At 72.3% G+C, this 56,843-nt stretch carries 50 protein-coding genes and 2 tRNA genes (1 of these 52 running past the window's edge); 13 read left to right on the top strand and 39 right to left on the bottom strand.

Going from position 1 to position 56,843, the window contains the following annotated elements:
• Positions 1–1,258 carry the start of a DNA polymerase I gene (gene polA / locus QQX09_RS00260; RefSeq protein ID WP_301130705.1) on the bottom strand. Its footprint begins 1,424 nt before the window's first position, so 1,258 of the gene's 2,682 nt are visible here — the first part of the coding sequence; its start codon is at positions 1,256–1,258; the stop codon falls past the left edge of the window.
• On the opposite strand from polA, the gene QQX09_RS00255 reads away from it, so the two are divergent.
• From QQX09_RS00255 to QQX09_RS00235, 5 genes are read left to right on the top strand one after another with little or no spacing between them, the layout of a single operon-like run.
• On the top strand, positions 1,257–1,670 hold the full coding sequence (locus QQX09_RS00255; RefSeq protein ID WP_301130704.1) for a PaaI family thioesterase: 414 nt from the start codon (positions 1,257–1,259) through the stop codon (positions 1,668–1,670). The two genes, polA and QQX09_RS00255, sit on opposite strands and share 2 nt — an antisense overlap.
• Before the next feature lie 42 nt (positions 1,671–1,712).
• Positions 1,713–2,777, top strand: coding sequence for a branched-chain amino acid ABC transporter permease (locus tag QQX09_RS00250; RefSeq protein WP_301130703.1), 1,065 nt, complete (start codon positions 1,713–1,715; stop codon positions 2,775–2,777).
• Between the two features lies 1 nt (position 2,778).
• A complete protein-coding gene (locus QQX09_RS00245; RefSeq protein ID WP_301130702.1) occupies positions 2,779–3,753 on the top strand; it encodes a branched-chain amino acid ABC transporter permease in 975 nt (324 codons plus the stop codon).
• Complete coding sequence (locus tag QQX09_RS00240) at positions 3,746–4,585, top strand: ABC transporter ATP-binding protein (RefSeq protein WP_301130701.1); 840 nt, start codon at positions 3,746–3,748, stop codon at positions 4,583–4,585. Before QQX09_RS00245 ends, QQX09_RS00240 begins: the two co-directional genes overlap by 8 nt.
• Complete coding sequence (locus QQX09_RS00235; RefSeq protein WP_301130700.1) at positions 4,585–5,319, top strand: ABC transporter ATP-binding protein; 735 nt, start codon at positions 4,585–4,587, stop codon at positions 5,317–5,319. The genes QQX09_RS00240 and QQX09_RS00235 overlap by 1 nt, the downstream gene beginning before the upstream one ends.
• 434 nt (positions 5,320–5,753) lie before the next feature.
• On the opposite strand, the gene QQX09_RS00230 is transcribed toward QQX09_RS00235, so the two are convergent.
• Both QQX09_RS00230 and QQX09_RS00225 read right to left on the bottom strand, forming a co-directional pair.
• On the bottom strand, positions 5,754–7,022 hold the full coding sequence (locus tag QQX09_RS00230) for an ABC transporter substrate-binding protein (RefSeq protein WP_301130699.1): 1,269 nt from the start codon (positions 7,020–7,022) through the stop codon (positions 5,754–5,756).
• 161 nt (positions 7,023–7,183) lie between these two features.
• The gene (locus tag QQX09_RS00225) at positions 7,184–7,813 is read right to left on the bottom strand and encodes an ANTAR domain-containing response regulator (protein ID WP_062311871.1); all 630 of its coding nucleotides are present in this window, start codon (positions 7,811–7,813) and stop codon (positions 7,184–7,186) included.
• Positions 7,814–7,834: 21 nt separating this feature from the next.
• Between QQX09_RS00225 and QQX09_RS00220 the strand changes: the two genes are divergently transcribed.
• Together QQX09_RS00220 and QQX09_RS00215 are read left to right on the top strand one after the other, a co-directional pair.
• Positions 7,835–7,908, top strand: a tRNA-Leu gene (locus tag QQX09_RS00220).
• A gap of 228 nt (positions 7,909–8,136) precedes the next feature.
• A complete protein-coding gene (locus QQX09_RS00215) occupies positions 8,137–8,595 on the top strand; it encodes a methylglyoxal synthase (RefSeq protein ID WP_301130698.1) in 459 nt (152 codons plus the stop codon).
• A gap of 4 nt (positions 8,596–8,599) precedes the next feature.
• Here the strand turns inward: QQX09_RS00215 and gtfA are convergent, their stop codons facing one another.
• The 22 genes from gtfA to QQX09_RS00105 form a co-directional block, all read right to left on the bottom strand.
• Positions 8,600–10,093, bottom strand: coding sequence for a sucrose phosphorylase (gene gtfA / locus QQX09_RS00210; protein WP_301130697.1), 1,494 nt, complete (start codon positions 10,091–10,093; stop codon positions 8,600–8,602).
• A gap of 129 nt (positions 10,094–10,222) precedes the next feature.
• Positions 10,223–11,641: a pyruvate kinase gene (pyk, locus tag QQX09_RS00205; protein ID WP_301130696.1), complete on the bottom strand. Its 1,419-nt coding sequence runs from the start codon at positions 11,639–11,641 to the stop codon at positions 10,223–10,225.
• A 16-nt stretch (positions 11,642–11,657) separates the two neighbouring features.
• Positions 11,658–13,124 carry a glutamate synthase subunit beta gene (locus QQX09_RS00200; RefSeq protein WP_301130695.1) on the bottom strand — a complete coding sequence of 489 codons (1,467 nt, stop codon included), beginning with the start codon at positions 13,122–13,124 and terminating at the stop codon, positions 11,658–11,660.
• Entirely contained in the window at positions 13,117–17,652 is a 4,536-nt protein-coding gene (gene gltB, locus QQX09_RS00195) for a glutamate synthase large subunit (RefSeq protein ID WP_301130694.1), read from the bottom strand. The genes QQX09_RS00200 and gltB overlap by 8 nt, the downstream gene beginning before the upstream one ends.
• Before the next feature lie 122 nt (positions 17,653–17,774).
• Positions 17,775–18,704, bottom strand: coding sequence for a prolipoprotein diacylglyceryl transferase (gene lgt / locus QQX09_RS00190; protein ID WP_301130693.1), 930 nt, complete (start codon positions 18,702–18,704; stop codon positions 17,775–17,777).
• Positions 18,701–19,489 (bottom strand): tryptophan synthase subunit alpha, encoded by a 789-nt coding sequence (trpA, locus tag QQX09_RS00185; protein WP_301130692.1) that lies wholly within the window; start codon positions 19,487–19,489, stop codon positions 18,701–18,703. The genes lgt and trpA overlap by 4 nt, the downstream gene beginning before the upstream one ends.
• Positions 19,486–20,694: a tryptophan synthase subunit beta gene (gene trpB / locus QQX09_RS00180; protein ID WP_301130691.1), complete on the bottom strand. Its 1,209-nt coding sequence runs from the start codon at positions 20,692–20,694 to the stop codon at positions 19,486–19,488. The genes trpA and trpB overlap by 4 nt, the downstream gene beginning before the upstream one ends.
• On the bottom strand, positions 20,691–21,515 hold the full coding sequence (gene trpC, locus QQX09_RS00175) for an indole-3-glycerol phosphate synthase TrpC (protein WP_301130690.1): 825 nt from the start codon (positions 21,513–21,515) through the stop codon (positions 20,691–20,693). Before trpC ends, trpB begins: the two co-directional genes overlap by 4 nt.
• A 62-nt stretch (positions 21,516–21,577) precedes the next feature.
• A complete protein-coding gene (locus QQX09_RS00170; protein ID WP_062466259.1) occupies positions 21,578–21,814 on the bottom strand; it encodes a hypothetical protein in 237 nt (78 codons plus the stop codon).
• A 32-nt stretch (positions 21,815–21,846) separates the two neighbouring features.
• A complete protein-coding gene (locus tag QQX09_RS00165; RefSeq protein WP_301130689.1) occupies positions 21,847–23,394 on the bottom strand; it encodes an anthranilate synthase component I in 1,548 nt (515 codons plus the stop codon).
• Positions 23,391–23,768, bottom strand: coding sequence for a phosphoribosyl-AMP cyclohydrolase (gene hisI, locus QQX09_RS00160; protein ID WP_436969027.1), 378 nt, complete (start codon positions 23,766–23,768; stop codon positions 23,391–23,393). Before hisI ends, QQX09_RS00165 begins: the two co-directional genes overlap by 4 nt.
• A gap of 123 nt (positions 23,769–23,891) precedes the next feature.
• The gene (locus QQX09_RS00155; protein WP_301130687.1) at positions 23,892–24,281 is read right to left on the bottom strand and encodes a hypothetical protein; all 390 of its coding nucleotides are present in this window, start codon (positions 24,279–24,281) and stop codon (positions 23,892–23,894) included.
• Between the two features lie 184 nt (positions 24,282–24,465).
• A complete protein-coding gene (locus QQX09_RS00150; RefSeq protein WP_301130686.1) occupies positions 24,466–26,241 on the bottom strand; it encodes an ABC transporter ATP-binding protein in 1,776 nt (591 codons plus the stop codon).
• Entirely contained in the window at positions 26,238–28,106 is a 1,869-nt protein-coding gene (locus tag QQX09_RS00145; RefSeq protein WP_301130685.1) for an ABC transporter ATP-binding protein, read from the bottom strand. The genes QQX09_RS00150 and QQX09_RS00145 overlap by 4 nt, the downstream gene beginning before the upstream one ends.
• Positions 28,103–28,873: an imidazole glycerol phosphate synthase subunit HisF gene (hisF, locus tag QQX09_RS00140; RefSeq protein WP_301130684.1), complete on the bottom strand. Its 771-nt coding sequence runs from the start codon at positions 28,871–28,873 to the stop codon at positions 28,103–28,105. The genes QQX09_RS00145 and hisF overlap by 4 nt, the downstream gene beginning before the upstream one ends.
• Positions 28,873–29,793, bottom strand: coding sequence for an FKBP-type peptidyl-prolyl cis-trans isomerase (locus tag QQX09_RS00135; protein WP_301130683.1), 921 nt, complete (start codon positions 29,791–29,793; stop codon positions 28,873–28,875). The genes hisF and QQX09_RS00135 overlap by 1 nt, the downstream gene beginning before the upstream one ends.
• A gap of 41 nt (positions 29,794–29,834) precedes the next feature.
• On the bottom strand, positions 29,835–31,244 hold the full coding sequence (pafA, locus tag QQX09_RS00130) for a Pup--protein ligase (protein ID WP_301130682.1): 1,410 nt from the start codon (positions 31,242–31,244) through the stop codon (positions 29,835–29,837).
• 20 nt (positions 31,245–31,264) lie between these two features.
• The gene (locus tag QQX09_RS00125) at positions 31,265–31,450 is read right to left on the bottom strand and encodes a ubiquitin-like protein Pup (protein ID WP_062526315.1); all 186 of its coding nucleotides are present in this window, start codon (positions 31,448–31,450) and stop codon (positions 31,265–31,267) included.
• A gap of 9 nt (positions 31,451–31,459) precedes the next feature.
• Positions 31,460–32,974 (bottom strand): depupylase/deamidase Dop, encoded by a 1,515-nt coding sequence (gene dop, locus QQX09_RS00120; RefSeq protein ID WP_301130681.1) that lies wholly within the window; start codon positions 32,972–32,974, stop codon positions 31,460–31,462.
• A 1-nt stretch (position 32,975) separates the two neighbouring features.
• On the bottom strand, positions 32,976–34,385 hold the full coding sequence (gene arc / locus QQX09_RS00115; protein WP_301130680.1) for a proteasome ATPase: 1,410 nt from the start codon (positions 34,383–34,385) through the stop codon (positions 32,976–32,978).
• Entirely contained in the window at positions 34,385–35,380 is a 996-nt protein-coding gene (locus QQX09_RS00110) for a tRNA (adenine-N1)-methyltransferase (RefSeq protein WP_301130679.1), read from the bottom strand. The genes arc and QQX09_RS00110 overlap by 1 nt, the downstream gene beginning before the upstream one ends.
• 82 nt (positions 35,381–35,462) lie before the next feature.
• On the bottom strand, positions 35,463–36,578 hold the full coding sequence (locus QQX09_RS00105) for a M50 family metallopeptidase (RefSeq protein WP_301130678.1): 1,116 nt from the start codon (positions 36,576–36,578) through the stop codon (positions 35,463–35,465).
• Positions 36,579–36,679: 101 nt separating this feature from the next.
• Here QQX09_RS00105 and QQX09_RS00100 point away from each other — a divergent pair, with 101 nt between their 5' ends.
• On the top strand, positions 36,680–37,513 hold the full coding sequence (locus QQX09_RS00100) for a RecB family exonuclease (protein ID WP_301130677.1): 834 nt from the start codon (positions 36,680–36,682) through the stop codon (positions 37,511–37,513).
• A 102-nt stretch (positions 37,514–37,615) separates the two neighbouring features.
• On the opposite strand, the gene QQX09_RS00095 is transcribed toward QQX09_RS00100, so the two are convergent.
• A complete protein-coding gene (locus tag QQX09_RS00095) occupies positions 37,616–38,305 on the bottom strand; it encodes an HAD family hydrolase (protein WP_301130676.1) in 690 nt (229 codons plus the stop codon).
• Between the two features lie 24 nt (positions 38,306–38,329).
• Between QQX09_RS00095 and QQX09_RS00090 the strand changes: the two genes are divergently transcribed.
• Positions 38,330–39,196 (top strand): PAC2 family protein, encoded by an 867-nt coding sequence (locus QQX09_RS00090; protein ID WP_301130675.1) that lies wholly within the window; start codon positions 38,330–38,332, stop codon positions 39,194–39,196.
• Positions 39,197–39,326: 130 nt separating this feature from the next.
• Here the strand turns inward: QQX09_RS00090 and QQX09_RS00085 are convergent, their stop codons facing one another.
• On the bottom strand, positions 39,327–40,190 hold the full coding sequence (locus QQX09_RS00085) for an undecaprenyl-diphosphate phosphatase (protein WP_301130674.1): 864 nt from the start codon (positions 40,188–40,190) through the stop codon (positions 39,327–39,329).
• 67 nt (positions 40,191–40,257) lie between these two features.
• Here QQX09_RS00085 and QQX09_RS00080 point away from each other — a divergent pair, with 67 nt between their 5' ends.
• Positions 40,258–41,220, top strand: a complete 963-nt coding sequence (locus QQX09_RS00080; RefSeq protein WP_301130673.1) for an aldo/keto reductase — start codon at positions 40,258–40,260, stop codon at positions 41,218–41,220.
• Between the two features lie 85 nt (positions 41,221–41,305).
• Here QQX09_RS00080 and QQX09_RS00075 read toward each other — a convergent pair whose 3' ends face one another.
• The gene (locus QQX09_RS00075) at positions 41,306–41,635 is read right to left on the bottom strand and encodes a primosomal protein (RefSeq protein WP_301130672.1); all 330 of its coding nucleotides are present in this window, start codon (positions 41,633–41,635) and stop codon (positions 41,306–41,308) included.
• Positions 41,636–41,677: 42 nt separating this feature from the next.
• On the opposite strand from QQX09_RS00075, the gene QQX09_RS00070 reads away from it, so the two are divergent.
• A complete protein-coding gene (locus tag QQX09_RS00070; RefSeq protein ID WP_301130671.1) occupies positions 41,678–41,935 on the top strand; it encodes a DUF5703 family protein in 258 nt (85 codons plus the stop codon).
• A gap of 49 nt (positions 41,936–41,984) precedes the next feature.
• Here the strand turns inward: QQX09_RS00070 and QQX09_RS00065 are convergent, their stop codons facing one another.
• From QQX09_RS00065 to QQX09_RS00045, 5 genes are all read right to left on the bottom strand, one after another.
• A complete protein-coding gene (locus QQX09_RS00065) occupies positions 41,985–43,247 on the bottom strand; it encodes a serine hydrolase domain-containing protein (protein ID WP_301130670.1) in 1,263 nt (420 codons plus the stop codon).
• Between the two features lie 96 nt (positions 43,248–43,343).
• Entirely contained in the window at positions 43,344–44,642 is a 1,299-nt protein-coding gene (locus QQX09_RS00060) for a M20/M25/M40 family metallo-hydrolase (RefSeq protein ID WP_301130669.1), read from the bottom strand.
• A gap of 31 nt (positions 44,643–44,673) precedes the next feature.
• Positions 44,674–46,074, bottom strand: a complete 1,401-nt coding sequence (locus tag QQX09_RS00055; RefSeq protein ID WP_301130668.1) for an ArnT family glycosyltransferase — start codon at positions 46,072–46,074, stop codon at positions 44,674–44,676.
• 155 nt (positions 46,075–46,229) lie between these two features.
• Positions 46,230–46,318, bottom strand: a tRNA-Leu gene (locus QQX09_RS00050).
• A gap of 114 nt (positions 46,319–46,432) precedes the next feature.
• Positions 46,433–46,579, bottom strand: coding sequence for a GPGG-motif small membrane protein (locus tag QQX09_RS00045; RefSeq protein WP_301130667.1), 147 nt, complete (start codon positions 46,577–46,579; stop codon positions 46,433–46,435).
• A gap of 200 nt (positions 46,580–46,779) precedes the next feature.
• On the opposite strand from QQX09_RS00045, the gene QQX09_RS00040 reads away from it, so the two are divergent.
• Positions 46,780–47,160, top strand: coding sequence for a hypothetical protein (locus tag QQX09_RS00040; protein ID WP_301130666.1), 381 nt, complete (start codon positions 46,780–46,782; stop codon positions 47,158–47,160).
• 51 nt (positions 47,161–47,211) lie between these two features.
• Here QQX09_RS00040 and QQX09_RS00035 read toward each other — a convergent pair whose 3' ends face one another.
• The 4 genes from QQX09_RS00035 to QQX09_RS00020 all read right to left on the bottom strand — a co-directional run bounded on the left by QQX09_RS00035 (position 47,212) and on the right by QQX09_RS00020 (position 54,049).
• Positions 47,212–50,622: an error-prone DNA polymerase gene (locus QQX09_RS00035; protein ID WP_301130665.1), complete on the bottom strand. Its 3,411-nt coding sequence runs from the start codon at positions 50,620–50,622 to the stop codon at positions 47,212–47,214.
• Entirely contained in the window at positions 50,615–52,315 is a 1,701-nt protein-coding gene (locus tag QQX09_RS00030) for a Y-family DNA polymerase (RefSeq protein ID WP_301130664.1), read from the bottom strand. The genes QQX09_RS00035 and QQX09_RS00030 overlap by 8 nt, the downstream gene beginning before the upstream one ends.
• Entirely contained in the window at positions 52,312–53,037 is a 726-nt protein-coding gene (imuA', locus tag QQX09_RS00025) for a DnaE2-dependent mutagenesis accessory factor ImuA' (protein ID WP_301130663.1), read from the bottom strand. The genes QQX09_RS00030 and imuA' overlap by 4 nt, the downstream gene beginning before the upstream one ends.
• A gap of 211 nt (positions 53,038–53,248) precedes the next feature.
• Positions 53,249–54,049: a TrmH family RNA methyltransferase gene (locus QQX09_RS00020; RefSeq protein ID WP_301130662.1), complete on the bottom strand. Its 801-nt coding sequence runs from the start codon at positions 54,047–54,049 to the stop codon at positions 53,249–53,251.
• Between the two features lie 97 nt (positions 54,050–54,146).
• Between QQX09_RS00020 and QQX09_RS00015 the strand changes: the two genes are divergently transcribed.
• A complete protein-coding gene (locus QQX09_RS00015; RefSeq protein WP_301130661.1) occupies positions 54,147–55,175 on the top strand; it encodes a DUF2157 domain-containing protein in 1,029 nt (342 codons plus the stop codon).
• Positions 55,176–55,260: 85 nt separating this feature from the next.
• Here QQX09_RS00015 and QQX09_RS00010 read toward each other — a convergent pair whose 3' ends face one another.
• Positions 55,261–56,337: an SPFH domain-containing protein gene (locus QQX09_RS00010; protein WP_301130660.1), complete on the bottom strand. Its 1,077-nt coding sequence runs from the start codon at positions 56,335–56,337 to the stop codon at positions 55,261–55,263.
• A 1-nt stretch (position 56,338) separates the two neighbouring features.
• Positions 56,339–56,782, bottom strand: a complete 444-nt coding sequence (locus QQX09_RS00005; protein ID WP_301130659.1) for an NfeD family protein — start codon at positions 56,780–56,782, stop codon at positions 56,339–56,341.
• Positions 56,783–56,843: the final 61 nt, after the last annotated feature.

Raw genomic sequence — 56,843 nt, 5'->3', positions numbered from 1 at the left:
CCAGGAACGCCGCGATCTGGGTGTCGCCCACGATCCCCGCCAGGTCCCAGCCGCGCGCCTGAAGGGCGTGCCACGCGTCCTTGGCGCCGTGCAGCACCTTCGGCACCGAGGCGTCGGCGAGCCACGCGGCCAGCGCCTTCTCGTCGGCGGGGCCGAGACCGGTGAGGTCGATCCCCCAGGCGACGTCCGCCGCGTCGGCGACGCCGAGCGCCCACGCGTCCGCGTCCGCGCCGCCGCGCCCGTCGACGTGCACCGCCACGGGGCCCGTCATGGCGGTGACGGCGGCCACGGCGCCCTCGCTGCGCACCACGACGGCCGCGGTCTCGACGGCGGCCTCCGCAGCATCGTCCCCCGCCGCGAACGGCAGCAGCCGGTCGCGCAGCGTGCGGAACTGGAGCGCGTCGCAAACCTCGTGGATCGCGGCGGCGTCGCCGCCGGCGTACTCGAGGTCCTCGACCGGGACCTCGACCTCGAGGTCGGTGAGGAGGTGGTTGAGCTCGCGGTTGAGGCGCACCTGGTCGACGTGGTCGCGCAGCGACTGGCCCGCCTTGCCGGGCACGTCCTCCGCGCTCTCGAGGATCCCGGCGAGCCCGCCGTAGACGCCGATCCACTTCGCGGCCGTCTTGGGCCCCACCCCGGGCACACCCGGCAGGTTGTCGCTGGTCTCGCCGACCAGCGCCGCCATGTCGGGGTACTGCTCGGGCCGCACCCCGTACTTCTCCTGCACGGCGTCCGGCGTGAAGCGGACGAGGTCCGACACGCCCTTGCGCGGGTACAGCAGGGTGACGTCGTCGTTGACGAGCTGGATGGTGTCGCGGTCGCCCGACACCACGAGCACGCGCAGGCCCGCCTCGCGGCCGAGCCGCGCATACGTGGCGAGGAGGTCGTCGGCCTCGTAGCGGGGCTTGTCGACCGCGGTGACGCCGAGCGCGCCCAGCACCTCGCGGATGAGCGGCACCTGCGGCTCGAACTCCGGGGGCGTCTCGTCGCGGGTGCCCTTGTAGGACGGCAGCCGCTCGGTGCGGAACGTCCCGCCCGGGAGGTCGAAGGCCACCGCCAGGTGGGTGGGCTCGTGGTCCTTCATCAGCGTCGCCAGCATCGTGGTGAAGCCGTAGACCGCGTTGGTGGGCACGCCCGTGCTGGTCGCGAAGTTCTCGACCGGGAGGCCGAAGAACGCCCGGAACGCCATCGACAGTCCATCGACGAGCAGGAGTGTTCCCTTGGTGGATTCGCTCACAGGTGCCAACCTATCTTCCATGTCAGACGCCGAGGTCTCCGTGCCGCCGCTGCCCGAGGACGGGCTCATCGCCCGGATGGGCATCTCCATCATGACCGTCACCCCCGACAGCGCGACGGGGACGATGCCCGTCGAGGGCAACACGCAACCCTATGGCCTGCTGCACGGCGGCGCGTCCGCCGTGCTCGCGGAGACGCTGGGGTCGCTGGCGGCGATGGCGCACGTCACCGCGATGGACCCCGACGGGATCGCGGTGGGGGTCGACCTCAACGTCACGCACGTGCGCGCCGCACGCTCGGGCACCGTGACAGGAACCGCCGTCGCGGTCCACCTGGGCCGCTCGATCGCGACGTACGCGATCGAGATCGTCGACGAGACCGGCGCGAAGGTTGCAGTTTCGCGTCTTACCTGTGCGTTGAAAACACGCCGGTAACACTGTCGGTCTAAGGTGTGCCCCAACTTGGAGGGGAGAACGGTGTTCACCAGACCTGACAGGCGGTTCTACAGGGCCGCCGCCTTGCTGCTCGTCGCGGCAGCCGCATTCGTGATCGCGACGCTCGTCATCGGAGGCGGGCCCGCCGATGCGGAGACCGTTGAGCCGGTGGCCGCCGGCACATCCACGGCCACGCTCGTCATCCAGAACGTCATCAACGGGCTCGCGTTCGGCGTGCTGCTGGCGCTCGCCGCGGTGGGCCTGTCGCTCATCTTCGGCACCACCGGCCTGAGCAACTTCGCCCACGGTGAGCAGGTGACCTTCGGAGCCCTGCTGACGTTCTTCCTCAGCACCAACGAGCAGGTCACCATCCCGCTCGTGCCCGGCTCGTTCACGATCGGCCTGCCGCTGTGGCTCGCGGCCATCATCGCCGTGATCGTCTCGGGCGGCACCGGATGGCTGCAGGACAAGCTGCTGTGGAACCCCCTGCGCAAGCGCCGCGTCGCGGTGCTCCAGCAGATGGTGGTGAGCATCGGCCTCTCGCTCGCGCTGCTCAACATGCTGCAGTGGTGGATGGGCGCCAGCCGCCACCGCCTCACGAACGCCTCGGGCGGCCGCATCACCTTCGGCGACTTCTACATCGGCACGCAGACCCTGATGTCCGTGGTGATCGCCTCGATCGCCCTGCTCGCGGTCGCGCTGTTCCTCCTCAAGACCCGCCTCGGCCGCGCGACGCGCGCGATCTCCGACAACCCGGCGCTCGCCGCCGCCTCCGGCATCCGCGTGGACTCGATCATCCGCCTGGTGTGGGTCATGTCCGCCGCGCTGGCGGGCCTGGGCGGCATCCTGCTCGCGCTGTTCGACAACGGCGCGGGCTTCGACTCGGGTGCCCGCATCCTGCTCCTGATGTTCGCCGCGGTCACGCTCGGCGGCCTCGGCCAGGCCTTCGGCGCGCTCGTCGGCGCCCTGGTGGTCGGCGTGGTGTCGGAGGTCTCGACCGTCGTCATCGCACCCGACATGCGCTACGCCTCGGCGCTCGGCATCCTCATCATCGTCCTGCTGGTGAGGCCACAGGGCATCCTCGGCACGAAGGAGCGGGTGGGCTGACATGGACATCCTCATCAATGCCCTCGAACAGATGTTCACGCCCGCCACGGCGGCGTTCGCGATCGCGGCGATCGGGCTGAACTTCCACTTCGGTCTCACCGGCCTGCTCAACATGGGCCAGGCGGGCTTCATGCTCCTCGGCATGTACGGCTACGCGATCTCGATCCGCGAGGGCCTGCCCATGTGGCTGGCGCTGCTCGTCGCGATGGGCGCTGCCATCCTGTTCGGCCTCCTGCTGGGCTGGCCGACCCTGAAGCTGCGAGGCGACTACCTCGCGATCGTGACGATCGCCGCGTCCGAGATCGTCAGGTACGTCGGGCGCTCCAACACGCTCGTCGACGTCACCGGCGGCTCGCTCGGCATCAAGGGCAAGGACTACAAGGGGCCGCTCGAGGAGCTGTCGCCCTTCCCGGACGAGCGGCTCTCCGTCGGCCCGTTCACGTACCACGGCTCGGCCTCCGACTCCTGGTGGCTCCGCGTGGTCGCCTGGTCGCTCGTCGCGCTCCTGCTGCTCGTGTTCTGGCGCCTGTCGAACTCGCCGTGGGGCCGCGTGCTCAAGGGCATCCGCGAGGACGAGGACGCCGTGCGCTCGCTCGGCAAGAACGTCTACTGGTACAAGATGCAGGCCCTCATCATCGGTGGTGTCATCGGTGCGCTGGGAGGCGTGATCTGGGCGCATGGCTCGGCCGTCGTCGCGGATGCGATGGGACGTCCCACCACGTTCTGGGTGTGGACCATCCTGCTGCTCGGCGGCGCCGCGACGGTCCTGGGACCCGTGGTCGGATCCGTGGTGTTCTGGGCCGCGCTGTCGCTGGTCCGCGCCGTCGCCAAGGAGTTCATCCCCGAGTCGATCCTGCCGTCTACCGCGATCGAGCCTTTCGGCCTCATGCTGGTCGGTATCGCCCTGATCCTCATCGTGGTCTTCCGCCCGCAGGGCATCCTCGGCAACAAGAAGGAGCTTGCGTTCCATGCCTGACACGACAGTCCTGGACGGGATCGCCCACGAGCCGGGCGTCGCGAAGCCGGACCCGATCCTCGTCGCCGACGGCGTCGTGCGCCGCTTCGGCGGCCTCACCGCCGTCGACGTCAAGCACTTCGAGGTGCAGCGCAACACCATCACCGCGCTCATCGGCCCCAACGGTGCCGGCAAGTCGACGTTCTTCAACCTGTTGACGAGCTTCGACACCGCGCAGGAGGGGTCGGGCACCTTCGACGGCGACCCGCTGCGGAAGGTGTCGCCCCACAAGGTGGCGCGCTCCGGCATGGTGCGCACGTTCCAGCTCACCAAGGCCCTCGAGGGCATGAGCGTCATGGACAACATGCGCCTGGGCGCCCAGCACCAGCCGGGCGAGTCGCTCCTCACCGCCTTCGTGCCGCCGCTGTGGTCGAAGCGCGAGCGGGAGGTGACCGAGCAGGCGCACGACCTGCTGCACCGCTTCAAGCTCTACGCGAAGCGCGACGACTCGGCGGGCTCGCTCTCGGGCGGCCAGCGCAAGCTGCTCGAGATGGCGCGCGCGCTCATGTCGAAGCCCAAGATGGTGATGCTCGACGAGCCGATGGCGGGCGTCAACCCGGCGCTCACCGAGTCCCTGCTCGAGCACATCGTCGAGCTCAAGCACGAGGGCATGACCGTCCTGTTCGTCGAGCACGACATGCACATGGTGCGCCGCATCTCGGACTGGGTCGCCGTCATGGCGCAGGGCCAGCTGATCGCGGAGGGCCCCGCCGGCACCGTGATGCAGAACAAGGCCGTGCAGGACGCCTACCTCGGCGAGCACCACGACACCGACCTCTCGGAGGGCAACTGATGACCGCTGCAACCCAGGACGTGCTCATCACGGCGGACGACGTGTGGGCCGGCTACATCCCGGGCGTGAGCATCCTCAACGGCTGCTCCCTCGAGGTGAAGAAGGGCGAGCTCATCGGCATCATCGGCCCCAACGGCGCCGGCAAGTCGACGTTCCTCAAGGCGCTCTTCGGGCTCGTGCCCGTCACCGAGGGCAAGTTCGTGCTCGACGGCGACGACATCACGAACCTGCGCGCCGACCAGCTGGTCAAGCGCGGCATCGGCTTCGTCCCGCAGACCAACAACGTGTTCCCGTCGCTCACCATCCTCGAGAACCTCGAGATGGGCGCGTACCAGCGGCCGCAGGCGTTCAAGGAGCGCCTCGACGTCATCGGCGACCTGTTCCCGGTGCTGATCGAGCGCAAGAACCAGCGCGCCGGCTCCCTGTCGGGCGGTGAGCGCCAGATGGTCGCCATGGCCCGTGCGCTCATGATGGACCCGAAGGTGCTGCTGCTCGACGAGCCCAGCGCCGGCCTGTCCCCCGCGCGTCAGGACGAGACGTTCGTCCGCACGCGCGACATCAACAAGCACGGCGTCACGGTCATCATGGTCGAGCAGAACGCCCGCCGCTGCCTGCAGATCTGCGACCGCGGCTACGTGCTCGACCAGGGCACCGCCGCGTACACCGCGACGGGCCAGGAGCTGCTCAAGGACCCCAAGGTCATCGAGCTCTACCTCGGCACGCTCGGCGCGTAGCGCACACGCTCCCGGAGGCCCGGTCCCGCGTCGGCGGGGCCGGGCCTTCTGCTGTGCCCGGCGCCGGCCCGCCCTCTCCCCCCACGCCACCGCCGCGCAGCCGGCGTCTCCGGCCGACTCCACCGCGCATCGTCCCTGGTGCCGACGGCCGACCACGGGGACGCACGCCGGTTGCGTCGGGACGATGCGCGGGCCAGCGGGGCCTGTGGCGGGTGGCGGCGGGACGATGCGCGGGCCGCCCGAGCCTCCTCCCGCGCGCGTTCCGGCGTATGGGAGAGGGTGCGCGACGCATCGTCCCTGGTCCCTGCGAGCGACCCGGCGCCCATGCGCCGGTTGCGTAGGAAGCCGGGAGCGGCGAGGCGGCGTGGCCCCGGAGACGCGGCAAGGCCCCCGGGGCGAACCCCGGGGGCCTTGCTGCGGTTCGGGTCAGGCGATCACTCGCCGGCCGACCACTCCACCTCTTCGACACGCGAGATGTTGTTGTCGGCGTCGTACTGCCAGACACCGATGACGGCCGCGGTCGGGTCGTTGTTCTCGTCGAACGGACCGGACAGCGAGAGCGCCTGGTAGTCGATGGTCTCGCCGGACTCGATGAGCTCCGAGCACTCGACCCAGCCGGTGCACGCGATGCCACCGTCGGCGCCCGAGACGGAGGCCATGTTCTCCTGGATGACCGCCGGGTCGGACGAGCCGCCCTGGAGCGCCGCGAGGGCGACCAGCATGACGGCGTCGTAGGACTCGTTCGCGTACGAGACGTCCTCGAGCTCCGAGCCGTTGGCCTCGTCGAGCAGGGCCTTGAACTCGTCGGTCGGCGCCGAGCCCGGGATGGTGCCCTTGCCGCCCTCGAGGGTGCCCGCCGCGAAGGTGTCGCCCCAGTTCGAGGTGTTGCCGTCCGACATGTAGACCTTGGTCATGTCGTAGCCGGCGTCTGCGATCGAGGGGATGATCTGCGCGGTCACGTCGAAGGCGATCATGAGGATCGCGTCCGGGTTGGTGGCCAGCGCGGCCTCGACGTTGGCGTTGAAGTTGCCACCGGCGGGGTCGATCTCCTCGCCCGAGGTGCCGTAGGTGATGGTGCCGCCGGCACCCTCGACGCGCTCCTGGACGACGTCGCGGAACGAGACGCCGTAGTCGTCACCCTGGACCAGGATGGCGATGTTCGACGCGCCGTCGTTCATCATGAGGTCGGCGACCGCGGCACCCTGAGCGGTGTCCGGCGGAGCGGTGCGGAAGTAGAAGTCGGAGTAGCCCGACAGCGAGGTCGACGTGTTCGCGGGCGACACCATGACGATGCCGGCGGCGTCGACGTCGTCGAGCACGAGGAGCGTCGAGGCCGACGAGGCGGCGCCGATGATCGCCGAGACCTCGGCGTTGATGAGCTCCGAGATGGACTGGTCACCGATGGTCGGGTTGTTCGCGTCGCCGGAGTCGGTCTCCATGAGCTCGACGTCGGAACCGAACACACCGCCGGCCTCGTTGATCTCGTTCACCGCGACCTTCACGCCGGCAACCTCCGGCGGGCCGAGGAACGCGAGCGAGCCGGTGATCGGCAGGAAGCTGCCGATCTTCAGCGGGTCACCCGAGCCACCCTCGGCGCTCGAGCTCGAACCGTCCTCGCTGCCCTCCGCCGAGCACGCGGCGAGGGAAAGGGTCGCGACGGCGGCGAAGGCCGCGCCACGGGCGATGGAGTTCCATCGTGCCATGTTTCTTCCTCCCACTAGGTGAGACGATCTCACCTTGGTTAGTGCGCGACGAGGGGAGTTCCTCATCGCGGTAACCGTCACGCTAGCGGGAGCCTGTTACACGATTGCGTCGTGTCCATCACGATTTCGTGACCGAACCGAGCGGGGAAGAGCGGTTTGCTCTACTTTCCGCCCATCTGCTCGATGACGGCCTCGGCCACCTCTCGCATCGTGAGACGACGGTCCATCGAGGTCTTCTGGATCCAGCGGAAGGACTCGGGCTCGTTGAGCTTCATCTTCTCCATGAGGAGGCCCTTGGCGCGCTCGACCTTCTTGCGGGTCTCCATGCGCTCGTTGATATCGGCGATCTCCGACTCGAGCGCGCGGATCTCCACGTAGCGGGAGGCCGCGATCTCGACCGCGGGCAGCAGGTCGCCCGGTGTGAAGGGCTTGACCACGTACGCCATGGCGCCCGCGTCGCGCGCACGCTCGACGAGCTCGGTCTGCGAGAAGGCGGTGAGCAGCACCACCGGCGCGATGCGCTCCTTGGCGATCTGCTCGGCCGCGGTGATGCCGTCCATGACGGGCATCTTCACGTCCATCACGACGACGTCGGGCTTGTGCTCGCGGGCGAGCGCCACGCCCTCCTCGCCGTTGGCGCCCTCGCCGACGACGTCGTAGCCGCCCTCGCGGAGCGTCTCCACGATATCCATGCGGATGAGCGCCTCGTCCTCGGCGACGACCGCGCGGCGCGCGCGCTTGGGGGCCTGGGTCTCCTGCTCCGCCTGGGGAGCGTCCTTCGCATCAGTCACAGGCGCTAGCCTAGTGCCCTCGCCCCGGTAGCCCAACTGGCAGAGGCACGCGGCTCAAACCCGCGGTGTTGTGGGTTCGAATCCCACCCGGGGTACGCATCGTCCTCCGGGACCGACGGACGCGTGGACGCCCGGTCCCGGGGGACGCCCTCCCCGAGCCCCCCCCCCCCCCCCGTCGGCGGAACCCGCCCGCGGCCGGCGACGCCGACGTCCCTCACGCTCCTCGCCCCGCGCAGGGCTGTCGATCGGGGCGCCCGGGACCTCCGGTGCGCCGTCCCGACCGCGGCCGTGGGATGCTCGTCTGGACACGTGAGGAGCGCCCCATGACGCACGCCACCACCCTGCACATCGCGCTGGTCGCGCACGACAACAAGAAGGCCGAGCTGCTCGAGTGGGCCTCGTTCAACAAGGGCTCGCTCGCCCATCACCAGCTCTACGCGACCGGCACCACGGGCACGATGCTGGAGTTCGAGCTGGGCTTCCGGGTGCACCGCTTCCTGTCGGGCCCCGTGGGCGGCGACCAGCAGATCGGCGCGCGGATCGCCGAGGGCTCGCTCGACATGCTCATCTTCTTCTGGGACCCGCTCGAGCCGCAGCCCCACGACCCGGACGTCAAGGCGCTGCTGCGCCTGGGCGCGCTGTGGAACATCCCCATCGCGTCGAACGTCGCGACCGCGGACTTCCTCATCTCGTCGCCGCTGTTCCGCGAGGGCTACGAGCGCAGGATCCCGGACCTGGGCCCGCGCGACTGGGAGGCCATGCGGCCCGCGGACGACGCGTAGCCGGTCAGCCCTCGAGCACCGGCGGGTCCGCGAGCAGGTCGTCCGTCGACCCGTCCCGGCCGTCGTGGCGCCACCACAGGCCTGCACGGTGGGACAGCAGGTCGACGGTGAGCTGCGCCTCGTCGTCCCCCGCGCGCCAGCTCATGGTGAGCACCCCGTCCTCGAGCGCGAACGCGAACCCGCCGTCGAAGACGGGCAGCTCCGACCGCCACGTGCACAGCGCCAGGAGCGCGGCGACCACGGGACGCCCGAGCTCCCGTGCGACCTCGTCGGGCGTGTACCGGTGGCGGTTGATGTCCCGCCCGACGCCGCTCTGCTGCAGGAGCGCGACGTCGTTGCGGCCGGCGAGCGCGCCCACGTAGTAGACCTGCGGGACGCCCGGCGTGAAGAACTGGATCGCGCGGGCCGCGAGGTAGGCGTGGTCGTCGCCGCCCATCGCATCGTAGAAGGTGCAGTTGACCTGGTAGAGGTCCAGGTTCGAGGCCGCCGCACCGGTCGCCAGGCGGGACGTGCCGCCGGACGATGCGTGGATCCGGTCGACGAGCGCGTCGAGGTCGGCGGGAGGCAGCAGCCCCGGCGCGTCCGGCGCGGTCTGGTCGGCGCCGACGTCGATCACGCCGATGCCGTCGTGGGTGTCGAGCACCGTGACGGCGTTGGCCGGACGGACCTCGAGCCAGCGCGCGAGCGGCTCGCCGTCGCCGGTGGCGAGCGCGTGCAGCACGAGCGGCGGCAGGGCGAAGTCGTAGACGCGGTCGACGGCCGCCCCGATCTCCACCTGTCGGCGGTAGTACGAGTGCACCTCGACGAGCACCTCGAGGCCCCGCGCCCGCGCGTGCGCGGTGAACTCCTCGATGAAGGCGAACGTGTCGCGCGTCATGAAGCACGTCTCCCCCGGCGTCTTCACGGCGTAGCCCACCGCGTCGAGCCGCACGAGGGTCGCGCCGGCCCCCGCGATCGCATCGAGGATGGCGTCGAGGTAGGCGCGCGCACCGGGGTGGGCGACGTCGAGGTCGACCTGCTGCGGCGTGAAGGTGGTCCACACCAGGCGCCTCTCCCCCGCGACCGTGTAGGGGGTGAAGGGCAGGCCGGGCCGCGGACGGTAGATGCGGGCGAGCTCGTCCTCCGTGGCGCCGTACGGGAAGACCGTCGCCATGGTGAGGAACATGCCCGCCGCCGGGGACGCGTCGCCGCGCTCCTGCCAGTCCCGGAAGGCGGCCGAGCCCGCGGACACGTGGTTGACGATCACGTCGACCATGAGGTCCCGCCCGCGCGCCACGGCGCCCACGTCCTCCCATGTCCCCAGCCGGGGGTCCACGGCGGTGTGGTCGACCGGGTCGAAGCCCGCATCGGCGCCGTCGAACGGCGTGAAGAAGGGCAGGATGTGGACGCCCGTGAACGCGGCCGACCACGGCGGCGAGCCCAGCAGCCGCGCGAGGCCCGGCAGGTCGCCCGCGAGGCGGTCGGCGTAGGTGATGAGCTGGACCCCGTTGCGCGCCATGGCGCACCCCCTCGCCCGGCGCATCGTCGCGCCTGCTCCCACTGTAGGCAGGGACGATGCGCGGGCGCCCGGGGAAGGCGCAGGGCCCCGCCGGCCGAAGCCGACGGGGCCCTGCGAAGGCGGGTGCCGCTAGCCGCGGACCTGGCCGACCTTGTGCACGAAGATCGAGTTCGTGGTGCCGGGCACGCCCACCGGGGTGCCGGACACGACGACCACGAAGTCGCCGTCGACCGCGCGGCCCGAGGACTTGAGGTAGCCGTCGACGAGGTTGACCATCGCGTCGGTCGAGTCGACCTTCTCGACGAGCTCGGCCTGGATGCCCCAGGACAGCGCGAGGCGCTTCTGGGTGTCCGCCGAGGGCGTGAAGGCGATCATCGGGGTCGACGGACGCAGGCGCGACATGCGCAGCGCCGAGTCGCCCGACTGGGTGAACGTCACGATGTACTTGATGTCGAGGTTCTCGGCGATCTCGGCGGCCGCGTGCGTGACGGCGCCACCGCGGGTGTGCGGCGTCGACAGGTACGGCGCGATGCGCGAGTAGCCCTTCTCCTCGGTGTTCTTGACGATGCGGGCCATCGTCTCGACCGTGACGATCGGGTAGTCGCCGACCGAGGTCTCGCCCGAGAGCATGACCGCGTCGGTGCCGTCGAGGATCGCGTTGGCGCAGTCCGAGGTCTCGGCGCGCGTCGGGACCGGCGAGTGCGTCATCGACTCGAGGACCTGCGTGGCGACGATGACGGGCTTGGCCTGCGAGCGGCACAGCTCGATGGCGCGCTTCTGGACGAGAGGCACCTCCTCGAGCGGGAGCTCGACGCCCAGGTCGCCGCGGGCGACCATGACGCCGTCGAAGGCGTCGACGATCTCGGCGAGGTTGTCGACCGCCTGCGGCTTCTCGACCTTGGCGATGACGGGGACCGTGCGGCCCTCCTCGGCCATGATCGCGGCGACGTCCTCGTAGTCCTTCGCGTTGCGCACGAACGACAGGGCGATGAAGTCCGCACCGAGGTTGAGGCCCCAGCGGAGGTCCGCCTCGTCCTTCTCGGACATGGCGGGGACGGACACGGCGACGCCGGGCAGGTTGATGCCCTTGTTGTTCGACACGGGGCCCGGCACGACGACCTTGGTGACCACATCGGTGTCGGTCACCGCGGTGACCTCGAGGCGCACCTTGCCGTCGTCGATGAGGAGCGTGTCGCCGACGTTGCAGTCGCCGGGCAGGCCCTTGAAGGTGGTGCCGCAGACGTCCTTGGTGCCCACCACGTCACGCGTGGTGATGGTGAACACGTCGTCGATGGCCAGGTCGTGCGGGCCGTCCGCGAACTTCTCGAGGCGGATCTTGGGGCCCTGCAGGTCGACGAGCACGGCGACGTTGCGGCCCGACTCCTCGGCGGCCTGGCGGATGTTGCGGTACACCTGCTCGTGCTCCTCGGCGGAGCCGTGGCTGCGGTTGATGCGGGCGACGTCCATGCCCGCGCCCACGAGCTTGCGCATCTGCTCAATCGGCGCGGTGGCCGGTCCGATAGTGCAGACGATCTTCGCGTTTCGCATGTTCTCCAACCTCGGTTCAGGCGCGCAGCGCCGACGTGTGCGCCGTCACCGGCGCCGGGAGCTCGGTGCTCCCTGTCAAGTATTCATCCATCGCGGCCGCGGCCGCGCGTCCTTCGGCGATCGCCCAGACGACAAGCGAGGCTCCACGGCCGGCATCGCCGGCCACGAACACGCCGTCCTGGGTGGTCGCGAAGTTGTCCGCACGCTCGATCTGAGCGCGCGACGTCAACGCTACCTGGGACTGTGCCTGGAGGTTCGTGACCTCCGGCCCAGTGAATCCCATAGCGATGAGGACCAGGTCCGCCGGGATCTCTCGCTCGGTGCCCGGGGTGGGCGTGCGCGAGCCGTCGGCGTTGTACTGCGTGACCGCCACCTTGAGCGAGCGCACGTGGCCGTCCTCGTCGCCCACGAACTCGACGGTCGAGGCGAGGTACTCGCGCGTGCCGCCCTCCTCGTGGCTCGAGGAGACCTCGAACACGCGGGGGTCGGTGGGCCACGGCTGGTTGCCGGGGCGGTCGACCGGCGGCTTCTTGCCGATCGCGAGCGTGGTGACGCTCGCGGCACCCTGACGCAGCGCGGTGCCGATGCAGTCGGAGCCGGTGTCGCCGCCGCCGATCACGATGACGTGCTTGCCGTCCGCGTGGATCTGGTCCGGGACCTCGTCGCCCGCCACGGCCTGATTGCCCTGGTGGAGGTACGGCATCGCGAAGTGGATGCCGTCGAGGTCGCGGCCCGGGATCGGCAGGTCGCGCTCGACCGGCGCGCCGGTGGCGATGAGCACCGCGTCGTAGCGGGCGCGCAGGTCGTCCCACGTCATGTCCGTGCCGATCGCGATGCCGGTGCGGAAGCGCGTGCCCTCGCGCTCCATCTGCGCGACGCGGCGGTCGATGATGTGCTTCTCCATCTTGAAGTCGGGCACGCCGTAGCGGAGCAGGCCGCCGATGCGGTCGTCCTTCTCGTAGACCGCGACCGTGTGGCCCGCACGCGTGAGCTGCTGCGCGGCGGCGAGGCCCGCGGGGCCCGAGCCGACGACCGCCACCGTCTTGCCGGTGTGGCGCTGCGCGATGTGCGGGGTGACGTTGCCCTCCTCGAACGCGTGCTCGATGATCTCGACCTCGACGTTCTTGATGGTCACCGCGGGCTGGTTGATGCCGAGCACGCAGGACGTCTCGCACGGCGCGGGGCAGATGCGACCCGTGAACTCGGGGAAGTTGTTGGTGGCGTGGAGGCGCTCGATCGCGTCGGGGTACTGCCCGCGCCACACGAGGTCGTTCCACTCGGGGATGAGGTTGCCCAGCGGGCAGCCCTGGTGGCAGAACGGGATGCCACAGTCCATGCAGCGGCCCGCCTGGCGCTTGAGGACCACCTCGTCGCGCCCCAGCTCGTCCTTGACCTCGGCCCAGTCGCGCAGGCGCACGGGGACGGGACGGTAGGCGGGGAGCTCCCGCTCTCGGACCTTCAGGAATCCACGGGGGTCAGCCACCGGTCACCTCCAGGAACTCGGCCCAGGCACCCGGCGCGGACAGGTCGCCGCCCTTCGCCTCGAGCTCGGTGAGCGCGTCACGGACGCGTGCGTACTGTGCGGGAAGGACGCGCGTGAAGCGCGTCACGGTCGACGGCCAGTCGGCGAGGAGCTCGCGGGCCACCGGGGAGCGGGTCTCGGCCTCGAAGCGCTCGACCAGCGTGCGGACGATGACCGCGTCCTCCTCGTCGAGCGGGCTCAGGGTGAGCTCGCCCGAGGCGAGGGCCTGCGCGTTGACGCGCTCGGGCCGCAGGTCGAGCACGTAGGCGGTGCCGCCCGACATGCCCGCGCCCAGGTTCCGGCCGGTCCGGCCCAGGATCACGGCGGTGCCGCCGGTCATGTACTCGAGGCCGTGGTCGCCCACGCCCGAGACGACGGCGGTGACGCCCGAGTTGCGGACAAGGAAGCGCTCGCCCACCTGGCCGCGCAGGAGGATCTCGCCGCCGGTCGCGCCGTAGCCGACCACGTTGCCCGCGATGACGTCGCTGGTCTCGTCGAGCATCGACTCGCGTGCCGGGCGCACGATGACACGGCCGCCCGAGAGGCCCTTGGCGACGTAGTCGTTGGCGTCACCCTCGAGGCGCAGCGTGACGCCGCGCGGCACGAACGCGCCGAAGGACTGGCCGGCGCTGCCCGTGAAGGTCACGTCGATCGTGTCGTCGGGCAGGCCCGCGCCGCGGTAGCGGCGGGTGACCTCGTAGCCGAGCATCGTGCCGACGGTGCGGTTGATGTTGCGCACCTCGCGCGCGATGGCGACCGCCTCGCCGCGCTCGAGCGCGGGCTGGGCGGCGGCGATGAGGTCGTTGTCGAGCGCGACGTCGAGGCCGTGGTCCTGGGTGGTCGAGTTCATGAGCGCCGCGCCCTCCTTGGGGCGGGCGAGCACCGGCGTGAGGTCGAGGCCCTGCGCCTTCCAGTGGTCGATCGCCGCGCGGGTCTCGAGCACCTCGACGTGGCCCACGGCCTCGGCGATGGTGCGGAAGCCCAGCGAGGCGAGGTGCTCACGCACCTGCTCCGCGATGAACTCGAAGAAGGTCTCGACGAACTCGGGCTTGCCGGAGAACCGGGAGCGCAGCTCGGGGTTCTGGGTGGCGACGCCGACCGGGCAGGTGTCGAGGTGGCAGACGCGCATCATCACGCAGCCCTCGACCACCAGCGGCGCGGTCGCGAAGCCGAACTCCTCGGCGCCCAGCAGCGCCGCGATCACGACGTCGCGGCCCGTCTTCATCTGGCCGTCGACCTGGACGACGATGCGGTCGCGCAGGTCGTTGAGCACGAGCGTCTGCTGGGTGTCGGCGAGGCCGATCTCCCACGGGGCGCCCGCGTGCTTGAGCGAGTTGAGCGGGCTCGCGCCGGTGCCGCCGTCGTGGCCCGAGATGAGCACGACGTCGGACTTGCACTTCGCGACGCCCGCCGCGATGGTGCCGACGCCGACCTCGGCCACCAGCTTGACGTGGACGCGCGCCTTGGGGTTCGCGTTCTTCGCGTCGTGGATGAGCTGCTTGAGGTCCTCGATCGAGTAGATGTCGTGATGCGGCGGCGGGGAGATGAGGCCCACGCCGGGCGTCGAGTGACGCGTCTCGCCGATCCACGGGTAGACCTTGTTGCCGGGCAGCTGGCCGCCCTCGCCGGGCTTGGCGCCCTGCGCGAGCTTGATCTGGATGTCGTCCGCGTTGACCAGGTACTCCGACGTCACGCCGAAGCGGCCCGACGCGATCTGCTTGATCGCGCTGCGACGCTCGGGGTCGTAGAGGCGGTCGACGGACTCGCCGCCCTCGCCGGTGTTCGAGCGGCCGCCGAGGCGGTTCATCGCGATCGCGAGCGTCTCGTGCGCCTCCTGCGAGATGGAGCCGTACGACATCGCGCCGGTGTTGAAGCGCTTGACGATCTCGCTGACCGGCTCGACCTCGTCGATCGGGATCGGCTGGCGGTCCGCGTCGAACGCGAGCAGGCCGCGCAGGGTCATGAGGCGCTTCGCCTGGTCGTCGACGCGGTCGGTGTACTCGCGGAACACGTCGTACCGGCGGGTGCGGGTCGCGTGCTGGAGCTTGAAGACCGTCTCCGGGTCGAAGAGGTGCTCCTCGCCGTCGCGGCGCCACTGGTACTCGCCGCCGGTGCGCAGGCGCTGGTGCGGCGGCAGCTCGCCCGAGGCCGGGTAGGCGTCCGCGTGGCGCGCCTCGACCTCGGCCGCGACGACGTCGAGCCCGACGCCGTCGATCTGGCTGGGCGTGCCGTTGAAGTGGAGGTCGACGAGCTCCTTCGACAGTCCGATGGCCTCGAAGACCTGGGCGCCGCGGTACGACGCCATGGTCGAGATGCCCATCTTGGACATGATCTTGAGGACGCCCTTGCCGAGCGCCTTGATGAGGTTGTGCGTCGCCTCCTGGGGCGCGACGTCGCCGAGGTAGCCGCGCTTGGCGAGGTCCTCGACGGTCTCCATCGCGAGGTAGGGGTTGACGCAGCCGGCGCCGTAGCCGATGAGCAGCGCGACGTGGTGGACCTCGCGGACGTCGCCCGCCTCGACCACCATCGACAGCTGCGTGCGGCGGTGCGTGCGCACGAGGTAGTGGTGCACGGCCGAGGTGAGCAGCAGCGACGGGATGGGCGCGAGGTCCGGGTTGGAGTCGCGGTCGGACAGCACGAGGAAGGACACGCCGTCCTCGAGCGCCTCGTCCACCTCGCGGAAGATCTCGCTCAGACGCTGGTCGAGCGCCTCGGCGCCGCCCTTGACCCGGTAGAGGCCACGGATCTTGCGCGCGGAGAAGACGCCGCGGCGCTTGGGATCGCGGTCGATGTGCAGGATCTTCGCGAGCTCGTCGTTGTCGATCACCGGGAAGTCGATGATGATCTTGCGGGCGTGCTCGGGGGTGGCCTCGAGCAGGTTCGGCTCGGGGCCGAGCGCGCCGCCGGTCGCGGTGACGATCTCCTCGCGGATCGAGTCCAGCGGCGGGTTGGTCACCTGCGCGAACATCTGCACGAAGTAGTCGAACAGCAGGCGGGGGCGCTGCGACAGCACTGCGATCGGGGTGTCGGAGCCCATGGCGCCGATCGGCTCGATGCCCGTCTTGCCCATGGGGGCGAGGAGGATCTTGAGCTCCTCCTCGGTGTAGCCGAACGCGCGCTGGCGGCGCTGCACCGAGCGTGCGGAGTGCGAGATGTGCTCGCGGTCGGGCACCTCGGAGAGGCGGATCGCGTTGTCGGACACCCACTGCTCGTACGGGTGCTCCGCGGCGAGGGCGCTCTTGATCTCCTCGTCCTCGACGATGCGGCCCTCGGCGGTGTCGACGAGGAACATGCGGCCCGGCTGGAGGCGGCCCTTGCGGATCACCTTCGCGGGGTCGATGTCGAGCAGGCCCGCCTCGGAGCCGCACACGACGAGGCCGTCGTCCGTGACCCAGTAGCGGCCCGGGCGCAGGCCGTTGCGGTCGAGCGTGGCGCCGATGACGGTGCCGTCGGTGAAGTGAAGCGCGGCGGGGCCGTCCCAGGGCTCCATGAGGCCCGAGTGGTACTCGTAGAACGCGCGCCGGGCCGGGTCCATGGCCGCGTTGTTCTGCCAGGCCTCCGGGATCATCATGAGGAGCGCGTGGTGGATGGGGCGGCCGCCGAGGTGGAGCAGCTCCAGCACCTCGTCGAACGATGCGGTGTCGGAGGCGCTCGGCGTGCACACCGGCATGAGCGGCGCCATGTCGCCGAGCAGCTCGGAGCGGAGCATGCCCTCGCGCGCGGCCATCCAGTTGCGGTTGCCGCGCACGGTGTTGATCTCGCCGTTGTGGGCGATGCCGCGCAGCGGCTGCGCGAGCGGCCACGACGGGAACGTGTTGGTGGAGAAGCGCGAGTGCACGAGCGCGAGCTCGGACGCGAACAGCGGGTGCGTGACGTCCGGGAAGACCTGCTCGAGCTGGTACGTCGTGAGCATGCCCTTGTAGGTGAGCGTGCGCGAGGACAGCGACGCGAAGAACGGGCCGCCGTCGTTCTCGGCGCGCTTGCGCACGCGGTACGCCTTGCGGTCGAGCTCGATGCCGGACAGGCCCTCGTACGCGAGGAACACCTGGCGGAAGGTGGGCATGGCACCGCGCGCGCTCGGGCCGAGCGGCTCCGGGTTCACCGGCACGTCGCGCCAGCCCAGGACGGCGGCGCCCTCCTCGGCGGCCGCGCGCTCGAAGGCGGCGACCTCGGCGTCCTCCGAGCCCGGGGTGAGGAACGCGATGCCGACCGCGTACTCGCCCGCGGCGGGCAGGTGGACGCCGGCGACCTCGCGCAGGAACGCGTCCGGCACCTGGGTGAGGATGCCCGCGCCGTCGCCGGTCTCCGTCTCGGCACCCACCGCACCGCGGTGCTCGAGGTTCTTCAGGGCTGTCAGGCCCGCATCGACGATGTCCCTGCCTGCCGTGCCACGGAGGGTCGCGACGAAGGCGACGCCGCATGCGTCGTGCTCGTACGCGGGGTCGTAGAGACCCGCCGCGGGCTGGGGAGCGCCAAGATGCGCGACCATCACACCGTCCTTAAGCGTCCCCGGGAGTACGGGGACATTCGTAGATTTCGGGGCGCCGTCGACCCGGTGTTGACACGGGCGTTCAGCCTACCGCGAACGGCGGCGGGCACGGAATCCCGTTCTCAGGCCCCGGCGGGGCCGTCGCCGTGGGTGTCGGCGACGTCGGGCGAGTCCTTCCCGCCCTGCACGGCCGTGTCCTCGGGGTGGGAGGCACGAGCCGCGAGTCGCGACCGATCCGGTCGCTCGGCAGCCTTGCGCTGCCTCCATCCTAGGGCCGCGAACGCCGCGATCGATCCGGCCAGCACGATGATCGACACCCACTCGTTGATGCGCAGGCCCAGGATGTGCACCGCATCGTCGATGCGGACGTGCTCGATCCACAGGCGGCCCGACACGTAGACCATGACGTACAGCCAGAACACCCGGCCGCCGTAGAGCTTGAGGCGACGGTCCAGGTAGATGATGAGCGCGGCGCCCGCGAGGTTCCACAGGAGCTCGTACAGGAACGTCGGGTGGAACGTGGCGAACTGCTCGTAGCCGTCCGGGCGGAAGGCCGGATCGATCTCGAGCGCCCACGGCAGGTCCGTGGGGCGGCCGAACAGCTCCTGGTTGAAGTAGTTGCCCATGCGGCCGATCGCCTGCGCGATGAGCACGGCGGGGGCCGCGGAGTCGGCGAAGGCGGTGAAGCTCACGCCCGCGCGGCGTGCGCCGATCCATGCTCCGAGCGCGCCGAGCGCGACCGCGCCCCAGATGCCCAGGCCGCCGTTCCAGATCTTGAGGGCGTCCCACGGGTTGCCGTCGGGCCCCCAGTACGGGGCCGGCGTGGTGATGACGTGGTAGATGCGCCCGCCGATGATGCCGAACGGGATCGCCCAGAAGGCGATGTCGCCGACCACCTCCGCGTCGCCGCCGCGCTCGACCCAGCGCCGCGTGGTGAGCCACAGGGCCACGAAGATCCCGAGCAGGATCCACAGCGCGTAGGCGTGGATGGTGAGCGGGCCGATCGAGAACGAGCTCCACTCGATCGGAGGGCTGGGGATCGACGTGGTCATCGCGCGCTCCTCACGCCCTCGGCGAGCTCCGCCACCTTCGCACGCAGGCGCTCGAGGTCGCCCTCGTCGCCGAGCGCGCGGACGAAGGCCGTGCCGACGATGACGCCGTCGGCGAAGCCCGCGATCTCGGCGGCCTGCTCGCCGGTGGACACGCCCACGCCGATGCAGACACGCTCGGCGCCCGCGTCGCGCGCCTCGGACACCACCCGCTGCGCGGCGTCGCCGAGCGAGGCGCGCTCGCCGGTGACGCCCATGAGAGGGGTCGCGTAGACGAAGCCGCGGCTCGCGTCGCACGTGAGCTTCATGCGCTCACGGGTGGTCGACGGGGCGACGAGGAAGATGGTGTCGACGTCCTCGGCGCGCGCGGACTCGACCCACTCGGGGGCGGCGTCGGGCGTGAGGTCCGGCGTGATGACGCCCGCTCCCCCGGCGGCGACGAGGTCCTTCGCGAAGCGCGACCAGCCGCGCTGCAGCATGACGTTCGCGTAGCTCATCACCACCGGCACCGCGCCCGCCTCGGCGACCGTGCGGACCGCGGTGAACGCATCGTCCACCTTCACCCCGCCCTCGAGCGCCTTGGCGGCGGCGTGCTGGATCATCGGGCCGTCGAGCACGGGGTCCGAGTAGGGCGGGCCGACCTCGACGACGTCGCACCCGGCCTCGACGAGCACGCGCATCGCGGCGAGCGACGTCTCGACGTCGGGGTAGCCGACGGGCAGGTAGCCGACGAGCGCCGCGCGACCCTCGGCCCGGCAGGCGTCGAGCCGTTCGGTCAGTGCGCTCACGCGTCTCCCTCCGGAAGCATGTCGAACCAGCGGGCGGCCTGCTCGACGTCCTTGTCGCCGCGGCCCGAGAGCGTCACGAGCAGCGTGGCGTCCGGGCCGAGCTCCCGTCCCAGCCGCAGCGCGCCCGCGAGGGCGTGCGCGGACTCGATCGCGGGCAGGATGCCCTCGGTGCGGGTGAGCAGGCGGAAGGCGTCCATCGCCTCGCTGTCGGTGACGGGCCAGTACTCCGCGCGGCCGATGGTCGACAGCCACGTGTGCTGGGGGCCCACGCCCGGGTAGTCGAGGCCCGCGGAGATCGAGTGCGAGGGCTGCGTCTGGCCGTCCTCGTCCTGGAGGATGTACGACATCGAGCCGTGCAGGATGCCCGGGCGGCCGCCGGTGAGCGTCGCCGCGTGGCGGCCGGTCTCGACGCCGTCGCCCGCCGCCTCGCAGCCGATGAGCCGCACGTCCTCGTCGTCGAGGAACGCGTCGAACGAGCCGATCGCGTTGGAGCCGCCGCCGACGCACGCGAGCACCGCGTCGGGGAGCCCGCCGAGGGCGAGCATCTGCTCGCGCGCCTCGACCGAGATGACGCGCTGGAAGTCGCGGACCATGGCCGGGAACGGATGGGGCCCCGCCGCGGTGCCGAAGACGTAGTTGGTGGTCTCGACGTTGGTGACCCAGTCGCGGAACGCCTCGTTGATCGCGTCGCGCAGGGTGCGGGTGCCGGTGGCCACCGGGATGACCTCGGCGCCGAGGAGCCGCATGCGGGCGACGTTGAGCGCCTGACGCTCGGTGTCCTCCTCGCCCATGTAGATGACGCAGTCGAGGTCCATGAGCGCCGCGGCGGTCGCGGTGGCGACGCCGTGCTGACCGGCGCCCGTCTCGGCGATCACGCGCGTCTTGCCGAGGCGCTTCGTGAGCAGCGCCTGGCCGAGCACGTTGTTGATCTTGTGCGAGCCGGTGTGGTTGAGGTCCTCGCGCTTGAGGAAGATGCGCGCGCCGCCCGCGTGGGCGGCGAACCTCGGCACCTCCGTGACGATCGAGGGACGCCCGGTGTAGTCGCGGGCGAGACGGTCGAGCTCGCGGGTGAACTCGGGGTCGATGCGGGCCTTGTCATACGCGTCCGTGAGCTCGTCGAGCGCCGCCATGAGCGCCTCGGGGACGAAGCGGCCGCCGAACGCGCCGAAGTACGGCCCGGGGGCCGACTGGAGGGATTCGGTCACGGGCGCACCGACCGCAGCGCGGGGTGGGCGCCGGCGGCGACCATCTGGGCGACGGTCGCGCGGGGGTCGCGGTCCTTGACGAGCGCCTCGCCGACGAGCACCGCGTCCGCGCCGAGGCGGGCGTACTCGACCACGTCGTGGCTGTCCCGGATGCCCGACTCGGCGATCTTGAGGATGCCGTCCGGGATGGTGGGCGCGAGCTTGGCGAAGGTGGTGCGGTCCACCTCGAGCGTGCGCAGGTTGCGGGCATTGACGCCGATCACGGTCGCGCCGGCGTCCGCCGCGCGCTGCACCTCCTCGGCGTCGTGCACCTCGACGAGCGCCGTCATGCCGAGCGAGTGGACCCGCTCGATGAGGCTCTCGAGCGCGAGCTGCTCGAGCGCCGCGACGATGAGCAGCACCACGTCGGCGCCGTGCGCGCGGGCCTCCCACACCTGGTAGGGCGTGACGATGAAGTCCTTGCGCAGGATCGGGACGTCGACCTTCGAGCGCACCGCGTCGAGGTCCGAGAGCGAGCCGTTGAAGCGGCGCTGCTCCGTGAGGACCGAGATCACCGAGGCGCCGCCGGCCGCGTACTCCGACGCGAGCAGCGCGGGGTCGGTGATGTCGGCGAGCGCGCCCTTCGACGGGCTCGAGCGCTTCACCTCCGCGATGATGCCGACCTCGTCGCGCGCAAGGATCGCGCGGGCGTCGAGCGCCTCGGGAAGCCGTGCGGCGCGCTCCTTGAGCGCGTCCATCGTGGTGAGCTCCTGGCGGACCGCGAGGTCCTCCAGCACACCTGCCACGATGCTGTCCAGAACGCTTGTGCTGCTCCCACCCATGACGCCCACTCTACCGCCGCAAAGATCGGCTCAAGGACGCCCCAAATTGCGGCACAGAGTGCCTACGAGAGCGGCTGGCCGTGGCCGAGCGCGCGCAGCGCGGCACCCGCCGCGAGCGCCACGACGGCGACGCCGATGCCCGTGAACGTGACGGCGTGGACCGGGATCGCGATGCCGACGGAGACCAGGATCGCGGCGAGCACGAGGCCCACGTTGGTCACCCAGCCGGCGGTGGTCCGGCCGTGGTTGTGCGGGGCGACGTCGGGAAGGTCCTGCGGCTCCAGGTGCACGCTCGACATGGTTACTCCTCGGGGACTCGTGGAATTCGGCGTCAGTCTAGCGAAGCCGCGGGCTCCGCCAGGCGCGACGCCGTGCTGATAGCGCGGATGAGCGCGGCGGCCTTGTGCTTTGTCTCCGCGTCCTCGGTGGCGGGCACCGAGTCCGCGACGATGCCGGCGCCGGCCTGCACGTGCGCGGTGCCGTCCTCGATGAGCGCGGTGCGGATGGCGATGGCCATGTCCATGTTGCCCGCGAAGTCGAAGTACCCGACCGCGCCGCCGTAGAACGCGCGGCGGGTGGGCTCGATCTCGTCGATGAGGGCGATGGCGCGAGGCTTGGGTGCTCCCGAGAGGGTTCCGGCCGGGAACACCGCCGTGAAGGCGTCGAGCGCGCCGTGCGGGGCCTCGAGCGTGCCCACCACCGTCGAGCAGATGTGCATGATGTGCGAGTACCGGTTGACGGTCATGAACTCGACCACCTCGACCGACGTGGGCTCGCACACCTTGACCAGGTCGTTGCGCGCGAGGTCGACGAGCATGACGTGCTCCGCGACCTCCTTGGGGTCCGCGAGCAGCTCCTCCTGCAACGCCTTGTCCTCCCCCGGCGTCGCGCCGCGCGGGCGCGAGCCCGCGATGGGGAAGGTCGACACGCGGCCGTCCTTGACGGTGCACAGCGACTCGGGGCTCGCGCCGACCACGGCGAACTCGCGCCCGCGGTCGTCCTCGAGCTGGAAGTAGTACATGTACGGGCTCGGGTTGAGGGTGCGGAGCACGCGGTAGACCTCGAGCGGAGTCGCCTCGCAGGGCACGTCGAAGCGCTGCGAGGGCACCATCTGGAAGACCTCGCCGTCGCGGATCGCCTCCTTGGCGAACGCGACCGCCTTCTCGTACTCCCCCGGCGCGCTGCGCTGCACGATCTCCGGGTCGGGCCCGTCGGCGAGCACGGACACGGGGCCCGGCGTCGCGGCCGCGAGCTCCTCCTGCATGCGGTCGAGGCGCGCCACGGCGTCCGTGTAGGCGCGGTCCATGCCGGTCTCCTGCGCGTCCGCGTTGACGGCGTTCGCGATGAGCCACACCGAGCCGTCGCGGTGGTCGATCGCGGCGATGTCGGTGGCGAGGAGGAGCAGCACGTCGGGCACGTCGAGCTCACGCGGCGCCTTCATGGGCAGCGTGGGCTCCCACTGGCGGATGATGTCCCACCCGAGCACGCCCACCATGCCGCCCGTGAGCGGCGGCAGGCCCTCGATGGCCTCGGAGCGCATCTCCTCGAGCACGTGCGCGATCGCCTCGAGCGGCGCACCGTCGGCGAGGCCCACGGGCACGTCGCCCGACCACCGCGCATCGTCCCCGTCCACGGTGAGCATCGCGCGGCTGCGCACGCCCACGAACGAGAAGCGGGCCCGCGAGCCGTCCGGCTCGGCGGACTCGAGGATGAAGGTGCCGGGGCGCTCCTGCGCGAGCGCGCGGTAGACCGCGACCGGGGTGAGCGAGTCGGCGAGCAGCCGGCGCACGACGGGCACGACGCGGTGCGAGGCGCCCAGCTCGACGAACCCCTCGAACGTGGGCCAGGTCTGACCCCACTCGACCGTGGCCGCGGTCATGCGGTCTCCCCCGCGAGCCCGTTCACGGCGCCGAGGTCGCCGCCGGTGATGAAGCACGTGCGCTCGCCCGTGTGGCAGGCGGCGCCCACCTGGTCCACCTCGACCAGCAGCGCGTCGCCGTCGCAGTCGAGGCTGACGCGGACCACGCGCTGGGCGTGGCCGGACGTGTCGCCCTTGCGCCACAGCTCCTGCCGCGAGCGGCTCCAGTACACGGCGCGGCCCGTGGTGAGGGTCTCGTGCAGGGCGTCGTCGTTCATCCACGCCACCATGAGCACCTCGCGGGTGTCGTGCTGCTGCACCACGGCGCAGACGAGTCCGGCGGGATCGCGCTTGAGGCGCGCGGCGATGTCAGCGGCGAGCGGCATGCGGCCCATCCTTCCACGGTTGCCGGCCTGCGCCGGTGCGCCTTGTCCGTCCGGGTTGGTACCAATCGGTACGTTCGGGCCCGAGATCGTCCCCGTTGGTACCAATCGGTACGTTCGGCGACGCCGGGAGCCTCAGAGGCGGGCGCCGCGCTCCATGACGAAGCGCCACGGCTCCGACAGCCGCACGTGGATGTCGATGCCCACATCCGAGCCGAAGAGTCGCGCGAGGCCCTGGCACGCGGCGGCGTCGGCGGCCGCGGCGCACAGGATCGGCAGGCCGTCGAGGCCGCGCTCGGCACACACGCGCCGGACGGTGTCGTAGGCCTCGCGCCACGCGGGGTGCCAGTCGCCGACGAGGAAGTCGGTGTCGGCGAGGATGTCGAACACCTCGGTCAGCCCGATGCGGCGCGCCTTCGACAGCTCCACGAGCTCGCGCACGGTGAGCGTCTCGAGCCGCGCCAGGTGAGACGCGTACGCCTCGTGGCGCAGGCCGCGCACGCTCGCCGCCAAGGACTCCGTCACCGCTGCTCCCTTCGTGGGCGGCCGCACGTCGGGCCGCCTCCGCGCCTATGTAACCACCGCCCGCCCCGCGCGCCCAGCGACACGAGGCGTGAGCATCCGCACACGCCGACGCAGACCGGGCAAGCCTGACGATTCGCCCGCCCGCGAAGGCCCATCGCGCCGGCGGCGGGGACGATGCGCGGGCTCAGTCGCGCGTCTGCGCCACCCAGGCGGCGTGGAGGCCCGCGTAGATGCCGCCGGCCTCGACCAGCTCGTCGTGGTGGCCCAGCTCGACCAGCTCGCCCTGCTCCATCACGCCCACGATGTCGGCGCGCTCGGCGGTCGACAGGCGGTGGGCGATGACGACGGCGGTGCGGCCCTGCATGAGCGACTCGAGCGCCCGCGAGATGCGCACCTCGGTCGCGGGGTCGACCGCGGACGTCGCCTCGTCGAGGATGAGCAGGTCGGGGTCGCGCAGGTAGGCCCGCGCGATCGACACGAGCTGACGCTCGCCCGCGGACAGCAGCTCGCCGCGCGGCCCCACGTGGGTGTCGAGCCCGTGGGGCAGCGTCTTGACCCAGCCCTCCAGGCCCAGCGACTCGAACGCGGCGTGCGCACGGCTCGAGAGCTCGTCGCCCGAGACCGACGGCAGCGCGTACGCGAGGTTGGTGAGCACCGAGCCGTCGAACAGGAAGCCTTCCTGCGGGACGACGGCCACCGAGCGGCGCAGCGAGGTCATCGGCACGTCGCGCACGTCGACGCCGCCCACGCTCACGGTGCCCTCGGTCGGGTCGAAGAAGCGCGACATGAGGCGCGCGAGCGACGTCTTGCCCGAGCCGGTGGTGCCGACGAGCGCGAGACGCTTGCCGGCGGGCAGGTGCAGGTCGACGCCCTTGAGCACCTCGGGGCCGCCCGGGTAGGTGAGGCGGATGCCCTCCATCGCGAGGTCGCCGCGGCCGTGCGGGATGGCGGTGCCGTCCTCGCCCGGGTCCGCGATGGTGACCTCCTCGTCCACGAGCTCCACCACGCGGCGCCACCCCACGAGCGCGCGCTGCATCTCCGCGAGCATCTCGATGATCCACATGAGCGGGCCCGAGAACATGTACACGAGGAACGCGAACGCGACCACGGTGCCCACCGTGATGTCGCCGCGCAGCGCGAGGTGGGTGCCTCCGATGAGCGCGATGCCGGTGGCGAGCGACTGGCCGAGCACGGTCGACGAGAAGTTGAGCGAGGCGAGCGCGGAGGCGCGCTTCTCGGCCTTGAGGATGTCGTCGATCTCGTCGCCCAGCTGGTCGCGCATGCGCTGCTGGACCCCGTACGCACGGATGGTGGAGATGCCCACCAGCTGCTCGGACGTCTTGCCGAGGAGGTCCGCCATGCGGGCGCGCACGGTGGTGAACGCGGCCCTCACGCGCGGCTGGATCCACAGCAGCGACATCACCATCGGGATGAAGGCGAGCAGCACCAGCAGGGACAGCTGCCACGAGTACGCGAGCATCACGAGGAACACGACCGCGGACTCCATCGCGGCGATCACCATCGCGGCGCCGGTCCACTGCATGAGGTCGCGGATCGTCTCGACGTCGCCGGTCACGCGCGACACGTAGCGGCCGCGCTGCTCCTCGTTCTGCGTGAGCACGGACAGCTCGTGGACCTTGCCGAAGGCGCGGATGCGCAGCGTCGCGAGCCCCGCCTCGGCGGCGGTCACCATGCGCACGCGCACGCGCCACGCGAGGACGGCGGAGATCGCGAGGATCACGGCGCCGCCCGCGGCGTAGCGGACCACCACGCCCGTGTCGACCCCGCCGGGCGCGAGCAGGCCCAGGTCGGTGACGCGCTGCGTGAGGAACGGCGACACCGCCCGGCCGGTCGCCGCGAGGGCCGCGAGGGTCAGCGTCACCCCCAGGCCCTTGCGGAACTCGGGGCTCAGCTGGAGCCCGCGCCGGAACAGCCGGCGCATCGTCATCTCGTCGGTCATCCCACGTACCCCGCCTGCTCCTCGGCCTGACGCCGGGAGTCCTCCTCGTATGCGAGCACCAGCTCGCGGTAGCCCGCGTCGCGCGCGATGAGCTCGGCGTGCGTGCCCGCGTCCACCACCGCACCGCGCTCCACGTGGACGATGTGGTCGGCCAGCATGATCGACGCGAGCCGGTAGGCGATCACCAGGACGGTCGGGCCGTCGTCGCCCGCGAGGCCCGTGAGGATCTCGCGCTCGACGCGCGGGTCGACGGCGCTGGTCGCGTCGTCGAGCACCAGGACGCGCGGGTCGCGCACCAGCGCGCGGGCGAGCGCCAGCCGCTGGCGCTGTCCGCCGGAGAGGTTCATGCCGCGCTCCGCGAGCACGGCGTCGAGGCCGTCCCGGCCGTCGCGCGCGAGCTTCTCGACGACGTCGACCACGTTCGCGCGGCGCAGCGCCTCCCAGACCTTGTCATCCGAGTGGTCCTCGCCGAGCGTGACGTTGTCGCGGACGGTGCCCGCGAACACGAACGCGGTCTGCGGGACCAGCGCGACGTGCGAGCCGAGCCGTGCGATCGACTCCAGGTCCGCGCCGTCGAGCGTGACGGCGCCCTCGGACGGGCGGGCGAGGCGCGCGGCGGCCAGCGCGACGGTCGACTTGCCGGCACCCGTGGAGCCCACGAGCGCGGTGACCGTGCCGGGCCGCAGCTCGAGCGACACGTCGCGCAGGATGATCGCGAGGTCGCCGTCGCCGTCGTCGGCGCCGATGGACGCCTTGTCGAAGCGCACCGCGCCTGCGCCGTCCCGGGGGATCTCGAGGTGGCCGGGCTCGTCGACCTCGGTGGCGGCCTTGGCGATGGCGCCGATGCGGCCGAACGCGACGAGCGCCTGCGGCATCTGGCCGAGCACCCAGCCCAGCCCGCGGATGGGCACCGCCATGAGCGTGACGAGGTAGATCGAGGAGACGACGTCGCCGACGGAGACCGCGCCCGCGGCCGCGCGGAACGACCCGACGACCATCAGCGACACCGCGCCGAGCGGCACGATCACGTCCATCATCGGCTCGAACCATGCGGAGGTGTGGCCCACGCGGGTGTCCGCGTCGCGCAGGTCGTTCGCGGACCTCGCGAAGCGCCGCGTCTCGCGGTCCTCGGCGCCGAGCGCCTTCACGACGGTGCCGCCCTCGAAGCTCTCGTGGGCGATGGTGGACACGTCGGCGCGCAGGCTCTGGCCCAGGTCCCAGCGCGGCGTGATGACCTTCTCGTAGACCACGTTGATCGCGAAGATGACCGGCACCACGGCCAGGCCCGTGACCGCGAGCCACGGGTCCATGCGCCACATGCTGATGCCGGCGGCGATCATCATCACGAACGAGCCGACGGTGAACGCGAAGGGGTGCAGCGGCGACGTCGCGGTCTCCGAGTCCGAGGACATCGCGGACAGCATCCGGCCGGACGGGTTCGCGCGGTGCCAGCCGAGCGGCAGCGACGCCAGCGCATCGGCCACCACGCGGCGGTGCTTCGCGCCCACGCCCGCGACGCCGAAGCCCTGCACCATGCGGCGCAGGCCCACGAGGATCGCGTTCGCGATGCCGATGAGGAGGAAGGCGGCGCCCGCGATCCAGATCGCGGTGGTCGGGTCCTGCGTGCGTTCGCCCCAGAAGCCCTGGATCGGCTCGCCCGCGACGCCGGGGATCACCACCTCGTCGGTGATGTCGCCCAGCAGGGTGCCGAAGGTGACGGTGAGCAGGCTGAAGGCGGCCGCCGCGGCCACGGCGATGGCGAACTGCCACGGCTGCTCGCGAACGGCGTGCGCCAGCAGCTGGACGGCCTTCTTCGAGAAGCGGCCGGATACCTCGTACCGGCGCGCCTGGTCGCGCGACGTCATCGGACCTCGATCCCTGCCTCTCGCATCGCGTCCTTGACCTGCTGGATCGACAGCGCGCCGAAGTGGAAGACCGAGGCGGCGAGCACCGCATCGGCCCCGGCCCTGGCCGCCTCGACGAAGTGCTCGACGGTGCCCGCGCCGCCCGAGGCGATGAGGGGCACGTCGACGACGGCGCGCACGGCGGCGAGCATCTCGAGGTCGAAGCCGTCGGTGGTGCCGTCGGCGTCCATGGAGTTGAGGAGGATCTCGCCGGCGCCCAGCTCCGCGCCGCGGCGGGCCCATTCGACCGCGTCGATACCGGTGCCCTTCCGGCCGCCGTGGGTGGTCACCTCGAAGCCCGAGGGGGTCTCGACCCCGTCACGCACGCGGCGCGCGTCGACGGACAGCACGAGCACCTGGTTGCCGAAGCGCTGGGCGATCTCGGAGATGAGCTCGGGACGCGCGATCGCGGCGGTGTTGACGCCCACCTTGTCTGCACCGGCGCGCAGCAGGCGGTCGACGTCCTCGGGCGAGCGCACGCCGCCGCCGACCGTCAGCGGCACGAAGACCTGGTCGGCGGTGCGACGCACCACGTCGTACGTGGTCTCGCGGTCGCCGGAGGAGGCGGTGACGTCGAGGAACGTCACCTCGTCGGCGCCCGCGGCGCCGTAGGCCGACGCGAGCTCGACGGGGTCGCCCGCGTCGCGCAGGTTCTCGAAGTTCACGCCCTTGACGACGCGCCCGGCGTCGACGTCGAGGCACGGGATGAGACGAACGGCGACACCCATCAGGCGCTTCCCTCCGGATTCCAGACGTCGAGGATGTCCACGACGAAGACGAGCGTGCCCTTGGAGGCGTAGCCGTAGCTCGCGGGCACCACGAGCAGGACCTGGGAGCCGGCGGTCTGGTCGAGCAGGCCCTCGTCGAGCCCGCGGACCACCTGGCCCGAGCCGATCTGGAGCTCGAACGGCGCGGTCTCGACGGGCCACGACGAGTCGAGCACGTCGCCCTTCCTCCACTTGCCGTCCTCGTCCTTGCCGGCGGTCCAGTACCAGGCCGTGTAGTTGACCGTGAGGTACGAGCCGTCGGTCACCTGCGGGCCCGAGCCCTGCACGAGGGTCGCGATCTGCAGGTCGGACGGGCCCGCGCCCTTGGGGATCGTCACGGAGGGCTCGCCCGTGGCCGACCGCGTCACCTGCGGCAGCGCCGGGTCCGCGGGCACCTCGGTGCCGACTGCGTGGTCGGGCAGCACGTCGACGACCATGGCGATCGGCGACTCCGTGTCGGCGTCGAGGCCCGGCGGCGCGACGACGAGCAGGCGCGCGCCCACCCGGACGTCCAGCAGCCGCTCGTAGAGCTCCTCGCCCACCACCTCGGGGGCGAGCAGGAACGAGCGCGGCAGGCCGTCGTAGGTGTTGATGAGCGTGGTGCCGTCGTCGAGGGAGGCACCGTAGATGTCGAGCAGCAGCGGCTGCCCGTCGGACAGGTACTCGCCGTCGCCGTCCCACACCACCCGCGACTGCTCCTCGGCGTAGTCGAGGCCCGGGGTGAACTCGAGCGAGGGCGCGAGCGTGTCCGAGCCGCCGATGACGATGTCGGAGATGTCGCCCGACGGCGACGCGCTCGGGTCGACGTCCGACGGCGCGGCGCTGCACGCCCCGAGCACCAGGGGCACGAGGGCGAGCGCGAGCACGGCGAGACGACGCATAGGGGTGGCTTCCTTTCGGGACCGTAAGAGTCTACGGCCGGTCAGGCGGGGTACAAGGCGTCGAGGAGCGCGTCGACGCGCGCGTCCTCGGTGCGGAACGGGTCCTTGAGCAGCACCGTCGTGCCCGACGATCCGGCGATCTTGAGATGGACCCAGTCGACGGTGAAGTCGCGGCCGGACTCCAGCGCGCGGGTGACGAACTCGCCGCGCAGCCGCGCGCGCGTGGTCTGCGGCGCGACGGTCATGGCGCGCTCGATGTCGGCCTCGGAGACGATGCGCCGGGCCAGCCCCTGGTCCTGGAGCCGGTTGAAGAGGCCTCGCTCGGGCGACACGTCGTGGAACGCGAGCTCGAGGCGCGCGAGACGCGCGTCATGGAGGTCGCAGCCCAGCCTGTCCCGGTAGCGCATCACCAGGCGGTGCTTGATGGCCCAGTCGAGCTCGGTCTCGACGCCGGAGAAGTCCTGCGACCGCACCGCGTCGACGCCGCGCTGCCACAGGTCGAGGATGCGGTCCACCTCCTCGGTGGGCGCGATGACCCCGCCGAGGTGCGAGCGGACCAGGTCGATGTACTGCTGCTGCACCTCGACCGCGGTGAGGCGGCGCCCGTCGGCGAGCTCGACCGTGGCCGCGCCGGTGAGGTCGTGCGCGACGTCACGGATCGCCTGCATCTCGCGCGCGAGCGTGAGCTCGGGCAGCACCACCCGCGCCTCCATGAGACGGAGGATGAGGTCGGTGGCGCCCACCTTGAGCAGGGTCGTCGGCTCGGCCATGGTCGAGTCGCCGACGATGACGTGCATGCGGCGGTACAGCTCGGCGTTCGCGTGGGGCTCGTCGCGCGTGTTGATCATCGGACGCGAGCGCGTGGTGGCGGAGCTGAGGCCCTCCCACATGTGGTCGGCGCGCGGCGAGAAACTGAAGTGCGCACCCGACGGCGTCCGGGTGATGGTGCCCGCGCCGGTGACGATCTGCCGGGTCACCAGGAAGGGCAGCAGCGCCGACGCGAAGGCCTTGAAGTCGGCGCGGCGGCGCACGAGGTAGTTCTCGTGGCAGCCGTAGCTGTTGCCCGCCGAGTCGGTGTTGTTCTTGTAGAGGTGGATGGTGCCCTCGACGCCCGCGGCGCGCAGGCGCTCCTCTCCCCCGGCGACGAGGCCGTGGACGATGCGCTCGCCCGCCTTGTCGTACGCGATGAGGTCCGTGAGGGTGTCGCACTCGGCGGTCGCGTACTCGGGGTGCGCGCCGACGTCGATGTAGAGGCGCGACGCGTTGGGCAGGAACACGTTGGACGAGCGTCCCCACTGCACGACCGAGTGGAAGAGGTGGCCGGCGACCTCCTCGGGCGTGACGGGGCGCGCGGCGCCGGTGTCGAGGTGGAGGCCGAACTCGGTCTCGAGCCCGAAGATGCGGCGGGCGGGGTCGACGTCGAGCGGCGGCGGGATGTCGGTGGAGAGCATGGTGCGTCGCCCGCGGGAGGCTACTGGCCGCCCTTCTGCACGAACGACCGGACGAACTGCTCCGCGTTGACCTGCAGCGAGCCGTCGATCTCCGCGAGGAGGTCGTCGAGCGCGTCCGTCGAGGCCGCCGCGGCGGCCGGCGCGGGCGCCTCCGGCTCGGGGGCGTCGTCCTCGTAGGGCTGTCCTTGCGCGTTGAGCTGGGCCATGCCGCGAGTCTATCCGCCGATGAGCGCGTCGAGGAGGGGGTGGCGCGCCGCGCCGGGCTCGTCGAGGTGCACCACCTCCAGGTGCCCGTGGTCGGTCTCGCGGTCGAGCACCACGGTGGACCAGCCGGCCGCGTCGACGAGGTCGGGTCGGGCCGCGACGATGCCGCCGCGCAGCCGGGCGCGGGTGTCCTGCGGCGCGCGCGTGGCCGCGCCCGCGACCTCCTCGTCGGTGGCGAGCCGCTCGACCTGGCCGGCGTCCGCGAGGCGCGTCGCCCAGCCGTCGCCGAGGCGGCTCCACTGGAGGTCCATGGCGGCGAGCCGCGCATCGTCCCACGGCAGCCCGTCGGGGTGGGTCCCGGTCGCGTGGCGCGCCCGCAGCCTGCCGAGGAGCTGGAGCTTGGCGACCCACTCGACCTCGCGGGCCGCGGAGAAGAGGTCGCCGCCGAGGCGCTCGAGCACGCCCTCCCAGCGGGCGACGACGGCGGCGTCGCCGGCGTCGGTCGCGTACGTGCGGCAGATCTCGAGCAGCGCGCGCTGGATCTCGAGCGCGGTCGCGGTCTCGCCGCTCGCCAGCTCGAGGCGCGCGCGCAGCTGGAGGTCGCGCGACACGGCCTGCACGTCCTCGACCGGCGTGGCGAGCTCGAGCGCGTCGAGGCGCTCGTCGTCGGCCTCGATCGCGGACAGCACGAGCGACGTGGTGCCGATCTTGAGGAAGGTGGCGACGTCGAAGAGGTTGGCGTCGCCGATGATGACGTGGAGGCGGCGGTAGCGGTCACGCGCGGCGTGCGGCTCGTCGCGGGTGTTGACGATGGGTCGGCGCAGCGTGGTCTCGAGGCCGATCTCGGCCTCCATGTAGTCGGCGCGCTGCGACATCTGGAAGCCGGGCGCCTCGCCGAACTGGCCGAGGCCGACGCGCCCGGCGCCCGTGAAGATCTGGCGCGTGACGAGGTGCGGGGTGAGACGGCGCGCGAGATCGTCGAACGGCACCGCGCGGTCGACGAGGAGGTTCTCGTGCGTGCCGTAGCTCGCGCCCTTGCCGTCGACGTTGTTCTTGTACAGCTCGACGCGCGAGCCCTCGTCCTCCGCGTAGCGCGCCGCGGCGGCCAGCGCGATCGCGTCGCCGGCGCGGTCCCAGACCACGGCGTCGCGCGCGTTGGTGACCTCGGGACCCGAGTACTCGGGGTGCGCGTGGTCGACGTAGAAGCGCGCGCCGTTGGCGAGGACGGCGTTGAGGTGGGCGGGATCCTCCCACGACCCCCGGCGGCGGCGCAGCGTGACCCGGCCCTCGGCCGCGTCGAACTCGGCCGCGTCGGTGAGCAGGTCCTCGGAGGCGCCCAGGCGGGACCGGCGGAAGCCGCGCTGGTCCTGCAGCGGGTCCTCGCCGCCGTAGTCCCAGCGGCTGGTCGCCTCGCCCGCCCACGCCCGGCACGCCGTCACGAGGCGCGACGACATGAGGATGGGGTTGGCGCGCGGCTCGTCCGGGTCGACGATCCCGTACTCGGTCTCGATCCCGACGACCCTCACGTCACTCCCCCGCGAGGGTGCCGGCGGCCACGGCCCGCGCCTCGGCGAGCTCCTGGTCCGCCGCGACCTCGAGGTGGGCGCGTGTGAGGCCCTTGGCGTGACCCGCGACGACGCCCTTGATCGCGGCCGTCTTGGCGCGGTCGACGACGTTGCGCACCACGGCGCCGGACACGTGCCGCGACGCGTCGCCGTGGGCGAAGATGCGCGACACGCCCGCGTCGATGAGGCCGCGCGCGGTCGCGTCGCGGTCGCCGCCGTAGGCGTCGAGCTCCGCCTGGGCGAGCGGCAGGGCCGACGTGAGGTACTTGCCGAAGATGTCCGCCGTGGCCTCGGGGCTGGGACGCGAGATCTCGATCTTCACGTCGAGGCGGCCGGGGCGCAGGATGGCGGGGTCGATCATGTCCTCGCGGTTCGAGGCGCCGATGACGATGACGTTGCCCAGCGCCTCGACGCCGTCGAGCTCGGTGAGGAGCTGCGGGACGATCGTGGTCTCCATGTCGGAGCTCACGCCGGAGCCGCGGGCGCGGAAGAGCGCGTCCATCTCGTCGAAGAACACCACGACCGGGGCGCCCGAGTGCGCCTTGGCGCGGGCCCGCTCGAAGATGGTGCGGATGTAGCGCTCGGTCTCGCCGACGTACTTGTTGAGCAGCTCGGGGCCCTTGACGCTGAGGAAGTACGAGCGGTCCGCGCCCACCGCCTCGGCGAGCGAGTGCGCGACGGCCTTCGCGATGAGCGTCTTGCCGCAGCCGGGAGGGCCGTAGAGCAGCAGCCCGCGCGGCGGGCGCAGGGCGTGCTCGCGGTAGAGCTCGGGGTGGACGAGCGGCAGCTCGATCGCGTCGCGGATGCGCTCGATCTGCGGGGTGAGGCCGCCGATCGACGAGTAGTCGATGTCCGGCACCTCCTCGAGCAGCAACGCCTCGACGCCGGTGCGCTCGACCTTCTCGGTCGCGAAGCCGGTCCGGGGGTCGATGATGACGGTGTCGCCCTCGTGCACGCGGCGCGGGGCGTCCCCGCCCACGAGCGTGACGACGCGCTCGTCCTCGCCGCGCGAGACCACGAGCAGGCGGTCCTCGTCGACGACCTCGCGCACGATGGCCGCCTGGCCGGTGCGGTCCGGCTTGGCGACGTCCACGACGACGCTCATGGCGTTGAGGAGCACCTCGTCTCCGGGGACCAGGTCCGCCTCGAGCGTGGGCAGCACGGCGACGCGCAGGCGGCGGCCGCTCGCGACCACGTCGGCGTTGCGGCCCGACCACTCCACGAAGGTCGCGAAGGTCTGCGGCGGCTGCGACGCCTCCGCCAACTTCTCGCGCATCTCGCCGATCTGGTCGCGGGCGAGCGTGAGCAGGCGCTGGAGCTCCGCGTTCTGACGCTCGAGACGCGCGATCACGTCCTGGGCCTCGGCCACCATCAGTCCTCCCCGGCGGCGGCGTCGCGCGCGCTCGTGGCGTCGCGGCGGACCTTGCGGATCTTCTTGTCGGACACGGCACGCTCGCCGAGGTCCTCGGGGGTCCACTGCTCCTCGTGGGGGTAGGAGCCCTTCGCGGGACGACGCGTGCGGCGCGGCGGCTCGACACCGGGCGCCATGCGGCGCGCGGTGAGGAGGAAGCCGGTGTGGCCGATCATGCGGTGGTCGGGACGCACCGCGAGGCCCTCGAGATGCCAGGTGCGCACCATCGACTCCCACGCGCGCGGCTCGGTGAAGCCGCCGTGCTCGCGCAGGTCCTCCGCGAGGCGGGACAGCTGCGTGGTGGTCGCGACGTAGGCGAGGAACACGCCGCCGGGGGCCAGCGCATCGGCCGCCGCCTCGAGGTTCTCCCACGGGGCGAGCATGTCGAGGATGATGCGGTCGACGGTGCCCGGCTCGAAGACGTCCGCGACCCGGTCGGCGAAGTCGCCGATCTCGAGGCGCCACGCGGGGTGCGGCCCCCCGAAGTGCGACTCGACGTTGGCGCGGGCGATGTCCGCGAAGTCCTCGCGGCGCTCGATGCTCACCAGCCGGCCGGCGTCGCCCACCGCACGCAGCAGCGACATGGTGAGGGCGCCGGAGCCGACGCCCGCCTCGACCACGCGCGCGCCCGGGTAGATGTCCGCCATCTGCACGATCTGGCCGGAGTCCTTGGGGTAGACGACCGCGGCGCCGCGCGGCATCGACAGCACGAAGTCGCTGAGCAGCGGGCGCAGCACGAGGTAGTCGAAGCCGGCGGTGTTGGTGACGACGGTGCCCTCGGGCCGGCCGATGACGTCGTCGTGGTGGAACATGCCGCGGTGCGTGTGGAACTGCTTGCCGGGCGTGAGGACGATGGTGTGGTGGCGGCCCTTGGCGTCGGTGAGCTGGACTCGGTCGCCGGCGCGGAGCGGGCCCCGGCGCTCGGACGCGCCGACGGGCTCGGAGGGTTGGGTCATGCGGCCAGTCTAGGGCGCGGGTCGGGGGCCGCCGACGGCCCGTCCGGACCCTTCGCGCCCGGTCCGCCGCACATCGTCCTCCTCAGCTGAGAGCCTCGCGGATCTCCTCCAGCTTCGCGACGCCGACGGGCAGGCCGTCGTCGTCGGTCACCACGAGGACGTCGGTGCGACCGAACCACGGCACCACGGCCTCGACCAGGCCCTCGCCCGTCGCGGAGGCGGGGATCGACGCGCCCCGCACCACCGGCATCGTCACCGACATGAGGGTGGTGGTCGCGCGCGCCTCCTCGGGCACCGCCTCGGTGAGCGCCACCGGGAAGTGGCCGGCGGCCTGACCGTCCGCGGTGAGCACGACGACCTCGCGCGCGCCGGACCGGGCGGCCACCTCGCGCGCCTGTGCGACGGTCGCGTCGAAGGGCACCCCGACCGCCGGGGCCGCGAGCGACAGCGCGGTGACCTTCTCGCGGCGGCCGAGCACCGTGGCGGCGCGCAGCTCGGCGGAGGCGGCGGGCCAGATGACGGAGAAGAGGAACATCGCCCAGATGGCCGCGACGATGTCGACGCCGCTGCCGGTGAGCAGAGGCACGCCCACCGCGAGCACGATCACGGCGACGGCGACGATGCGCCCGCCGTTGGCGGCCCAGCGGTGGCCCTTCCAGCGGTCGCCCGAGACGCCCCACACGATCGCGTTGACGACGCGGCCGCCGTCGAGCGGCGAGCCTGGCAGGGCGTTGAACGCCGCGAGGATGAGGTTGAGCAGGCCCGCGTAGGACATGATGCGGCCGGTCATGCCGTCGAAGGCGCCCGCGGCCGCCATCGCGCCGGCGCCGACGACAGCGTTGGTCACGGGGCCGGCCGCGGCGATGACGCCGATCTCGAGCGGGCGCGGATCCGAGCTGCGGAACTGCGTGTGACCGCCGAAGAAGGTGAGCACGATCTCCTGCACCTCGCGACCGAAGGCCCGCGCGGCCGCGGTGTGCGCGAGCTCGTGGAGGAAGACGGAGACGAACAGCAGGATCGCGACCGCGAGCCCGATCGAGAAGCCCTGGCGGCTGAAGCCGTCCTCTCCCGTGCCGTAGAACGCCGCGAGGATGAGCGCCATCACGATCGTCGACGGCATGAGGACGACGCGCGCGCCGAGCACGCGTCCGAGCGTGATGCCGCGGGGCTTGCGGGCGCGGGGCGGGGGCTGGCTCATGGGGACCACGGTAGTGGGCGGCGGGGACCGTCCCGGCGCGCGCGTGGCCGGCGTCGGCGTCGTCGGGTCCGTTGTCGGAGCGTGCCCCTAGGGTGGGTCGCATGGCTCGACCTCCCGCCCTCTCGCCGTCCCGCGCCGGGGACTTCCAGCAGTGCCCGCTGCTGTTCCGCTACCGGACCGTGGACCGGCTGCCGGAGCCGCCGTCGGCCGCCGCGACGCTCGGCACGCTCGTGCACGCGGTGCTGGAGAAGCTCTACGACCTGCCCGCACGCGAGCGCACGGTCGAGACGGCGCAGGCGCGGCTCGAGCCCCAGTGGCGGGCGATGCTCGCGAAGGACCCCGCGCTCGCGGAGCTGCACGCGGACGAGGCCTCCGAGTCCGCGTGGCTCGCCGACGGCCGGACGCGCCTCGCCACCTACTTCGACCTGGAGAACCCGCAGCGGCTCGAGCCCGCCGCGCGCGAGGAGTTCGTCGAGCTGCAGCTCGAGGACGGGCCGCTGCTGCGCGGCATCGTCGACCGCGTGGACATCGCGCCGGACGGCTCGATCCGGATCGTGGACTACAAGACGGGCAAGACGCCGGACCCGCGCTACGGCGCCAAGAAGGAGCGCTTCCAGATGCGCTTCTACGCCCTGGTGATCGAGCGGCTCCGCCAGCGCCGTCCCGCGCTGCTCCAGCTGCTCTTCCTCAAGGACGGCGGGCGGCTCGAGATCCGCCCCACCGGCGACGACATCGCGCAGATCGAGCACGAGATCCGCGAGATCTGGAACGAGATCACCGCTGCCGCCGAGGCGGGCCGCTTCCGCACCCGTAGGACGCCGCTGTGCGGCTGGTGCAGCTTCCAGGACCGCTGCCCGGAGTTCGGCGGCGCGGAGCTGCCCCTCGACCCCGACGCGGTCGAGCGTGCCCTGGGCGTGCGCCCCCTCACCGCCTGAGCCGCCCGCCCTACCCGCCCCACCACCCCACCCACGGCGTGCTGCGGGGACCTCACGGACGGTTCTCGGAAGTCTGCGACTGCTACGGGGAGCTGAGGGACGCTACGTGTCCTCGCCGAGCTGGTCGACGACCTCTCCCCCGAGGATCCGCCCCAGCCCCTCGACGCCGAGCCCGGCGAGCGACCTCACCCGGCTCAGCCCGGGCCGCGGCTCGATCGGCACGAGCCGGCGCACGCCGATGGTCGCCGCGCCGGACGCGTAGGCGGAGCCCACGCCCGCGGGCGAGTCCTCGATCGCGACGCAGTCGGCGATGTCGACGCCGAGCCTCTCCGCGGCCGTGAGGTACGGCTCGGGATGAGGCTTGCCGTGCGTGACCTGGTCCCCCGTGACCACGACCGCGAAGGCGTCGGGCGCGCGCGATACGAAGGCCTCGGCGAGCATCGTGTAGGACATCGTCACGAGGGCGCACGGGATGCCAGCGGACACCACCTCGTCCAGCAGGCCCCGCGCATCGTCCATCCACGGCGTGCGCTGGCGCACCTGCGCCGTGACGCGGCCGAGGAGGTAGGTGATGATCTCGTCGGGGTCGAGCGCGACGCCGCGGTCGATCATGATCTGCGCGGACACCGACAGCGGGTTGCCGACGAGCTGGAGCCCGTCCTCGTGGGTCCAGCCCACGCCGAACTTCCTCGCGAGCTCGGTCTCGGCCGCGATCCAGTAGGGCTCCGAGTCGATGAGCGTGCCGTCCATGTCCCACAGCACGGCGGCCGGGAGCGTCGCCTTCTCATTCATATGGCGTGAGTCTAGGCTGGCGCAATGACAGCCGAGAGCGACCCCGCAGCCCTGGCCGCCGACCAGTCCGTGATGATCGCGGCCTTCGAGGGATGGAACGACGCGGGATCCGCGGCGTCCTCCGCGCTCGACCACCTCGCGCGGATGTGGAGCGCACGCGAGTACGCGGCTCTCGATCCCGAGGACTACCACGACTTCCAGGTGAGCCGCCCGAGCATCCAGACGCTCGCGGGTGGCGAGCGGGTCGTCTCCTGGCCCGGCACGGTGGTGTCGACCGCGAACGGCCCGTGGGTGGGCGACCGCGACATCGCGCTGGTGCGCGGCATCGAGCCGTCGATGCGGTGGCGCCGCTTCTGCCGGGAGATCCTCGACTGCGCCGAGGACCTCGACGTCAAGACGCTCATCACGTGCGGCGCGCTGCTCGTCGACGCCCCGCACACGCGCCCGCTCCCCACGTTCGTCACGAGCGAGGACGCGCGCGCCCGCGAGGCCTTCGACCTCGAGCGCTCCGACTACGAGGGCCCCACCGGCGTGCTCGGCGTGCTCGGGCACGAGGCCGCGCTGCGCGGCATCACGGTCATCTCCGTGTGGGTGGGGGTGCCGCACTACATCGCGCACCCGCCGAGCCCCAAGGCGACCGTGTCGATCCTGTCGCAGCTCGAGCGCTTCCTGGGCGAGCCGATCGACCTGGGCGACCTGCCCGAGGAGGTCGAGGCGTGGCAGCACGGCGCCGACGAGCTCGCGGAGGAGGACGAGGAGATCTCGGCCCACGTCGAGCAGCTCGAGTCCGTCATGGACGAGACGGCGCTCCCGGAGGCGTCGGGCGACGCGATCGCCGCGGAGTTCGAGAAGTTCCTGCGGCGCCGCGACCTCGGTAACGGCAAGGCATAGCCCTCCCACCGACTCCCCATGACACCAGTGACAGGTGTGGTGCGTGTGGTGCGACGCCACGTGACGTCGCACCTGGCACGACCCCGCGATTCCCACCTGTCACATGAGTCCCACGTGTCATTGGCAATCGTCAGGTGGCGCTGATCGCTCCTGCGGCCAGCAGGCCGATGATCGCGCCCGAGGCACCGATCCGGTAGAGCACGAACGGCGTGTAGCTGTGGTGCGAGATGAGCCGCAGGAACCACACGATCACCGCGTAGCCGACCCCGAACGAGACCACGGTCGCGATCGCGGTGTTGAGGAAGCTCGGCGAGCCGGCCTCCCCCAGCGTGTCCCACTCGGTGAAGAGCTCGAAGAAGCCCGAGCCGAGCACCGCGGGGATGGCCAGCAGGAACGAGATCCGCGCCGCCGCCTCGCGCGTCATGCCGAGGAACAGGCCCATCGTGATGGTGCCGCCCGAGCGGGAGACGCCGGGGATGAGCGCCATCGCCTGCGCGAAGCCCAGCAGGATCGCGTCCTTGACGGTGATGTCGTCGAGGTTGCGGCGCTTCTCGCCGATGCGGTCCGCGATCCACAGCACGATCGCGAAGCCAGCGAGCACGAAGGCCGTGATGTAGAGGTTGCGCAGCGTCGTCTCGATCGTGTCCTTGAGCAGCACGCCGAGGATCACGATGGGGAACGAGCCGAGGATCACCCACCAACCCATGCGGGCGTCGGGGTCCGCCGCACCAAGCGTGCGGGCCTTCCAACCCCCGGCCTCGCGGTCGAGCAGCGCGCGGAACCACGCCGCGATGATGCGGACGATGTCCTTCCAGAAGTAGAGGATCACCGCCGCCTCGGTGCCGATCTGGATGATCGCGGTGAACGCTGCGCCCGGGTCCTCGCCGTGCGGGAGCAGCGCCCCGATGACACGGATGTGCGCGCTCGAGGAGATCGGCAGGAACTCCGTGAGTCCCTGCACCAGCCCGAGGATGACCGCTTCCCACCAACCCATGGCGGCAACCTTAGTGCCCGCGTGTTGCGCGCCGGTGACGCTCACGACCTTCGGTAGCGTCACCCCCATGCAGCGCGCACGGATCGGCACCACGGGACTCGAGGTGTCGCGTCTGGCGCTCGGCACGATGACGTGGAGCCGCGACACCGACGCCGAGGAGGCGGGCGGACAGCTCGACGCGTTCCTCGATTCCGGCGGCACGCTCCTCGACACCGCGGCCTCCTACGCGGACGGCGGCTCGGAGGAGCTCATCGGCCGCATGCTCGGCGGTTCCGTGTCCCGCACCGACGTGCAGATCTGCACCAAGGCCGGCATCCGACGCACGCAGCACGGCGGCGTGGTCGACGCCTCGCGCGACACGATGCTCGACACGCTCGACGCCTCGCTGCGCCGGCTCGGGACGGACCACGTGGACGTGTGGCTCGTGCACCAGCACGACGCGGGCACGCCGCTCGACGAGACGCTGCACGCGCTCGAGATCGCGGTCAACAGCGGTCGCGCGCGCTACGTGGGCGTCTCGAACTACCCGGGCTGGGCGACCGCCCGCATCGCGACGCTCGCCGACCGCCGTCCCACCCTCGCCGCGACCCAGGTGGAGTACTCGCTGCTCCAGCGCGGGATCGAGCGCGAGGTGGTCCCCGCCGCATCGTCCCTGGGTCTGGGCGTGATGGCCTGGTCCCCGCTGGGCCGTGGCGTCCTCACCGGCAAGTACCGCACGTCGATCCCCGCGGACTCGCGCGCCGCCTCCGAGCACCTCGCGGGCTTCGTCGAGCCCTACCTCGACGACCGCGCGGGCAGCATCGTCGAGGCCCTCGCGATCGCCTCCGAGGGCCTGGGCGTCACGCCGCAGGAGACCGCGCTCGCATGGGTGCTCGCGCGACCGTTCGTCGCGACCGCCGTGGTGGGCGCGAGGACCGCGGAGCAGCTGCTGCCCTCGCTGGACGCCGCCACGCTCACGCTGCCGCCCGCCATCGTCGACGCGCTCGACGAGGTCTCCGCCATCGAGCTCGGATACCCGGAGCGCCGATGACCACGGCGCGCACGGGCCTCGCGGATCGGGGAACGTGCGCGCGCGACGCGCGAGCCGGACGATGCGGCGAGGCGCCCGGCAGCGCTCAGCGCAGCTGGAAGTCGTCGAGGTCGTCGTCGAGGACGTCCTCGTCCTCCTCGGCGTGCGGGTCGAGGCCGTCGTCGTCCTCCTCGTCGGCGTCGTCCTCGTCGTCGGCGTCGGGCTCCTCGATCTCGACGTCGTCGAGGAGCATCGGGAGCGTCTCGCCGTACTCGACGTCGAGCACGGCCTCGTACCGGTCGAAGGCGTCGGCGAGCGCGTCGTACGCATCGTCCACCGCCACGTCCGAGTCGCCCCGACGGGCCAGCACGGCGGCGAGGTGCTCCTCGTACGCCGCGATCAGCAGCCTCAGCGCCTCGTGCGCCTTCGAATCCATGGCTATGACGTTACCCGCGGAACAGGTTGAATGGGAGGCGAGATGAACCACGACGCACGCAGGACCGCCCACATCATCACCCCTCGACGCACGGCCGCCCCGGCGGATTCGCGCTTCGACTGGCGGGTGGTGGACATCCCTGTGGAGATCACACGGTCGGAGGCGCGCTCGCTCCTCACCGAGCAGGCCGAGTACGGCCGGTGGGACCTCATCCGCTCCCAGACCTTCATCGGCGGGGCGCGGCGCGTGTGGCTGCGTCGGCGGGTCATGAACGTGCGCCGCACGGACGACGCCGCGTGAGCGCGTCCTCGTCGTAGCGATTGGTACCAATCGCTACGACCGCACCGGGTTACGTCCCGATTGGTACCACTGCGTCGGGCGAGACGCCCGCGCGGGTCGGGACGCCACAGCCGGGCACCGCGAGACGCCCGCGCGGGCGCCGCTCGGACCCGTCGGTCTCGGGCAGCGCGGCGATGAAGTCCGCAACCAGGTTGAGGTTGGCCTTCTCGAGCCGCCACGGCTCGTCGCCCAGCTGGCCTCGCAGCGGGTCCGCGGTCACCACGACCACGAGCCCGAGCTCGGGCAGCACCGCGATCTGCTGCCCGCCATGGCCCCACGCGAGCCGGTACGTGTGCGGCCCGGCGTCGATGATCCACCACTGGTAGCCGTAGGCGGTGCGGTCGAAGTTGTCGCCGACCTTGTAGTACCAGGCGCCCTCCGTGTACGGCGTCCAGGACTGCTCGATCCAGGACTCGGGGACCACCTGCTCGCCGTTCACCCGGCCGCCGTCCAGGTACATCTGGCCGAAGCGGGCCATCTCCTGGGCGGTCACGAACAGCTCGGTGTACCCGAGCCGGTAGCCGTCCCAGTCCTGGGTCCACTCGCTCGGCGTGGTCGCGAGCGGGTCGAACAGGTGCTCCTGCGCGAAGTCGAGCAGGTCCTCGGAGCCGCAGGCCCGGGCGACCGCGATCGCCAGGAGGTGGGACGAGAGGTTCGAGTAGTCCCAGCCCGTGCCCGGATCGCGGGCGAGCGGCACGTCCACCACGTTCGACGGGGAGAAGCCGTGGAACAGCAGCTCGACCCCCTCCGCGGACGCCTCGAGCCACGGGTAGCCGGCGCGCATCTGCAGCAGCTGCTCGATGGTGATGCTCTCCTTGCGCGGATCCGTGACGCGGCCGGCCAGCTCGGGGAAGTACGTCATCATCGGCTCGTCGAGGCCGGCGATGCACCCCTCCTTTATCGCGATGCCCACGAGCGCACCCGTGTAGCTCTTCGTCACGGACTGCACGTTCTGCGACAGGTCCGCATCCGTGCCGTTGAAGTAGGCCTGCGCGACCACGTAGCCGTCCTTGATCACCGTGAGGCTGTGGATGCTCTCGAGGGTGCCGGCGCGCCAGTACAGGGCGGCGACCGCGTCGGGGTCGAGACCCCGCTCCTCGGGGGTCGACGCGGCGAAGCCCTCGAACGCCTGCGGCGCGTAGTCCACCGCGGCGAGCTCCTCGGCCGAGGGCCCGCCCGTCGCGCACGCGGCGCAGGCGAGGATCACGGCGGCGCCGGCCCCCGCGAGCACGGCACGGCCGGCTGACGCCCCCCGTCGGAGCCTGGCGCGCATCGGGAACCACCTCGCCGGATCGCTCGCGCTCCCTCCCCGTCCACCCTAGGCACGCCCGTGGAGGCGCGCGACACGCGGCGGGACGATGCGGCGGCGTCAGCAGTCGGCGAGGAAGCGCACCATCACCTCGGTGCCGAACTCCAGCGACTCGATCGGGACGCGCTCGTCGATGCCGTGAAACAGCCCCGGGAAGTCCAGCTCGGGAGGCAGCTTGAGCGGCGCGAAGCCGTAGCCCGCGATACCGATCGTCGCGAGGTGCTTGTTGTCGGTGCCGCCCATCATCGTGTACGGCAGCACGATCGCCTCCGGGTCGTCGAACGTCACCGCCTCGATGGCCTTGTGGACCAGCGGCACGTCGAACGGCAGCTCGATGGACGCCTCGGTGATGTACTGCTCGACCTTGACGTGCGTGCCGGCGAGCTCCTCGATCTTGCGCAGCACCTGCTCCTGCTGGCCGTGGAGGAAGCGCGAGTCGACGAACCCGCCCGCGGTGTCCGGGATGACGTTGACCTTGTAGCCGGCGTCCATCATGGTCGGGTTGGACGTGTTGCGCAGCGACGCCTCAACCATGCGGCCCACCGCCCCGAGCCCGGCGACCAGCGTGTCGATCGTGGCCGGGTCGTCGGCGTACTCGACCCCGAGCAGGTCCGCCGTGCCCCGCAGCAGGTGCTCCGAGGTCGGCGAGATCTCCATCGGCCATTCGTAGGCGCCGATGCGCGCCATCGCGCCGCCGAGGTGCGCGACCGCGTTGTCGTGGTGGACGAGCGACCCGTGGCCCTGGACACCCGAGGCCGCCAGCCGCAGCCACTGCATGCCCTTCTCCCCCGTCTGGAAGAGGTACACGCGCTTGCCGGCGACCTGGATCGAGAAGCCCCCGACCTCGGACACGGCCTCGGTGGCGCCACGGAAGTCCTCGGGGTGGTGCTCGACCATCCACTTGGCGCCGCGGTGGCCGCCGTGCTCCTCGTCGGCGAAGAACGCCACGACGATGTCGCGCGCAGGCTTCACGCCGTCGCGGATCATGCGCCCGATCGCCGCCAGGTACATCGCGTCGACGCCCTTCATGTCGACCGCGCCGCGCCCCCAGATCATGCCGTCCTTGACCTCGGCCCCGAACGGGTCGACGGTCCAGTCCTCGGGGAACGCGGGCACCACGTCGAGGTGGCCGTGCAGGACGAGCGGCGGGCGCGTCCGGTCGGCGCCCTCCCACAGCGCGGTGACCGATGCGCGGCCCGGCTCGGACTCGCGGATCACCGGCTCGAGGCCCAGGTCGGAGAGGAACGATGCGACGTACTCGGCGGCGGCGCGCTCGCCGGGTCCGTCGGCGTCGCCGTAGTTCGAGGTGTCGATGCGCATGAGGTCGCGCGCGAGGCGGACCACGTCGGACTCGGTCATGCGGCCAGGCTAGCGGCCGCCGACCGCGTGCTCACATGACTCGCCAGCCGTTGACGATGACGATCCCGAGGACGACGAGCCCCACGACGGCGAGGACGTACACGAGGCGCCGGAAGCCGGCCTTCCATGCGGCGATCACCATGCACGCGACGGCGCCCGGGATGAGCGCGAGACCGTAGCGGCCGGTGACGTTCGGGAAGTACTGCGGGACCGCGGTGTTGAGGTACGCCTGGATCTGCACGACCGTCGGGTAGAGGATCGTGCCGGCCATCACCATCCACCCGAGTGAGCGCCGTGCGGGCTCCTTGGCGCACGCGACGATGACCGCGAAGATCGCGCCGATGACGAGGAAGTTGAGCAGCCGCGTCCACGAGATCATCAGGGCGACGTTGAGCGGTTCCTGCAGGTAGTAGTCGGACGCGAGGTTGAGCCCGCTGAACGCGGTCTCGAGCCACTCCGAACCGGGCAGGCCGAGCACGTCGCGGGTGTTGAGGCCCACCAGGGGGTTCTGCCAGTTGGGGTCGCCGCGCGTGCCCTGCCACGCCTGCCAGCACACGTACGGCACGAGGATCGCGCCGGCCATGCCGCCGACGATCGCGGCGTCGCGGCCGCGCGGCCGCGAGCGGCGCCAGTCGCGCAGCATGCGGAAGACCAGCAGCGCGCCCAGCGCGATGAACGGGATCGCCGCGATCGTCTTCGTCATGCCGGCGATGCCCGCGAGCAGGGCCGGGAGGCGCCAGTCGACGTCGTCGTCGACGAAGATGCGTGCCGCGATCCACACCGCCGAGGCGCCGATGAGCACCGTCGCCGCGTCCGGGTTGACCGTGGTGACCGCGTGCAGGACGCGCGGGAAGGCGGGCAGGAGCAGCGGCGCGACGATCGCCGCGGCCGGGTCGATCCGCCACCGGCGCAGCGCGACGAACATGACGAACATCCCGAGCCCGAGCCACAGGACCCCAAGCAGCCGCGCGGCCGTGAGGAAGTCGATCGCGGGGACGAGCGCGTCGACGGCGCGCGCGGGCAGGCCGACCGCGAGGTAGTAGAGCGGCGGGTGCGAGAAGTTGTACTGCTGACCCTCGTAGGGGAACTCCCATGCCTCGGCCTCGGCCCCGCAGTCGGGCAGCTCGTACCGCTCCTGCCCCACGCATGCCCAGGCCTCGCGGATCTCGGGCGCGATGATCGACCCGGCGTACGGGATCTCGAGGTGGGCGGCGCGCCACGCGTAGTCGGCGTGGGTGGGCTCGTCGATGCGCGACATCGCGGTGCCGGGGCCCAGCACCACCGGGACCACGATCGCGGCGGCCACCGCGAGGTAGAGCGCGAGCACCCCCAGGCGCGAGCGGCGCGAGTCGCGGAACGTCGCGGCCCAGCCCTCCGCGAGGCCCAGCCACTCGGAGGGCAGAGGCGCTCTCCGCGATGTCGTGGCTGCCACCTGCTCTCCTTGCCCGGTTCCGTCGTTGCGAGGGCGCCGGCACCCGGCGCGCTGTTCGCATCGTATCGGCGGAATCGTCCGGAACGCGCGCGGCGCCCGCCGCGTCTGGCAGGGAGAACGCAGAAGGCCCCGACCTTGCGGTCGGGGCCTTCCTGTGGTGTCCGAGGGGGGACTTGAACCCCCACGCCCTAATACGGGCACTAGCACCTCAAGCTAGCGCGTCTGCCAATTCCGCCACCCGGACAGGTGGTCCGAGGAGCTCTTCCGAGCGCCTCAGCGCGAGAAGAACTCTAGCACGGTCTCGGGGCGCCAAAATCCACCTGAGGCTCGGTCCACCGCAAAACATAGTGATGACGCGTCACGTGAGCAGGCTCACGCCTCCAGGTCCCACGAGCAGCCCGATGACGATGAGCACGACGCCCCAGAGGATCTGCTTCTGGAAGATGCGGATCACGCCGAACGCGACGAGGATCACCGCGGCGATCCAGAGGATGAAGTCCCACATGGTTGTTCCTTCCTTCGGTGGTGTGCGCTTTCCCGGGTTGCGCCTGTGACAACCGTTCGCGATGCCCCAGGTATTCCCGTGCCTCCGGGCGACGGCCACCGCACCCCGGTCCGCAGGGACCTTGGACCCTCGCGACGAGGACCCTGCTGCGTAGCGTGGGAGATGGTTCCCGGAGCACGCATCCACCAAGGGGGTCGGCCGTGATCGCATCGGGCAGGGACATCGTCGGGACCGTGCTGGCGGGCGGCGCCGTGACCGTCGCCTGGGCCCACGCCGCGGGCCTCGACTGGCCGCTCGTCGACTCGGCGCGCACGACCGCCGGCATCGTCTACGTGCTGGGCGTCGCGGCGTGCGCCGGAGGGTCGGCGGACTCGTTCGAGTCCGACCCGCAGGCCAAGCGCTGGTACCACCGCGTGGGCGGGCTCCTGAGCATCGTGGCGACGGCGGCGCTCGTGTGGACGCTCGTCACGGGTGCGACCGCGCCGGTGATCCTTCTCGCGTCCGTGGTCGCCGTGAAGTGGCTGTTCGCGACGGTGCGGCACCTCGCCACGGCAGCTCCGGCCCCCGCCACGGCCACCTGACGCCGCGCGCCGGTCAACGTCGCCCGGCGCCGCGGTGCTGAGGGTCGCACCTCAGCGGAAGTCGCGCGACCGCGACGGCACCTTGAGCGACATCGGCGACAGATGCTCGGCGACCAGGTTGGTCGCGCCGTCGGCCCGCTCGATGCGGCCGCGGATGATGAGCGCCGGCGAGCGACGTGCCACCGCCTGGAACCTCTTCCACACCCCCACCGAGCAGATGACGTTGAGGAAGCCCGTCTCGTCCTCGAGCGAGATGAACGTGACTCCGCGCGCCGTCCCGGGCCGCTGGCGGTGCGTGACGACGCCCGCGACCGTGACGCGCCTCTCCGCCTCGTGCGCGAGCACCTCGGCGACGCGCAGCACCCCCGCCCTGTCGAGGCCGTCCCGGACGAAGGCCGTGGGGTATCCCTCGACCGATACCCCGGAGGCCCACACGTCGGCGACCGCCTCCTCGACCACGCTCATGCCCGGCAGCATGGGCGCCTGCGCGCCCGGCACCGTGCCGGGCAGCGTGTCGGGCCCCTCGCGCGACAGCACCCCGGAGGCCCACAGCCCCTCGCGCCGCGTCACGCCGAGGCTCTCGAGCGCGCCCGCGGTCGCGAGAGCCTCCCACTGCGCCGTCGACAGCCCCTTCTCGGGCGCCAGGCCCGACTGCCCCGACACCCCCTTCGGACGGATGCGGACACGGCGGGCCATGTCGTGCAGGTCCGCGAACGGACGCTCGGCGCGGGCCGCGACGATGGCGGCCGCAGCATCGTCCCCCAGCCCGCGCACGGCGCCGAGGCCCATGCGGACCGCGAGCGTCGGGTCGACGCGCACGAGGCGCGCCATCTCCTCGCGCCGCTCCCCCGGCGCCTCGAACGGCACGGCGAGCTCCTCGACCCGCGCGAGGACCTCGGAGCGCATCACGCACGGGCGCAGGATCGCCTGGCCGTGACGGCGCGCGTCCGCCGCGAGCGACTGCGGCGAGTAGAAGCCCATGGGCTGGGCGGCGAGCAGGCCCGCGTAGAACGCGGCGGGCCGGTGCACCTTGAGCCAGCTCGACGCGTAGACGAGGTACGCAAACGAGAACGAGTGCGACTCGGGGAAGCCGAAGTCCGCGAAGGCCTTGAGCTTGTCGAAGATCTGGTGGGCGACCTCCGCGGTGATGCCGCGCTCGTTCGCGCCCACCATGAAGCGGGCCCGCAGCGCCTCCATCCGCTCGGGGCTGCGCTTGGAGCCCATGGCGCGACGCAGCTGGTCCGCGAGGGCGCCGTCGAAACCCGCGGCGTCCATCGCCATCTGCATGAGCTGCTCCTGGAACAGCGGCACCCCGAGGGTCTTGCCCAGCGACCTCTCGAGCAGCGGGTGGAGGTAGGTGACCTCCTCGCGGCCGCGCGCCCGGTTGATGTACGGATGCACCGAGCCGCCCTGGATGGGGCCGGGCCGGATGAGCGCGACCTCGATGACGATGTCGTAGAAGCGTCTGGGCCTGAGCCTCGGCAGGGTCGCCATCTGCGCGCGCGACTCGACCTGGAACACGCCCACGGTGTCCGCGGCGCACAGCAGGTCGTAGACCGCGGGGTCCTCCTGCGGCAGCGAGTGCAGGCCCAGGTCCTCGCCGCGGGTCTCCTGCATGTACCGGAACGCGTACTTGAGGGCCGACAGCATGCCCAGGCCGAGCAGGTCGAACTTCACGAGCCCCGCATCGGCGCAGTCGTCCTTGTCCCACTGGAGCACGGTGCGGCCGGGCATGCGCGCCCACTCGACCGGGCACACGTCGATGACGGGCCGGTCGCACAGCACCATGCCGCCGGGATGGATCCCGAGGTGGCGCGGCAGCCGCAGGAAGCGGTCCGCGAGCTCGAGGACGTTGTCGGGGATGTGGTCGAGCTCCTGCGCGGGCGGCGGTTCCGGCCACATCGCGTCGCGCTGCTTCGCCGCCCACTCCTCCTCCTGCTGCGGGGACATCCGCAGCGTGCTCCACCGGTCGATCGACTTGGACCACGCGTCCTGCTGGCCCACGTCGAAGCCGAGCGCGCGGGCCGCGTCCCTGACCGCGGAGCGCGGCCGGTACTGGATGACGTTGGCGACCATGGCGGCGTTGATGCGGCCGAAGCGCGAGAAGACGTACTGGATGACCTCCTCGCGGCGGTCGGACTCGATGTCGACGTCGATGTCCGGCGGGCCGTCGCGCTCGGGCGCGAGGAAGCGTTCGAACAGCAGCCCATGGGTGACGGCGTCCACCGCGGTCACGCCGAGCGCGAAGCACACCGCGCTGTTGGCCGCCGACCCGCGCCCCTGGCACAGGATGTCCGCGCGGCGGCAGAACGCCACGATGTCGTGGACGATGAGGAAGTAGCCCGGGAAGTCGAGCGCCTCGATGACGGCGAGCTCGTGCTCGATCTGCTGCCAGGCCCCCTTCACCCGCTCGGCGTCCGGCGGCCCGTAGCGCTCGCGCGCGCCGCGGTAGGCGAGCTCGCGCAGCCAGGTCGCCTCGGTGTGGCCGGGCGGCACGGGGTACGGCGGCAGGTTCGGGGCGACGAGATCGAGGTCGAAGGCGCACTCGGCGGCCAGGCGGGCCGCGGTCGCGACCGCCTGCGGGTGGCGGCGGTGACGGAAGAGCATCTCCCCCGCGCTGCGCAGGTGCTGACCTGGCGAGCCGGGCAGCCAGCCGTCCATGTCGTCGAGCGAGGACCGGGCGCGCACCGCGGCGAGCGCGCCCGCGAGGTCCGCGTCGCGCGGCGTCGCGTAGTGGGCGTTGGTGGTGGCGACGAGGGGCAGGCCCGTATCGAAGGCCAGGTCCGCCAGGGCCGCGTTGACCTCGGAGTCGAAGGGCGAGCCCGTGTCCGTGATCTCCACCGCGACGCCCTCGCGGCCGAACAGCGCGACGAGCCGGTCGAGCTCGGCTCGCGCCGCCGCGTGCCCCTCGCGGGAGACGCCGCCGGCCAGCGCATCGTGCCCCGCCCGGCGGGCCGTGCCACCCAGCCCTGGCCCGCCGAGCCCCGTGAGGGCCGCGCGCACCGGCCCCTTGCGGCAGCCGGTGAGCACGAGGAGGTCCCCGCCGCCCGCGTCTGCGAGCGTCTCGAGCGTGTAGCGGGCGAGCCCCTTCTCCCCGGTCGCGAGGTGCGCCATGCCGATCGCGTGGCTGAGCCGCGAGTAGCCGCCCGCGCCCCGCGCGAGCACGACGAGGTGCGAGGCGCGCGGGTCGGGCACGCCGGTGGGCGGGTCGAGCACGGGGCGCCCGCCCGGACCGTCCGCGGCGAGGCTGAGCTCCGCGCCGAAGACCGTGGGCAGCCCGATCTCCCGGGCCGCGCCGGCGAAGCGCACCGCACCGTAGAGGCCGTCGTGGTCGGTGAGCGCGAGCGCGCCGAGGCCGAGGCGCCCCGCCTCGGCCGCCATCTCCTCCGGCTGGCTCGCGCCGTCGAGGAAGCTGAAGGCGCTGTGGGCGTGGAGCTCGGCGTACTCGGGGACGTCAGTCATAGACGGCCTCCAGCTCCCACTCCCCGCCGCCGTACGCGAGCAGCACCGCGGTGACCGTGTCCTCGCCGTCGCGCAGCGCGACCTGGAGGTAGGCGCGACGGGACGCGTCCTCGGACCACCAGCGCTCGGACACCGGCCAGGGGCCGGCCCACGACTCGACCGGGCGCGCGCGGTCCCACACCGGCCCCTCGACCCGTCCGACGTGGCCCGACGAGGGATGGCGGTTGGCGGCCTGCGCACGCTCGTCCGCCGGGTCCGCCTCGAGGCGCACCCACGTGGGCGGGGCGCTCACCGCGAGGCGTCGGCTCACGGTGACGGGGGCGCCACCCGCGTCGAGCACGAGCGCCGGCCGCGCGACCGGCGGCACGGTTGCCGGCGGCGGGTCGGGGATGCGCCCCGGCCACGGGTGCGCGATCGCACGGGCGGGAGGCGCCTCCTGGCCCCAGGGCGCGAGGTGCGCCCTGTCGCGGGGAGAGCGTCCGCCCTGCTCGGCGACCGCGAGCACGCCCTCGAGGCCGAGCAGCCCCTGGACGCGCTCGAGGGCACGATGCGCGCGCGAGTCCGCGCCCGACACCCCGCCCCACAGGTAGGCCTGCTCGGAGCCGAGCGGGACCACGTCCTCGGCGACCAGGCCGAGCGACACGAGCGGCGAGGGCTCCGGGCCCTTGTCCCCGGACGCCCCGCCCGCCGTGCCCGACAGCCAGCCCTCGAGCTGCCAGCGCACGCGGTCCGTCATGTGCCGCGCGAACGCCCCGGCGCGGGTGCCGACGTCCGTGCGCCACACGCGCTCGAGGTCCTGCCCCTTCTCCGTGCGGGCGGTGATGCGGACGCGCCCGCAGCGCACGCCGGCGTCGAGCAGGGCCCGGTCGAGCGCCGCGGCCGCCTCCTTGGCGACGTGGACGAGCTGCTCGATGCGCTCGGCCGGGTCCTCGAACACGTGCTCGACGGCGATGTCCTCCTCGGTGCGACGCAGCACCGGCGGGGCGAGGTCCTCCCCCGAGGCGAGCCGATGCGCCCACACCCCCACGGGTCCGAAGCGCGCGAGCACGTCCGCGAACGGCAGCGCCGCGAGGTCTCCCAGCGTGACGATGCCGAGGCGCGTGAGGACGCTCGCGAGCCGCTCGGCCTCCTGGCGCTGCGCGCGCTCCATCGCCGCGAGCGCAAGGGAGTCGACGGGCGCGGGCGCGAGGTACTCCCGCGAGGAGCCGGTGGGGACCAGCTCCGAGGCGCGGGCCGCGAGCACGGCGGCGAGCAGGCCGTCCGCGGCGCCGACCGCGCACTCGATCCCGGCGTGCTCCGCGACCGCCGTGACGAGCGCCTCCGCGAGCGCCTCCTCCGAGCCGTGGAAGCGGGCCGCGCCGTCCGCCGGGATGATCATGAGCCCCGGGCGGGAGATCTCGACGCCGGAGACGGCCTGCTCGGCGGCGGCCGCGACGGCCTCGAACAGGCGCGAGTCGCGGCCCTCGTCGTGGGGCAGGATCGCGAGCTCGGGGCAGGCCCGCTGCGCGAGCCGGCGGGTGCTGCCGCGCCTCACCCCCGCGGCACGCGCGGCGGCCGACACCGCGACCAGCCCGCGCCCGTGGAGGACCGCCGCGGGCACGTCCGCCCCGAGCCCCGCCTCCGTCATCGCGGCGACCACGGGCCAGTCGGGCACCCACAGCACGGCGCGGCGCACCACGGTGACGACGCTCATGCCGCACCCCCGAGCGCGCGCAGGGACGCCGACCGGGCGGGCGCGCCCCGACGCGGCGGGGCGGCGCCGCCGAGGGCCGCCCCCTCGATGGGCAGGGTCACGAGCCGCGCGGTGCCGCCGCGGCGCTCCTCGATCCGCACCGTGAGCTCCCGGCCCCGCAGCCGGCCGTCGCCCGCGCCGAGCCCGTGCCAGCGCGAGCCCACCGCGGTGAGCGTGGTGTGGGCGCCCGTCCACGACCCCTCGGCGACGATGACCGTGCCGCGCTCCCGGGCGCGGGAGGCGAGCCGGCGCCGGTCCGCCTCGGACAGCGCGAGGCGCGGCCCCAGCAGCACCACGTCCATCCCGTCGACGCATGCGCCGGCCGTCGCGGCCGCCTGCGCGCCGGGATGGGGCACGAGCGCGAGGCGCGCGAGGTCGAGGCCGCGCCGCGCCGCCGCGACCGCGCCGAGCGCGGGCATCCCCACGGCCGCGGTCCACGAGCCCGCCTCCGAGGCGGCGGCCGCGAGCGCGAGCATGAGCGACGTCGAGCCGGCCACCGCGATCACCTGGCCGCGCCGCAGCCCCTGCGGCAGCACCTGGTCGAGCAGCGGCGTCAGCGGCAGCGTGGGCGCCTCCCAGCGGTCGCGCGTGGTGCCCACGCGCCGCTGGACCCCCGCGAGCGCCTCGCGCGCCCGGGCGATCCTCGCCTCGGCCGTCTCCATCGCGTCACCCGCCTCCCGCATCGTCCACCCGTTCGAACATGTGTTCGAACGTATGTTCGATTATGGCCCCGCCCTCCGACAGTCGGCAAGGCGGGTCGCGATGGGTATCCCTCCACGCGGGAGGCTCCGTCGCCGTCGCTGGACCGGCGGTCTCCGAGCGACACGCCGACGACACGCCGACGGCCCGGTGGAGGGGTGACTCAGGCGCGTGGAGGGGCGAACGGCGGGAGGGTCAGCGCGCGCGGAGCTCCCACATCGCGACCGCGGAGGCGGCGGCCACGTTGAGCGAGTCCACCCCGCCGTGCATGGGGATGACCACGGCCTCGTCGACGTGCGCGAGCGCCTGACGGGTGAGCCCATCGCCCTCGGTGCCCATCACCACCGCGACCCGCTCGCCCGCCCGGGCGGCGAAGTCGTCGAGCGCCACCGCATCGTCCGTGAGCGCGAGCCCGGCGACGGTGAAGCCCAGGGCGCGCAGCTCGTCGAGCGCGTCCGGCCAGGACTCGGCGCGCGTCCACGGCACCTGGAAGACCGTGCCCATCGAGACCTTGACGGAGCGACGGTAGAGCGGGTCCGCGCACGTGGGCGAGACCACCACCGCGTCCGCCCCGATGCCGGCGGCGGAGCGGAAGATCGCGCCCACGTTGGTGTGGTCGACGATGCCCTCGAGCACCACGATGCGCCGAGCCTCGCGCGCGAGGTCCGCGAGCGCGGGCAGCGCGGGACGCTCCATCGACGCGAGGGCACCGCGATGCACCTGGTAGCCCGTGACGTCCTCGAGCAGCGCGGCCGGCGCGAGGTAGACGGGCGTGTCCTCGTCGACCAGCGGCGCGACCGAGTCCAGCCAGCGCTCGCTCACCAGCACCGAGCGGGGACGATGCGCGGCGCGGATCGCGCGCGCGATCACCTTGGCACCCTCGGCCATGTAGAGGCCGCGCTCGGGCTCGAGCACGCGGCGGAGCGCGACGTCGGTGAGACCGCGGTAGTCGGCCAGGCGCGGGTCGGAGGGGTCGTCGATCGGGATGACGGGCATGGGTGCCATCATCCCAGGGACCGGTGGTCGCGCGCCCCGCGCGGGCGTAGCCTGAAGGTGTCGACGACGACGTCGGTGTCGCTGGAGGGAAGCGGCCATGAACGGGCTCGAGGCACGTATCGACCGGTGGGTCGAGGCGGGGCTCATCTCCCCCGCCACGGGGGACGACCTGCGCCGGTACGAGCACGAGCACGAGCACCAGGACATCGCGCCACCTCCGACCGCACCCGACGCCGTCGCCCACGCCCCCGAGGCCGCCGCACCACCCCCACCGCCATCGCAGCCGCGCGCGCTCGCGCTCGTGGGCGAGGTGGTCGGCTACCTCGGGGCGGCGCTCGTGATCTCCGCCGTCTCGTTCCTGCTGGGCCGCACGTGGGCCGACGTCCCCACCGGCGGCCGCATCGCGATCGTCGCCGGCCTGCTCGCCGTGGTCGCGGTGGGCGGGACGCTCGCCGCGCGCGTCCGGACGGACCCGGCGCAGCGCCTCGCGTCGGTGCTCCTCCTCGCCACCGTGGGCCTGACCGCATGGCTCGCGTGGGTGGTCGCGGACGCGGCGGGCGTGACGGACGAGCCGATGGGGGTCGCGGTGTCGGCGCCGACCCTCGTGGTCGCGGCCGCGATCTACGCGGTGCGCCGGCGGGGGCTCGCCCAGCTGGCGACGCTCGCGGCGCTGGCGGGGCTCGCGTCCTCGCTCGTGTCGATGGCGGTCGAGGACGACCTCGACATGGGCACCGCGATCGGGGCGACGCTCGCGGCCGTCGGCCTCGTGTGGGTCGTGGCGGGGGCGGTCGGGTGGCTGCGCCCCGTCGCGCCGGCGCTCGTCGCGGGCGGCATGCTGACGGTGCTCGCCCTGCAGACGACGGCGTACGACGCGACGCGCACGCCCATGCTCGTCACGGCCGTGGCGGTGGCGGTCGCGATGATCGCCGTCGCGATCGCGGTGTCGCGGCTCGCCCTGCTCATCGTGCCCGGCGGGATCGGGCTCCTCGTGTCCACGCCGCAGCTCATCGACCACCTGGTCGGCGACGCGGTCGCGACCTGGGTGGGCGTGCTGCTCACCGGCGTCGCGCTCGTCGTGGCGGCGGTGTGGATGGTGCGCGAGCGCCGGCAGCTGCCCGGCGGATGAGCGCGTCCCCGGGGCGGCCCGTCACGCACCCCGGGGACGGCGAGGGCCCCGAGGGATCGCTCCCCCGGGGCCCGTCGCATCGTCCCTACTGGCCCTTCTCGGCGTCCGGGTCGAACGGCTTGCCGGAGCCCGAGCCGGCCTGCTCCGCCTCGGCGGAGAAGCCCTCGGCCTGACGGCGGGCCTCCTCGAGCGCGGCGCGCGGGTCCGCGAGCGCCGAGGTGATCCGCGAGCCGGCACGCTTGGCGCGCTCGGGGTCGCGCTCGAGCGGCTCGGGCTCCTCGGTCCCGCCGAAGCCGGCGGCGATCGCGTTGAGCGCGCCCGTGAACTCGGTGGGCACGAACCACATCTGGTTGTTGGTGCCCTTGGCGATCTCCGGCAGCATCTGCAGGTACTGGTACGACAGCAGCTTCGAGTCGGCGTCGCCCTCGTGGATCGCGTCGAAGACCTGGAGGATCGCGCGCGCCTCGCCCTCGGCCTCGAGGATGCGGGACTGGGCGTTGCCCTCCGCACGGAGGATCGCGGACTGCTTCTCGCCCTCGGCCGTGAGGATGGCCGACTGCTTGACGCCCTCCGCGGTGAGGATCGCGGCGCGGCGGTCGCGCTCGGCGCGCATCTGCTTCTCCATCGAGTCCTTGATGGACAGCGGCGGCTCGATCGACTTGAGCTCGACGCGGTTGACGCGGATGCCCCACTTGCCGGTCGCCTCGTCGAGGACGCCGCGCAGCTGGCCGTTGATCTGGTCGCGGCTGGTGAGCGTCTGCTCGAGGTCCATGGTGCCGACGATGTTTCGGAGCGTCGTGGTCGTGAGCTGCTCGACACCCGTGATGTAGTTGGCGATCTCGTAGACGGCCGCCTTGGGGTTGGTCACCTGGAAGTAGATGACGGTGTCGATGTCGACGACCAGGTTGTCGGACGTGATGACCGACTGCGGCGGGAACGAGTAGACCATCTCGCGCAGGTCCACCTTGGCGCGCACCTTGTCGATGAACGGCACCAGCAGGTGCAGGCCCGCGTCCATGGTGTTGTGATAGCGGCCCAGCCGCTCCACCAGGTACGCCTGCGTCTGCTGCACCACGATGATCGCCCGCGCGATCGCGGTGATGACGAAGATCGCAAGGACCGCGATGGCGACCCACACGATGATCGTTCCGACGTTGTCCATCTCAGCTCTCCTTCTCGGGCGCGACCACGGCGGTCGCCCCATCGATCCTCAGCACGTGGACCTCGGTCCCCTCGGGGATGGCCGGCGCATCGTCCTCGGTGCGCGCGGACCACACCTCCCCGTTGAGCTTGACCCGGCCACGGGTCTCGGTCACCTCGTCCAGCGTGCGTGCCTCACGGCCGACCAGCGCCGCGGTGTTGGTCTCCGCCGCGCCCTCGCCCTTCGCGCGCAGCGAGCGCAGCAGGAACGGCCGCAGCAGGCCGATGAGCGCCGATGCGACCGCGAGCGCGATGATCATGCTCAACCACCAGGGCGCCCCCAGCAGCGCTGCGACGCCTCCCACGAGCGCACCGCCCGCGAGCATCGCGAACAGCAGGTCGAGCGTGAAGATCTCCACGGCCCCCAGCACCATCGCCGCGATGAACCACCATAGGAACTGTTCCACAGCATCCTCCTTCACCCAGGGACGCTAGCAGGGGCGACGGGACGCGGGCCGCCGCCCCGGG

Source organism: Demequina litoralis (genome assembly GCF_030418455.1).
Lineage (GTDB): Bacteria > Actinomycetota > Actinomycetes > Actinomycetales > Demequinaceae > Demequina > Demequina litoralis.
This window is presented reverse-complemented; position numbering and strand designations above follow the sequence as displayed.

Bases quoted from the DNA above. Each gene is read 5' to 3' on its own strand.
- QQX09_RS00085 (WP_301130674.1), bottom strand. From the start codon at position 40,190: ATGGGTTGGTGGGAAGCGGTCATCCTCGGGCTGGTGCAGGGACTCACG.
- gltB (WP_301130694.1), bottom strand. From the start codon at position 17,652: ATGGTCGCGCATCTTGGCGCTCCCCAGCCCGCGGCGGGTCTCTACGAC.
- QQX09_RS00060 (WP_301130669.1), bottom strand. From the start codon at position 44,642: ATGACCGAGTCCGACGTGGTCCGCCTCGCGCGCGACCTCATGCGCATC.
- pafA (WP_301130682.1), bottom strand. From the start codon at position 31,244: ATGCTCTCCACCGACATCCCGCCGCCGCTCGACGTCGACCCCGCCCGC.
- QQX09_RS00125 (WP_062526315.1), bottom strand. From the start codon at position 31,450: ATGGCCCAGCTCAACGCGCAAGGACAGCCCTACGAGGACGACGCCCCC.
- imuA' (WP_301130663.1), bottom strand. From the start codon at position 53,037: ATGCGGGAGGCGGGTGACGCGATGGAGACGGCCGAGGCGAGGATCGCC.
- QQX09_RS00150 (WP_301130686.1), bottom strand. From the start codon at position 26,241: ATGACCGACGAGATGACGATGCGCCGGCTGTTCCGGCGCGGGCTCCAG.
- QQX09_RS00235 (WP_301130700.1), top strand. From the start codon at position 4,585: ATGACCGCTGCAACCCAGGACGTGCTCATCACGGCGGACGACGTGTGG.
- QQX09_RS00035 (WP_301130665.1), bottom strand. From the start codon at position 50,622: ATGACTGACGTCCCCGAGTACGCCGAGCTCCACGCCCACAGCGCCTTC.
- QQX09_RS00020 (WP_301130662.1), bottom strand. From the start codon at position 54,049: ATGCCCGTCATCCCGATCGACGACCCCTCCGACCCGCGCCTGGCCGAC.
- QQX09_RS00230 (WP_301130699.1), bottom strand. From the start codon at position 7,022: ATGGCACGATGGAACTCCATCGCCCGTGGCGCGGCCTTCGCCGCCGTC.
- QQX09_RS00165 (WP_301130689.1), bottom strand. From the start codon at position 23,394: ATGACCGCGGCCACGGTCGAGTGGGGTCAGACCTGGCCCACGTTCGAG.
- QQX09_RS00100 (WP_301130677.1), top strand. From the start codon at position 36,680: ATGGCTCGACCTCCCGCCCTCTCGCCGTCCCGCGCCGGGGACTTCCAG.
- pyk (WP_301130696.1), bottom strand. From the start codon at position 11,641: ATGCGAAACGCGAAGATCGTCTGCACTATCGGACCGGCCACCGCGCCG.
- hisF (WP_301130684.1), bottom strand. From the start codon at position 28,873: ATGGGTGTCGCCGTTCGTCTCATCCCGTGCCTCGACGTCGACGCCGGG.
- QQX09_RS00255 (WP_301130704.1), top strand. From the start codon at position 1,257: ATGTCAGACGCCGAGGTCTCCGTGCCGCCGCTGCCCGAGGACGGGCTC.
- QQX09_RS00105 (WP_301130678.1), bottom strand. From the start codon at position 36,578: ATGAGCCAGCCCCCGCCCCGCGCCCGCAAGCCCCGCGGCATCACGCTC.
- QQX09_RS00215 (WP_301130698.1), top strand. From the start codon at position 8,137: ATGACGCACGCCACCACCCTGCACATCGCGCTGGTCGCGCACGACAAC.
- QQX09_RS00135 (WP_301130683.1), bottom strand. From the start codon at position 29,793: ATGCGTCGTCTCGCCGTGCTCGCGCTCGCCCTCGTGCCCCTGGTGCTC.
- QQX09_RS00015 (WP_301130661.1), top strand. From the start codon at position 54,147: ATGAACGGGCTCGAGGCACGTATCGACCGGTGGGTCGAGGCGGGGCTC.
- trpC (WP_301130690.1), bottom strand. From the start codon at position 21,515: ATGGGTGGGAGCAGCACAAGCGTTCTGGACAGCATCGTGGCAGGTGTG.
- QQX09_RS00030 (WP_301130664.1), bottom strand. From the start codon at position 52,315: ATGAGCGTCGTCACCGTGGTGCGCCGCGCCGTGCTGTGGGTGCCCGAC.
- QQX09_RS00145 (WP_301130685.1), bottom strand. From the start codon at position 28,106: ATGACGTCGCGCGACCAGGCGCGCCGGTACGAGGTATCCGGCCGCTTC.
- QQX09_RS00075 (WP_301130672.1), bottom strand. From the start codon at position 41,635: ATGGATTCGAAGGCGCACGAGGCGCTGAGGCTGCTGATCGCGGCGTAC.
- QQX09_RS00245 (WP_301130702.1), top strand. From the start codon at position 2,779: ATGGACATCCTCATCAATGCCCTCGAACAGATGTTCACGCCCGCCACG.
- QQX09_RS00240 (WP_301130701.1), top strand. From the start codon at position 3,746: ATGCCTGACACGACAGTCCTGGACGGGATCGCCCACGAGCCGGGCGTC.
- QQX09_RS00090 (WP_301130675.1), top strand. From the start codon at position 38,330: ATGACAGCCGAGAGCGACCCCGCAGCCCTGGCCGCCGACCAGTCCGTG.
- QQX09_RS00080 (WP_301130673.1), top strand. From the start codon at position 40,258: ATGCAGCGCGCACGGATCGGCACCACGGGACTCGAGGTGTCGCGTCTG.
- QQX09_RS00170 (WP_062466259.1), bottom strand. From the start codon at position 21,814: ATGTCGAGCGTGCACCTGGAGCCGCAGGACCTTCCCGACGTCGCCCCG.
- lgt (WP_301130693.1), bottom strand. From the start codon at position 18,704: ATGACCACGTCGATCCCCAGCCCTCCGATCGAGTGGAGCTCGTTCTCG.
- hisI (WP_436969027.1), bottom strand. From the start codon at position 23,768: ATGGGCCGCATGCCGCTCGCCGCTGACATCGCCGCGCGCCTCAAGCGC.
- QQX09_RS00010 (WP_301130660.1), bottom strand. From the start codon at position 56,337: ATGGACAACGTCGGAACGATCATCGTGTGGGTCGCCATCGCGGTCCTT.
- QQX09_RS00045 (WP_301130667.1), bottom strand. From the start codon at position 46,579: ATGTGGGACTTCATCCTCTGGATCGCCGCGGTGATCCTCGTCGCGTTC.
- QQX09_RS00095 (WP_301130676.1), bottom strand. From the start codon at position 38,305: ATGAATGAGAAGGCGACGCTCCCGGCCGCCGTGCTGTGGGACATGGAC.
- arc (WP_301130680.1), bottom strand. From the start codon at position 34,385: ATGGTGGCCGAGGCCCAGGACGTGATCGCGCGTCTCGAGCGTCAGAAC.
- QQX09_RS00070 (WP_301130671.1), top strand. From the start codon at position 41,678: ATGAACCACGACGCACGCAGGACCGCCCACATCATCACCCCTCGACGC.
- gtfA (WP_301130697.1), bottom strand. From the start codon at position 10,093: ATGGCGCGCAACGGGGTCCAGCTCATCACCTACGCCGACCGCCTCGCG.
- QQX09_RS00110 (WP_301130679.1), bottom strand. From the start codon at position 35,380: ATGACCCAACCCTCCGAGCCCGTCGGCGCGTCCGAGCGCCGGGGCCCG.
- QQX09_RS00065 (WP_301130670.1), bottom strand. From the start codon at position 43,247: ATGCGCGCCAGGCTCCGACGGGGGGCGTCAGCCGGCCGTGCCGTGCTC.